54 protein-coding genes, 1 tRNA gene and 1 riboswitch (2 of these 56 cut by a window edge) are annotated in these 55,382 nt (G+C 69.1%); of the genes, 33 read left to right on the plus strand and 22 right to left on the minus strand.

Going from position 1 to position 55,382, the window contains the following annotated elements:
• On the plus strand, positions 1-599 hold the 3' portion of the coding sequence (hppD, locus tag OHA88_RS28500) for a 4-hydroxyphenylpyruvate dioxygenase (protein WP_267004929.1). It extends 547 nt beyond the left edge of the window; only the last 599 of its 1,146 coding nucleotides appear in the window; its start codon lies beyond the left edge, outside the window; the stop codon is at positions 597-599.
• Between the two features lie 137 nt (positions 600-736).
• Here the strand turns inward: hppD and OHA88_RS28505 are convergent, their stop codons facing one another.
• On the minus strand, positions 737-2,404 hold the full coding sequence (locus OHA88_RS28505; protein WP_328627592.1) for a tetratricopeptide repeat protein: 1,668 nt from the start codon (positions 2,402-2,404) through the stop codon (positions 737-739).
• Between the two features lie 97 nt (positions 2,405-2,501).
• Here OHA88_RS28505 and OHA88_RS28510 point away from each other — a divergent pair, with 97 nt between their 5' ends.
• Positions 2,502-3,869, plus strand: coding sequence for an FAD-binding oxidoreductase (locus OHA88_RS28510; RefSeq protein WP_328627593.1), 1,368 nt, complete (start codon positions 2,502-2,504; stop codon positions 3,867-3,869).
• A 41-nt stretch (positions 3,870-3,910) separates the two neighbouring features.
• Here OHA88_RS28510 and OHA88_RS28515 read toward each other — a convergent pair whose 3' ends face one another.
• Positions 3,911-4,387, minus strand: a complete 477-nt coding sequence (locus tag OHA88_RS28515; protein ID WP_328627594.1) for an SsgA family sporulation/cell division regulator — start codon at positions 4,385-4,387, stop codon at positions 3,911-3,913.
• Positions 4,388-4,599: 212 nt separating this feature from the next.
• Between OHA88_RS28515 and OHA88_RS28520 the strand changes: the two genes are divergently transcribed.
• Together OHA88_RS28520 and OHA88_RS28525 are read left to right on the plus strand one after the other, a co-directional pair.
• Positions 4,600-6,168 carry an RDD family protein gene (locus tag OHA88_RS28520; protein ID WP_328627595.1) on the plus strand — a complete coding sequence of 523 codons (1,569 nt, stop codon included), beginning with the start codon at positions 4,600-4,602 and terminating at the stop codon, positions 6,166-6,168.
• A 108-nt stretch (positions 6,169-6,276) separates the two neighbouring features.
• Positions 6,277-7,026: an RDD family protein gene (locus tag OHA88_RS28525; RefSeq protein ID WP_328627596.1), complete on the plus strand. Its 750-nt coding sequence runs from the start codon at positions 6,277-6,279 to the stop codon at positions 7,024-7,026.
• Positions 7,027-7,038: 12 nt separating this feature from the next.
• On the opposite strand, the gene OHA88_RS28530 is transcribed toward OHA88_RS28525, so the two are convergent.
• Positions 7,039-7,377 carry a hypothetical protein gene (locus OHA88_RS28530; protein WP_328627597.1) on the minus strand — a complete coding sequence of 113 codons (339 nt, stop codon included), beginning with the start codon at positions 7,375-7,377 and terminating at the stop codon, positions 7,039-7,041.
• Positions 7,378-7,746: 369 nt separating this feature from the next.
• Between OHA88_RS28530 and OHA88_RS28535 the strand changes: the two genes are divergently transcribed.
• Both OHA88_RS28535 and OHA88_RS28540 read left to right on the plus strand, forming a co-directional pair.
• Positions 7,747-10,146 carry an immune inhibitor A domain-containing protein gene (locus OHA88_RS28535; RefSeq protein WP_328627598.1) on the plus strand — a complete coding sequence of 800 codons (2,400 nt, stop codon included), beginning with the start codon at positions 7,747-7,749 and terminating at the stop codon, positions 10,144-10,146.
• Positions 10,147-10,270: 124 nt separating this feature from the next.
• Positions 10,271-10,603 (plus strand): hypothetical protein, encoded by a 333-nt coding sequence (locus OHA88_RS28540; protein WP_328627599.1) that lies wholly within the window; start codon positions 10,271-10,273, stop codon positions 10,601-10,603.
• 92 nt (positions 10,604-10,695) lie between these two features.
• Here OHA88_RS28540 and OHA88_RS28545 read toward each other — a convergent pair whose 3' ends face one another.
• Both OHA88_RS28545 and OHA88_RS28550 read right to left on the minus strand, forming a co-directional pair.
• Complete coding sequence (locus tag OHA88_RS28545; protein WP_328627600.1) at positions 10,696-11,280, minus strand: isochorismatase family protein; 585 nt, start codon at positions 11,278-11,280, stop codon at positions 10,696-10,698.
• Positions 11,281-11,463: 183 nt separating this feature from the next.
• Positions 11,464-12,792, minus strand: coding sequence for a nicotinate phosphoribosyltransferase (locus OHA88_RS28550; RefSeq protein ID WP_328627601.1), 1,329 nt, complete (start codon positions 12,790-12,792; stop codon positions 11,464-11,466).
• 79 nt (positions 12,793-12,871) lie between these two features.
• On the opposite strand from OHA88_RS28550, the gene clpS reads away from it, so the two are divergent.
• From clpS to OHA88_RS28585, 7 genes are all read left to right on the plus strand, one after another.
• Positions 12,872-13,186, plus strand: a complete 315-nt coding sequence (clpS, locus tag OHA88_RS28555) for an ATP-dependent Clp protease adapter ClpS (protein ID WP_030971071.1) — start codon at positions 12,872-12,874, stop codon at positions 13,184-13,186.
• Between the two features lie 64 nt (positions 13,187-13,250).
• Positions 13,251-13,832: a DUF2017 domain-containing protein gene (locus OHA88_RS28560; RefSeq protein ID WP_328627602.1), complete on the plus strand. Its 582-nt coding sequence runs from the start codon at positions 13,251-13,253 to the stop codon at positions 13,830-13,832.
• A 375-nt stretch (positions 13,833-14,207) separates the two neighbouring features.
• Positions 14,208-15,647 (plus strand): amino acid permease, encoded by a 1,440-nt coding sequence (locus tag OHA88_RS28565; RefSeq protein ID WP_267004941.1) that lies wholly within the window; start codon positions 14,208-14,210, stop codon positions 15,645-15,647.
• Between the two features lie 89 nt (positions 15,648-15,736).
• Positions 15,737-16,168: a Mov34/MPN/PAD-1 family protein gene (locus OHA88_RS28570; RefSeq protein WP_030923086.1), complete on the plus strand. Its 432-nt coding sequence runs from the start codon at positions 15,737-15,739 to the stop codon at positions 16,166-16,168.
• A gap of 134 nt (positions 16,169-16,302) precedes the next feature.
• Positions 16,303-16,428 carry a putative leader peptide gene (locus OHA88_RS28575; RefSeq protein WP_256223732.1) on the plus strand — a complete coding sequence of 42 codons (126 nt, stop codon included), beginning with the start codon at positions 16,303-16,305 and terminating at the stop codon, positions 16,426-16,428.
• Between the two features lie 102 nt (positions 16,429-16,530).
• Positions 16,531-16,809 carry a MoaD/ThiS family protein gene (locus tag OHA88_RS28580; RefSeq protein WP_030971063.1) on the plus strand — a complete coding sequence of 93 codons (279 nt, stop codon included), beginning with the start codon at positions 16,531-16,533 and terminating at the stop codon, positions 16,807-16,809.
• Entirely contained in the window at positions 16,809-17,759 is a 951-nt protein-coding gene (locus tag OHA88_RS28585) for a PLP-dependent cysteine synthase family protein (RefSeq protein WP_030923093.1), read from the plus strand. The genes OHA88_RS28580 and OHA88_RS28585 overlap by 1 nt, the downstream gene beginning before the upstream one ends.
• 183 nt (positions 17,760-17,942) lie before the next feature.
• Here the strand turns inward: OHA88_RS28585 and OHA88_RS28590 are convergent, their stop codons facing one another.
• Complete coding sequence (locus OHA88_RS28590) at positions 17,943-18,422, minus strand: type II toxin-antitoxin system PemK/MazF family toxin (protein ID WP_328627603.1); 480 nt, start codon at positions 18,420-18,422, stop codon at positions 17,943-17,945.
• 182 nt (positions 18,423-18,604) lie between these two features.
• On the opposite strand from OHA88_RS28590, the gene OHA88_RS28595 reads away from it, so the two are divergent.
• Positions 18,605-19,357 carry an MBL fold metallo-hydrolase gene (locus OHA88_RS28595; protein ID WP_328627604.1) on the plus strand — a complete coding sequence of 251 codons (753 nt, stop codon included), beginning with the start codon at positions 18,605-18,607 and terminating at the stop codon, positions 19,355-19,357.
• A 75-nt stretch (positions 19,358-19,432) separates the two neighbouring features.
• Here the strand turns inward: OHA88_RS28595 and OHA88_RS28600 are convergent, their stop codons facing one another.
• Both OHA88_RS28600 and OHA88_RS28605 read right to left on the minus strand, forming a co-directional pair.
• Positions 19,433-20,737, minus strand: a complete 1,305-nt coding sequence (locus OHA88_RS28600) for a PTS transporter subunit EIIC (protein ID WP_328627605.1) — start codon at positions 20,735-20,737, stop codon at positions 19,433-19,435.
• A 263-nt stretch (positions 20,738-21,000) separates the two neighbouring features.
• Positions 21,001-22,311 carry a PTS transporter subunit EIIC gene (locus tag OHA88_RS28605; RefSeq protein ID WP_328627606.1) on the minus strand — a complete coding sequence of 437 codons (1,311 nt, stop codon included), beginning with the start codon at positions 22,309-22,311 and terminating at the stop codon, positions 21,001-21,003.
• Positions 22,312-22,503: 192 nt separating this feature from the next.
• Between OHA88_RS28605 and OHA88_RS28610 the strand changes: the two genes are divergently transcribed.
• The 4 genes from OHA88_RS28610 to rdgB all read left to right on the plus strand — a co-directional run bounded on the left by OHA88_RS28610 (position 22,504) and on the right by rdgB (position 24,733).
• Positions 22,504-22,767: a PTS glucose/sucrose transporter subunit IIB gene (locus tag OHA88_RS28610; protein WP_326629981.1), complete on the plus strand. Its 264-nt coding sequence runs from the start codon at positions 22,504-22,506 to the stop codon at positions 22,765-22,767.
• 89 nt (positions 22,768-22,856) lie between these two features.
• Positions 22,857-23,594, plus strand: a complete 738-nt coding sequence (gene rph / locus OHA88_RS28615; RefSeq protein WP_326629982.1) for a ribonuclease PH — start codon at positions 22,857-22,859, stop codon at positions 23,592-23,594.
• 103 nt (positions 23,595-23,697) lie between these two features.
• Positions 23,698-24,096: a hypothetical protein gene (locus tag OHA88_RS28620; RefSeq protein WP_326603955.1), complete on the plus strand. Its 399-nt coding sequence runs from the start codon at positions 23,698-23,700 to the stop codon at positions 24,094-24,096.
• 34 nt (positions 24,097-24,130) lie between these two features.
• On the plus strand, positions 24,131-24,733 hold the full coding sequence (rdgB, locus tag OHA88_RS28625) for an RdgB/HAM1 family non-canonical purine NTP pyrophosphatase (RefSeq protein ID WP_326629983.1): 603 nt from the start codon (positions 24,131-24,133) through the stop codon (positions 24,731-24,733).
• Positions 24,734-24,799: 66 nt separating this feature from the next.
• On the opposite strand, the gene OHA88_RS28630 is transcribed toward rdgB, so the two are convergent.
• From OHA88_RS28630 to bcp, 4 genes are all read right to left on the minus strand, one after another.
• Positions 24,800-24,883, minus strand: a tRNA-Leu gene (locus OHA88_RS28630).
• 52 nt (positions 24,884-24,935) lie between these two features.
• Entirely contained in the window at positions 24,936-25,967 is a 1,032-nt protein-coding gene (locus OHA88_RS28635; protein ID WP_328627607.1) for an HNH endonuclease signature motif containing protein, read from the minus strand.
• Between the two features lie 156 nt (positions 25,968-26,123).
• Positions 26,124-27,620 (minus strand): glycine betaine/L-proline transporter ProP, encoded by a 1,497-nt coding sequence (proP, locus tag OHA88_RS28640; RefSeq protein ID WP_328627608.1) that lies wholly within the window; start codon positions 27,618-27,620, stop codon positions 26,124-26,126.
• 112 nt (positions 27,621-27,732) lie between these two features.
• Positions 27,733-28,200, minus strand: coding sequence for a thioredoxin-dependent thiol peroxidase (gene bcp / locus OHA88_RS28645; RefSeq protein WP_326603951.1), 468 nt, complete (start codon positions 28,198-28,200; stop codon positions 27,733-27,735).
• Positions 28,201-28,327: 127 nt separating this feature from the next.
• Between bcp and OHA88_RS28650 the strand changes: the two genes are divergently transcribed.
• The 3 genes from OHA88_RS28650 (at position 28,328) to OHA88_RS28660 (ending at position 29,527) form a co-directional block, all read left to right on the plus strand.
• On the plus strand, positions 28,328-28,648 hold the full coding sequence (locus OHA88_RS28650; protein WP_328627609.1) for a DUF3618 domain-containing protein: 321 nt from the start codon (positions 28,328-28,330) through the stop codon (positions 28,646-28,648).
• A 55-nt stretch (positions 28,649-28,703) separates the two neighbouring features.
• A complete protein-coding gene (locus OHA88_RS28655; protein ID WP_030923137.1) occupies positions 28,704-29,042 on the plus strand; it encodes a GroES family chaperonin in 339 nt (112 codons plus the stop codon).
• Between the two features lie 59 nt (positions 29,043-29,101).
• Positions 29,102-29,167: riboswitch (guanidine-III (ykkC-III) riboswitch) on the plus strand.
• A 39-nt stretch (positions 29,168-29,206) separates the two neighbouring features.
• Positions 29,207-29,527, plus strand: a complete 321-nt coding sequence (locus tag OHA88_RS28660; protein ID WP_328627610.1) for a DMT family transporter — start codon at positions 29,207-29,209, stop codon at positions 29,525-29,527.
• Between the two features lie 18 nt (positions 29,528-29,545).
• Here OHA88_RS28660 and OHA88_RS28665 read toward each other — a convergent pair whose 3' ends face one another.
• Entirely contained in the window at positions 29,546-31,912 is a 2,367-nt protein-coding gene (locus OHA88_RS28665) for a transglycosylase domain-containing protein (RefSeq protein ID WP_328627611.1), read from the minus strand.
• Between the two features lie 191 nt (positions 31,913-32,103).
• Here OHA88_RS28665 and OHA88_RS28670 point away from each other — a divergent pair, with 191 nt between their 5' ends.
• The 4 genes from OHA88_RS28670 (at position 32,104) to OHA88_RS28685 (ending at position 35,568) form a co-directional block, all read left to right on the plus strand.
• Positions 32,104-32,904 carry an ABC transporter permease gene (locus OHA88_RS28670; RefSeq protein ID WP_267004955.1) on the plus strand — a complete coding sequence of 267 codons (801 nt, stop codon included), beginning with the start codon at positions 32,104-32,106 and terminating at the stop codon, positions 32,902-32,904.
• Positions 32,905-32,959: 55 nt separating this feature from the next.
• On the plus strand, positions 32,960-33,787 hold the full coding sequence (locus OHA88_RS28675) for an ABC transporter permease (protein WP_328629819.1): 828 nt from the start codon (positions 32,960-32,962) through the stop codon (positions 33,785-33,787).
• 26 nt (positions 33,788-33,813) lie between these two features.
• A complete protein-coding gene (locus OHA88_RS28680) occupies positions 33,814-34,800 on the plus strand; it encodes an ABC transporter ATP-binding protein (protein ID WP_443044301.1) in 987 nt (328 codons plus the stop codon).
• Positions 34,801-34,902: 102 nt separating this feature from the next.
• Complete coding sequence (locus tag OHA88_RS28685; RefSeq protein WP_328629820.1) at positions 34,903-35,568, plus strand: DUF1707 SHOCT-like domain-containing protein; 666 nt, start codon at positions 34,903-34,905, stop codon at positions 35,566-35,568.
• A gap of 66 nt (positions 35,569-35,634) precedes the next feature.
• Here OHA88_RS28685 and OHA88_RS28690 read toward each other — a convergent pair whose 3' ends face one another.
• Entirely contained in the window at positions 35,635-36,888 is a 1,254-nt protein-coding gene (locus OHA88_RS28690) for an SGNH/GDSL hydrolase family protein (RefSeq protein ID WP_328627613.1), read from the minus strand.
• Between the two features lie 153 nt (positions 36,889-37,041).
• Between OHA88_RS28690 and OHA88_RS28695 the strand changes: the two genes are divergently transcribed.
• Complete coding sequence (locus tag OHA88_RS28695) at positions 37,042-38,436, plus strand: DUF445 domain-containing protein (RefSeq protein ID WP_443044302.1); 1,395 nt, start codon at positions 37,042-37,044, stop codon at positions 38,434-38,436.
• Between the two features lie 139 nt (positions 38,437-38,575).
• On the opposite strand, the gene OHA88_RS28700 is transcribed toward OHA88_RS28695, so the two are convergent.
• Positions 38,576-38,878 (minus strand): hypothetical protein, encoded by a 303-nt coding sequence (locus tag OHA88_RS28700; protein WP_267004961.1) that lies wholly within the window; start codon positions 38,876-38,878, stop codon positions 38,576-38,578.
• A gap of 194 nt (positions 38,879-39,072) precedes the next feature.
• Between OHA88_RS28700 and OHA88_RS28705 the strand changes: the two genes are divergently transcribed.
• The 3 genes from OHA88_RS28705 to OHA88_RS28715 all read left to right on the plus strand — a co-directional run bounded on the left by OHA88_RS28705 (position 39,073) and on the right by OHA88_RS28715 (position 41,814).
• Positions 39,073-40,575 (plus strand): MFS transporter, encoded by a 1,503-nt coding sequence (locus OHA88_RS28705; RefSeq protein ID WP_328627615.1) that lies wholly within the window; start codon positions 39,073-39,075, stop codon positions 40,573-40,575.
• Entirely contained in the window at positions 40,572-41,162 is a 591-nt protein-coding gene (locus tag OHA88_RS28710) for a TetR/AcrR family transcriptional regulator (RefSeq protein ID WP_267004963.1), read from the plus strand. The genes OHA88_RS28705 and OHA88_RS28710 overlap by 4 nt, the downstream gene beginning before the upstream one ends.
• A 64-nt stretch (positions 41,163-41,226) precedes the next feature.
• Entirely contained in the window at positions 41,227-41,814 is a 588-nt protein-coding gene (locus OHA88_RS28715; protein ID WP_328627616.1) for a hypothetical protein, read from the plus strand.
• A gap of 14 nt (positions 41,815-41,828) precedes the next feature.
• Here the strand turns inward: OHA88_RS28715 and OHA88_RS28720 are convergent, their stop codons facing one another.
• From OHA88_RS28720 to OHA88_RS28735, 4 genes are all read right to left on the minus strand, one after another.
• Positions 41,829-42,560: an SDR family oxidoreductase gene (locus tag OHA88_RS28720; protein ID WP_328627617.1), complete on the minus strand. Its 732-nt coding sequence runs from the start codon at positions 42,558-42,560 to the stop codon at positions 41,829-41,831.
• Positions 42,561-42,806: 246 nt separating this feature from the next.
• A complete protein-coding gene (locus OHA88_RS28725; protein WP_328627618.1) occupies positions 42,807-43,244 on the minus strand; it encodes a cupin domain-containing protein in 438 nt (145 codons plus the stop codon).
• Between the two features lie 339 nt (positions 43,245-43,583).
• Positions 43,584-45,305 (minus strand): NAD-dependent malic enzyme, encoded by a 1,722-nt coding sequence (locus OHA88_RS28730; protein WP_328627619.1) that lies wholly within the window; start codon positions 45,303-45,305, stop codon positions 43,584-43,586.
• 302 nt (positions 45,306-45,607) lie between these two features.
• Complete coding sequence (locus tag OHA88_RS28735; protein ID WP_328627620.1) at positions 45,608-45,955, minus strand: hypothetical protein; 348 nt, start codon at positions 45,953-45,955, stop codon at positions 45,608-45,610.
• A gap of 490 nt (positions 45,956-46,445) precedes the next feature.
• On the opposite strand from OHA88_RS28735, the gene OHA88_RS28740 reads away from it, so the two are divergent.
• The 3 genes from OHA88_RS28740 to OHA88_RS28750 all read left to right on the plus strand — a co-directional run bounded on the left by OHA88_RS28740 (position 46,446) and on the right by OHA88_RS28750 (position 48,405).
• Positions 46,446-46,715 (plus strand): hypothetical protein, encoded by a 270-nt coding sequence (locus tag OHA88_RS28740; RefSeq protein ID WP_328629821.1) that lies wholly within the window; start codon positions 46,446-46,448, stop codon positions 46,713-46,715.
• 113 nt (positions 46,716-46,828) lie between these two features.
• A complete protein-coding gene (locus OHA88_RS28745; RefSeq protein ID WP_328627621.1) occupies positions 46,829-47,218 on the plus strand; it encodes a hypothetical protein in 390 nt (129 codons plus the stop codon).
• A 173-nt stretch (positions 47,219-47,391) separates the two neighbouring features.
• Complete coding sequence (locus tag OHA88_RS28750; RefSeq protein WP_328627622.1) at positions 47,392-48,405, plus strand: hypothetical protein; 1,014 nt, start codon at positions 47,392-47,394, stop codon at positions 48,403-48,405.
• Positions 48,406-48,507: 102 nt separating this feature from the next.
• On the opposite strand, the gene OHA88_RS28755 is transcribed toward OHA88_RS28750, so the two are convergent.
• The gene (locus tag OHA88_RS28755) at positions 48,508-49,728 is read right to left on the minus strand and encodes a hypothetical protein (protein ID WP_328627623.1); all 1,221 of its coding nucleotides are present in this window, start codon (positions 49,726-49,728) and stop codon (positions 48,508-48,510) included.
• A 242-nt stretch (positions 49,729-49,970) separates the two neighbouring features.
• Here OHA88_RS28755 and OHA88_RS28760 point away from each other — a divergent pair, with 242 nt between their 5' ends.
• The gene (locus tag OHA88_RS28760; protein ID WP_328627624.1) at positions 49,971-51,641 is read left to right on the plus strand and encodes a cellulase family glycosylhydrolase; all 1,671 of its coding nucleotides are present in this window, start codon (positions 49,971-49,973) and stop codon (positions 51,639-51,641) included.
• Between the two features lie 123 nt (positions 51,642-51,764).
• On the opposite strand, the gene OHA88_RS28765 is transcribed toward OHA88_RS28760, so the two are convergent.
• A complete protein-coding gene (locus OHA88_RS28765) occupies positions 51,765-53,621 on the minus strand; it encodes a DUF1998 domain-containing protein (RefSeq protein WP_328627625.1) in 1,857 nt (618 codons plus the stop codon).
• 3 nt (positions 53,622-53,624) lie between these two features.
• On the minus strand, positions 53,625-55,382 hold the 3' portion of the coding sequence (locus tag OHA88_RS28770; RefSeq protein ID WP_328627626.1) for a helicase-related protein. 1,494 nt of this gene lie beyond the right edge of the window; only the last 1,758 of its 3,252 coding nucleotides appear in the window; the start codon falls outside the window, past its right edge; its stop codon occupies positions 53,625-53,627.

Consider the following 55,382-nt stretch of genomic DNA (forward strand, 5'->3'; position numbering starts at 1 on the left):
AGGCCGTCGACCACTGCGTCGGCAATGTGGAGCTGGGCCGGATGAACGAGTGGGTCGGCTTCTACAACAAGGTCATGGGCTTCACCAACATGAAGGAGTTCGTGGGCGACGACATCGCCACCGAGTACTCCGCCCTCATGTCGAAGGTCGTCGCCGACGGCACCCTGAAGGTGAAGTTCCCGATCAACGAACCGGCGATCGCGAAGAAGAAGTCGCAGATCGACGAGTACCTGGAGTTCTACGGCGGCGCGGGCGTCCAGCACATCGCCCTCGCCACGAACGACATCGTCGCGTCGGTACGTGCGATGCGCGCGGCCGGCGTCCAGTTCCTGGACACCCCCGACTCGTACTACGACACCCTCGGCGAGTGGGCCGGCGAGACCCGTGTCCCGGTGGAGACGCTCCGCGAGCTGAAGATCCTCGTCGACCGCGACGAGGACGGCTACCTGCTGCAGATCTTCACGAAGCCGGTCCAGGACCGCCCGACGGTCTTCTTCGAGATGATCGAACGCCACGGCTCGATGGGCTTCGGCAAGGGCAACTTCAAGGCCCTGTTCGAGGCGATCGAGCGCGAGCAGGAGAAGCGCGGCAACCTCTGAGCCGGAGGCTCGGATGTGAAGGGCGGGGCCTCCGGCGAACGCGGAGGCCCCGCCCTTCGTGCTGCTCCGTGCCGGAAGGCGTGCGCCCGGCACGGGCTCCGCAGGCCGATCGGGCGCGGCGCCGGGCACCGGCCCTGTCAGTGGACGCCCGGCGCAGGCGACGCCGCCCCGGCCGGAGCGTGCGTGTTGCGGCCCGGGCCGGCGGCCATGCGATCCGGTCCCGGGGTGGGCTGCATGTCTCGCGGGCCGGTCGCCGACGGCCGGCTCAGGGCGTCCAGGGCCTTCCGGGCCGCCGGGGCCGCCAGCGGTGAGAACTGCGCGTTGGTCCGCAGCGCCTCCTCCAGGTGGCGGCGGGCCGGGCCGTACTCCCTCAGATCCCGCTCGATCACACCCAGGTGATACGCGTAGAGCGCCGTCCCTCCGCCCGTGTCCGCCGCCTTCTGCGCGTACTGCAGCGCACTCGCCGAGTCGCCCGAGCGGTGCAGCGCCCAGCCCAGCGCGTCGGCGACCGCCGCGCTGTGATGCCGACGCTGCCACTCCGTCTTCAGGAGTTTCATCGCCGCGGCCGCGTTCCCGTGGTCGGCCTCGAAGCGGCCCAGCAGGAGTGCGTCGTCGACTCCGTAGCCGTCGGCTCGGGCCAGGCTCTCGCGGAGCCGGGTGTACTGGCTGAGGGACTCGTTGTCCAGGCCCAGCGACTCGTGCAACTCGCCCAGTTCCAGCATGTATTCGGGGCGGGGGAGCCGGGACAACGCCGCCCGGTAGTCGCGCTGCGCCTCGTCCGTGCGGCCCAGGGCCGCCAGCGCCCGTGCCCGGCCGGCGAGCGACGGATGGTGGGCCGGATCGGTCCGCAGGGCCGCGCTGTACTGCGCCACCGCCTTCTCGGACTCGCCCCGCTCCCAGGCCAGTTCGCCCAGCCGGTGCAGGCAGTTCGCCTTCTCGGCGGGTGCCGTGGCCCGGTCCGCCGCGTTCTGCGCGGTGGCGAGCGCGTCCTCGCGACGGCCCTGGTTCCGGTACATCTGTGCCGTCCGCGAGAGCGCCGGGACGCCGGAGCGCAGCGCCGTGAACTTCTCCGCCGCCTTGCCCGCCGCCGTGTACTCACCGAGCCCGTCGTACGCGTCGATCAGTACCGGGTACACCGTCCAGTCCTTCGGCTGCCGAGTCCGTACCGTCTCGCCCCACTTCTTCGCCGTGACGAAGTCGTGCCGCGCGTTGGCCAGCGCCGCCAGCCCCACCAGGGCCGCCGTGTTCCCGCGGTCACCCGGCTGTGCGTCCAGGGAGCGCTTCAGCGCCTGCTCGGCCCGCCCGTAGTACGCCGCGTCCGCCGAACGCTGCCCCCACTCCACGTAAGCCGTTCCGAGCACCGCCCACGACCGCGCGTCGGACGGATGCGTGCCGACCCAGCTCTGCCGGTCCCCGATCATCGCCTTCAGATCGGAGAGGGAGGCGGGAGAGCCCGAGTTCGTCGCCGCCAGGGCGCGCGAGACCCCTCCCGGCACGGACGGTGGCGCGGCCTTCTTGCCGTCGTCCGGTACGGCCACGACCGCACCCGTCACCAGCACGGCAGCCGCCACCATGCCGAACGCCGCCCTGCGCAGCGTCGTGTGCAACGAGGCGGGCGGCGGGTCCGCCGACGACTCCGGGTCCAGGCCGAAGGACGGTTCGCGATCGGGCGTCGGCGGCGTCTCCGGCGGGACGTCGTCGCACGGCTCGGAGGGCGACGAGACAGGGGGCGGGCGATCCAGATGGTCCGGATCCGAGTGGTCCGAGTGCGGGGGCTCCGGAGGCTGCTGCGGCGTGACATCCATGCCGATCACTCTGCGTCAGTACGAAGAGCACACCGCACCTTGGGAACGCTGCCGCAGACGGGTTCACACCATTGGCCGTGGGTGTCACGCTTGGATCATGGACGATCTTCTCGAACGACTGAGCGCGGGCCTTCCTGCCGAGGCCCTGATCACCGATCCGGACATCACCGCCTCGTACGCCCACGACATGGCGAGCTTCTGCGACGCGGGCGCACCGGCCGTGGTGGTGCTGCCGCGCACCGTCGAACAGGTCCAGCACGTCATGCGGACCGCAACCGCACTGCGTGTCCCGGTCGTCCCGCAGGGGGCCCGTACCGGCCTGTCGGGCGCGGCCAACGCGTCCGACGGCTGCATCGTGCTTTCCCTGGTGAAGATGGACCGGATCCTGGAGATCAACCCTGTCGACCGGATCGCCGTCGTGGAGCCCGGTGTCATCAATGCCGCGCTCTCCCGCGCGGTGAACGAACACGGGCTGTACTACCCGCCGGACCCGTCCAGTTGGGAGATGTGCACCATCGGCGGCAACATCGGCACCGCGTCCGGCGGGCTGTGCTGTGTGAAGTACGGGGTCACCGCCGAGTACGTGATCGGCCTGGAGATCGTCCTCGCCGACGGGCGGCTTCTGACCACCGGGCGCCGGACGGCCAAGGGTGTCGCCGGATACGACCTCACCCGGCTCTTCGTCGGCTCGGAAGGCAGTCTCGGCATCGTCGTCGGCGCCGTACTCGCGCTGAAGCCGCAGCCGCCGCAGCAACTCGTCCTCGCTGCCGAGTTCCCGTCCGCGGCGGCCGCCTGCGACGCGGTCTGCCGGATCATGGAGCGCGGTCACACTCCCTCACTCCTCGAACTGATGGACCGTACGACGGTGCGCGCCGTCAACAAGATGGCCCACATGGGGCTCCCCGACTCCACCGAGGCGCTCCTGCTCGCCGCCTTCGACACCCCGGACCCCGCGGCCGACCTGACCGCCGTAGCGGAACTGTGCACCGCCGCGGGCGCCACCGAGGTGGCCCCCGCGGCCGACGCCGCCGAGTCCGAACTTCTCCTCCAGGCCCGCCGGATGTCGCTGACCGCCCTGGAGACCGTCAAGTCCGCCACCATGATCGACGACGTGTGCGTACCGCGCTCCAAGCTCGGCGCCATGATCGAGGGGACGGCGGCCATCGCGGAGAAGTACGACCTCACCATCGGCGTCTGTGCCCACGCGGGCGACGGCAACACCCACCCCGTCGTCTGCTTCGACCACACCGATGCCGACGAGTCCCGGCGGGCCCGCGAGTCCTTCGACGAGATCATGGCGCTCGGCCTGGAACTCGGCGGCACCATCACCGGCGAGCACGGCGTCGGCGTCCTGAAGAAGGAATGGCTGGCCCGCGAACTCGGCGAGGTGAGCGTCGAGATGCACCGGGGGATCAAGGCGGCGTTCGACCCGCTGGGGCTGCTCAATCCCGGCAAGGTCTTCTGATCTCCTCGACAAGCCTTCCGGCCTCCCCGCGAGGCTGCGCATCAGGCCTCGCCGTCCGCCGACTCGTCCGAGGGCCACGGGCCGCTCAGCCACAGGTCGTCGGCGGGCAGCGGTGCGAGCAGTTCGGCGAGTCCGGCGTCGATACCCAGCCGCTCGGTCTCGGTGCCGGGCGGCACCAGGCGCAGCGTCCGCTCCACCCAGGCGGCCACGGCTGCGGACGGCGCCTCGAGCAGCGCGTCGCCGTCGGGCGAGGTCAGCGCCACACGGATGACGCCGCGCCGCTGGACCTTGGTCGGCCAGATCCGTACGTCGCCGTGCCCGCACGGCCGGAACACACCCTCGACCAGCAGATCGCGGGCGAACGTCCAGTGCACGGGGAAGTCGGAGCCGACGTGAAAGGTGATGTGCACGGCATACGGGTCCTCCGCGCGGTAGGTCAGGCGGGCAGGTACGGGGATGCTGCGCTCCGGCGACAGGACCAGCTTGAGCTGAAGCTCGCGTTCCACAACGGTGTGCATGAGGTGCGTCCTTTCGGTGCCAGTGAACCGGTCCCCTGACCGGCCCGCACATGGAGAGAGCGCCCTCCCCGCCTCCTATTACGCGACTTCGGGAAAAAACTTCACGGCGACCGGAAAGTGCGCCAAACACCGGGACTGGCACGGGGGTACGCGGCTGTCTGGTAGATGTGGTCCGTCGACTTGAAGCTTCGAAGAGATACGGGACCACGGTGATGAGCGCCCCAACCCCGGCACCCGGTGACGACAGGCCCCGCGAGGGGTATTACCCCGACCCGTCCATTCCCGGATATGTCCGGTACTGGAACGGCGCTTCGTGGGTGCCCGGTACCAGCCGTCCTGCGCCTCTGCAGGGTGAGTCGGTGCCCGAGACGCCTGCTGGAACGGCCCCCGAACCGCAGCGGCCGTCGGTACCGGGCCCGGCACCCGGGCACTCCGGTCCGGCGCACACGCCGGTGGACGAAACCGGTCCGGTCTTCCTGGACGAGGAGCCGTACGGTCCCGACCGCCCCGAACCAGCATCCGCCTGGCAGGCCGACGCCTCACGGCAGACCGGCTTCGGCGGCGAGCGCGACCGGCGGGTGTCCTGGGGCGGCACCGGGCAGCCCGGCGAGACCGGCGGGCCGGGGGAGCAGGGCGCAGCAGCGGCTCAGGATCCGCGTACGCCGGCGGGGCGCACCCCTGCCGACCGCGCCCCGGGCGGCAACGCCCCCACGGACCGGGTTCCCACGGACCCGCGGGGGCCCGGCTCGCAGGACCCCACGGGCGGCGCGCTGCCGGGCATGCGGGACGGCAACAGCCATGTCCCCGAGAGCACCGTCGCGATCCGGGTCAACCGTTCGGGCCGCAGCGGTGGCGCCGGCGGGACCGGTGCCGGGGCCGGCGAGGCCGGGCGTCCGGCTGCCGAGGGCCGGGCCGGCCGGCCGCCCCGGCCCCATGAGGCGGAGCAGCCGGGCGGGGGGACGATGTCGATCCGCGCGGTCGCCCCCGGCACCACCCCGCAGGCCGCTGCGCCCGCACCCGCCCCGGCGCCCGGGCCCACACCCGCATCTGCCCCGGCTCCCGCTTCCGCGGACCTCAACAATCCGCTCACTCCGGGACCCGGCGGCGGCGCCGCCTCCTGGGCGCAGCAGGTCCATCAGCTCGCCGCCCCCCAGCAACAGCAGCAGCAACTTCCGCCCCAGCAGCAACAGCGTCAGCCGCAGTTCCGCGGCCCGCAGCCGGCTCAGCCGGACCAGCCCGTCGTGCCTTGGAAGCCCCCGGTCAACGACCACTTCCAGCAGCTCGCCCAGGCCCAGGCGGCGGCCCGCCCCGCCGGGCTCGGCAAGCGGTTCGCCGCCCGGCTCGTCGACACGGTCGTGCTGGGCGCGCTCGTCGGCGCGGTCGCGTTCCCCCTTGTCACGCGGGCGATGGACCACATCGAGGAGAAGATCGACGCGGCGAAGCTGTCCGGGGAGACGGTCACCGTCTGGCTGGTGGACTCCACCACGTCCGTCCTGTTCGGCGGGGCGCTCGCGGCGTTCCTGGTGCTCGGTGTGCTGTTGGAGGCGCTGCCGACCGCGAAGTGGGGCCGCACGCTCGGCAAGAAGCTCTGCGGGCTCGAGGTGCGGGACATCGAGTCCCACAGCGCGCCCGGCTTCGGGGCCGCGCTGCGCCGGTGGCTGGTCTACGGTGTGCTCGGCATCCTGGTGATCGGTGTGGTCAACGTGGTGTGGTGTCTGTTCGACCGCCCGTGGCGGCAGTGCTGGCACGACAAGGCCGCCCGCACCTTCGTGGCCGGCTGATCCCGCGTACTGACGGCTTGTCGGGTGACGGGCCGTCGCGCGGTGCCGGGTTCCCCCGAACGCACCTGAGCCGTTGCGGGGGCCCCCGGGCCGGGATGCACTGCCCCCATGAGCAACGATCAGCCGACGCCCGGCCAGCCACCCGAGGACGACCCGTTCCTCAAGAAGCCGCAGGAGCCCCCGACGCCGCCGTCGGGGTCCGCGGCCGGGTCGGAGCCGGGGCCCGGGGCCGGGGCGGGGTCCGAGTCCGGGCCGGGCTCGGGGCCGGGGTCGGGCTCGCCCTACGACCGTGCTCAGCCGCCGCCCCCTCCGCCACCCCCGTACGATCCCAATGCCTACGGCGGCGGCCCGTACGGCGGCACCGACCCGCTCGCGGGCATGCCGCCGCTCGGCGAGCCCGGCAAGCGGATTCTGGCCCGGCTGATCGACTTCCTGATCATCTCGATCCCGCTGTACCTGATCTCGCTGCCGTTCGGCGGCGCGGTCGACGTGTCGGACAACAACGGCAACGGCGAAAGCGCCGGCGATGTGTTCTCCCAGACCTACAGCGGGCATCAGCTGCTCTGGTCGCTGATCGCCCTGGTGGTCTACGTCGCGTACGACACGTACTTCACGCACAAGGACGGCCGCACGATCGGCAAGCGGCTGCTCAAGCTGCGGGTCGCGATGCTCAACGACGGCCGGGTGCCGGACACCAGTGCCTCGTTCCTGCGGGCCGTGGTGCTGTGGCTGCCGGCGCTGCTGTGCTGCCCGTGCCTGTGGTGGCTGATCAATATCGTGCTGATGTTCACGGACAAGCCGTACCGGCAGGGACTGCACGACAAGGCGGCCAAGACCGTGGTGGTCTCGACCGCGTAGCCAGGAGCCCGATCAGCGGCGCAGGGAGTGCTCGCCCACGCGCTCGGGCGCGTGGACGGCCGGGATCCTGGCCCGGTGGACATCGTCGATGACGGCATCTCCCGTAGACGTGGCGGTGGGGACGGCAGGGTTCGTACGAACCCCGGTTGCCGTCTTCGCCGCCTTCCGCGTTTTCGTCCGCAGCGGCAGGGGTACGGTGACGGCCACCAGCAGGCCGAGCGCCATCGCCGCCGTTCCGATGACGGCGATGCCGACGCCCGAACTCGTACGCGACAGCAGCAGCATGGCGAGTGTCGAGAAGACGACGGTGACCGATCCGTAGGAGAGCTGTGCAGCAGTGGGACGCGGCATGGCGGTATCCGTCCTCGGGGCTTCGGATGGGCAGTCTCTCAACGCGGTCGCACTGTCACGCGACTCTACGACGGTGGATGCCCGGGAGGAACCGTTAGTAAGCGTGACCTAACCCACGGTGCCGGTGCACGGGGGGCGCACTGAGTCATCCCGGGTTCCAGGAGGGCGCTTCGGCGCGCCGGTTACCTGCTGGATGAACGTCCGAATAACGGAAATGCCCTTCTACATAGTGCACTTGGCCTGTCCAAGTCAAGATCTGTCTTTTCTCTCGTAACTCCGGTCGAATGTCGTCACTTGTGACGCGTATCCGCGCGCGGCCCCGCCACACCCAAGGCTGCAGCCGCGGACGCCGGGGAGGGACAGCATCAAGTGACCACTAAGAGACGGGCGCTTCGCGCCACGGCGGTTGTCGTGGCCATGGCCGCCACCGCCGCTACGGCGTCAGCCTTCGCCACAGCCCAGGCGGACGAAAAGTCCCCAGGGGCAAGCAGCTCCATCGTCGACCGCCGTGATCCGGGGTCGGCCAAGGGCGGCGCGCACGACCTGGAAGGCCCTTACAGCGAGCAGCAGGACGCACAGCGTCAGGCCGCTCTGGAGCAGGTCATCGCGGGCGACAAGAAGGTGTCGACGCGCGACGGCTCCAAGGTCGTCAAGCTCGACGACAAGAAGTACGTCGAACTCGGCCGCGAGAAGACGGACAAGATCTTCACGGTCCTGGTGGAGTTCGGCGACAAGGTCGACGACACGACCATGATCGACCCGGACGGTGACGGGCCCAAGCCGCCCGTCAAGAAGTACGGCGGCACGCCCGGACCGCTGCACAACACGATAGCCAAGCCGGACCCGGCGAAGGACAACAGCACCGCCTGGCAGGCCGATTACAACCAGGCCCACTTCCAGGACCTCTACTTCGGTGAGGGCGCCGGCAAGAACTCGCTGAAGACGTACTACGAGAAGACGTCCTCCGGGCGCTACTCGGTCGACGGCGAGGTCTCCGACTGGGTCAAGGTCCCGTACAACGAGGCCCGTTACGGCTCCAACTACTGCGGCTCGTCCAACTGCGCCAACTCCTGGGACATGATCCGGGACGGCGTGAACGCCTGGGCGGCCGACCAGAAGGCCAAGGGCCGTACGCCGGAGCAGATCAAGGCGGACCTGGCCAATTACGACCAGTGGGACCGCTACGACTTCGACAACGACGGCAACTTCAACGAGCCCGACGGCTACATCGATCACTTCCAGATCGTGCACGCCGGTGAGGACGAGTCCGCGGGCGGCGGCGTCGAGGGCGCGAACGCCATCTGGGCGCACCGCTGGTACGCGTACGGCACCAACGCCGGTGCGACCGGCCCGGCCGACAACAAGGCCGGCGGCACCCAGATCGGTGACACCGGCATCTGGGTCGGTGACTACACCGCGCAGCCCGAGAACGGCGGCCTGGGCGTCTTCGCCCACGAGTACGGCCACGACCTCGGTCTGCCGGACCTGTACGACACCACCAACACCGCCGAGAACTCGGTCGGTTTCTGGTCCCTGATGTCGGCCGGTTCCTGGCTCGGCACCGGCAAGAACGCCATCGGTGACATGCCCGGTGACATGACCGCCTGGGACAAGCTGCAGCTGGGCTGGCTGAACTACGCCTCGGCCAAGGCCGCGACGAGCTCGCTCCACAAGCTGGGTGTCTCGGAGTACAACACCAAGGACAAGCAGGCGCTCGTCGTCACGCTGCCCGACAAGGCCGTCACCACCGCTGTCACGAAGCCCGCCGAGGGCTCCAAGCAGTGGTGGAGCGACATGGGTGACAACCTCAACAACACCCTGTCCCGTTCGGTCGACCTGACCGGCAAGTCCAAGGCGTCCCTGGACCTCTCGGGCTGGTGGGACATCGAGAAGGACTACGACTACCTCTACACCGAGGTGTCGGAGAACGGTGGCACCAGCTGGACCGCGATCGACGGCACGGCCGACGGCAAGGCGATCCCGCGCGACGCCAGCGACAAGCCGGCCCTGACCGACGTCTCCGGCAAGTACCAGAAGCTCTCGTACTCGCTGGACGCCTACGCCGGCAAGAAGATCGACATCCGCTTCCGCTACACCACCGACGGCGGCGCGGGCGGTGTGGGCTTCGCGGCCGACACCATCGCGGTCAACGCCGACGGTGCCGTGCTCTTCTCGGACAACGCCGAGGGTGACGACAACGGCTGGACCGCCAAGGGCTTCTCCCGCGTCGGCGAGTCGTTCACCAAGGAGTACCCGCAGTACTACCTCGCAGAGAACCGCCAGTACGTCTCGTACGACCAGACCCTCAAGGTCGGCCCGTACAACTTCGGCTTCTCCACGACCCGTCCGGACTGGGTCGAGCACTACCCGTACCAGAACGGTCTGCTGATCTGGCTCTGGGACACCTCCCAGAAGGACAACAACGTCTCCGCCCACCCGGGCAAGGGTCTGATCCTGCCGATCGACGCGCACGCGAAGCCGCTGAAGTGGGCCGACGGCACCGTCATCCGCAACAAGATCCAGCCCTTCGACGCGCCGTTCAGCTGGTGGCCGACCGACGGCTTCACGCTGCACAAGGCCGACGTGGCGGTCAAGATCAAGCCGCAGCTCGGCGTCCCGGTCTTCGACGACCACAAGGGCACCTACTGGTACGAGGAGAACAAGACCGGAAGCGTGAAGGTCGCTGACACCAACACGCGGATCACGATCGTCAGCGAGCCGCTCAGCGGCTCGACGATCACGGTCAAGGTTGGCGCCTCGCACAAGTAATTCCGCATCACCGCAGGTCAGAGCATGATCGGCCGTCGCCCTCTAGCGGGCGGCGGCCGATCGTGTTTAGGTGCCTCTTATTCGGATTCTTATTGACACGACGTCTCACGGGGGAGTGCGGAGTATGGCCGGCGGAGGATTCAGCAAGTTGCCGAACGGCAGTGTGGTGGTCGCGATCACCCTGACCGGTCCGGCGGACGGAACGGGTCCGGGCAGCCCGGTCCGCGTCCTGGTCCACGCGGCCAACCGGGCCCGCGCACTGACCCGCCTGCGCAACCTGGGCCTGCGCGCGGTCTACCTCCGCGGCAACGCGGAACCCCCCACCCCCGACGAGGTCACCGCAGTGCTGCACCACCCGGACGGTCTCCTCTGGCGGGCAAGGCCCGAAAAAGCCCAGGAACTCTGGCACCCCATACGCACGCTGCTCACCCCATCGGTGCCGGCCCAGCAGACTTAGGGCCTCTCGTTCGGATCATGCGGGGCTCGCGGGATCCGGCACGCACGATCGAGGACGAAGCGGCCTCCGGGCGACCCCGGCAGGCCCCCGCCCTACACCACCGGCTTGCCGGAAAGCTCCACACCGGCACCCCGGAGCTCCTCCAGCGCCTGCCCCGTGGTCGCCGCGGCGACCCCCGCCGTCAGGTCCAGCAGGACATGCGTCGTGAACCCCTCCCGCACCGCATCCAGCGCCGTGGCCCGCACACAGTGGTCCGTGGCGATGCCGACCACGTCGACCTCCGTCACACCACGGTCCCGCAGCCACCGCGCCAGCCCCTCCCCGTTCTCGTCGAAGCCCTCGAAGCCGCTGTACGCCGCCGCGTGCGCCCCCTTGTCGAACACCGCGTCGATCGCGCCGGAGGCGACCGCCGGGGCGAAATTAGGGTGGAAGCCGACCCCCTCCGTACCGGCCACACAGTGCGCCGGCCAGGAGTGCTCGAAGTCCGGCTGCTCGGAGAAGTGGTCGCCCGGGTCGACATGGTGGTCCCGGGTGGCCACCACATGGCGGTAACCGGCCTGGGCCTCGCCGATCAGGTCGGTGATGGCGGCGGCGACATCGGCGCCCCCCGCCACCGCGAGGCTGCCGCCCTCGCAGAAGTCGTTCTGTACGTCCACGACGATCAACGCGCGATGCATGGCGGGTGTCCTTCGATGGGGCGGTCCGACGGGGGAGGTCCGACCGGGGGAAATACGAGCGGAACGGGAAATGTGAGCGGAACGGTGGGAGAAGGGACGGAATCGAGCCTAGAGACTGGGGCCGCCTTGCGGGAGGGGGCGTCCGCTGCTATCGCTGCCCGTCGCCTTCCCACCGTCGCACGTTCAGACGTACTCCGTCGGAATGACCGGCTCTCCGTTGGACAGCTGCATCGCCGAAATCGGCAGCCCCTGCCGCGCCGCGATGTGCCGCTGCCGGGCCGCGTCCAGCGGCTCGCGGGCGACCACCTCACCGCCCCTGACCAGCTCGGCCAGCAGCTGCCGGTCGGCCAGACCGTCCGGCACCGGACCCGTGCCGATCACCTCGGCCTCGGCCACCCCGTACCCGTCCAGCCGCCGCGCGGCCCACTTGCGACCGCCCATCGAGGACTTCGCCCCCAGCGACTTCTTCGCAACCGGCTGCAGCGGTTCCGCCGGATCGGCGGAAACCGCCCGGGCGACCAGCTTGTAGACCATCGAGCAGGTCGGCTGACCACTGCCGGTCACCAGCTGCGTGCCCACGCCGTACGCGTTCACCGGCGCCGCGGCCAGCGACGCGATCGCGTACTCGTCCAGGTCCGACGTCACCACGATCTTCGTCCCGGTGGCGCCCAGCTCGTCGAGCTGCTGGCGCACCCGGTGCGCGACCAGCAACAGGTCCCCGGAGTCGATCCGAACCGCCCCCAGCCCGGTCCCGGCGACCTCGACCGCCGTACGGACCGCCTCGGCGACGTCGTAGGTGTCGACCAGCAGCGTCGTGCCCCGGCCGAGCGAGTCGACCTGCGCCCGGAACGCGTCACGCTCGCTGTCGTGCAGCAGGGTGAACGCGTGCGCGCTCGTCCCGACCGTCGGGATGTTGTAGCGGAACCCCGCCGCCAGATCGGACGTCGTGTCGAAGCCGCCGATGTACGCGGCACGCGCCGACGCCACCGCCGACAGTTCATGGGTGCGTCGTGCACCCATCTCGATCAGCCCACGCCCGCCTGCGGCCACCGACATGCGGGACGCCGCCGCGGCGATCGACGAATCGTGGTTGAGGATCGACAGGATCACCGTCTCCAGCAGCACGCACTCGGCGAAGGACCCCTCGACCCGCAGGATCGGTGAGCCGGGGAAGTACACCTCGCCCTCCGGGTAGCCCCAGATGTCGCCGCTGAAGCGGAAGTCCGCCAGCCAGGCGAGGGTCGGCCCGTCGACGACGTTCCGCTCGCGCAGGAAGGTGAGCATCTCGTCGTCGAAGTGGAAGTTCTCCACCGCGTCGAGCAGCCGTCCGGTGCCTGCGACGACGCCGTAGCGCCGCCCCTCGGGCAGCCGGCGGGTGAATGCCTCGAACACCGAGTGCCGGTCGGCTGTGCCCGCCTTCAGTGCGGCCTGCACCATCGTGAGCTCGTACTGGTCGGTGAAGAGCGCTGTCGACGGCACACCGACCCGTCGCCCAAGGTCCGCAGAGTTCATGGCACGGATGCTACCCCTATTTCGTCAAAGTGACGAGATCTAGGGTCTGTTTGTGCGCTGCCCCCTCCTGGGTGGCAGCATGGGGTGGGTGAGCGTCGCCCCCGTAGAGATCGAGCGTCCAGAATCGGCCGAGGAGAACCTCGTCGTCCCCGAGCCCGATGTGCCCTGGGTGACGCTGGTCCACAACGACCCGGTCAACCTCATGAGCTACGTGACCTATGTCTTCCAGGCCTACTTCGGGTACTCCAAGGACAAGGCCCACAAGCTCATGCTCGACGTGCACCAGAAGGGCCGCGCGGTCGTTTCCAGCGGCAGCCGTGAAGAGATGGAACGCGACGTCCAGGCCATGCACGGCTACGGGCTCTGGGCCACCCTGACGCAGGACCGCAACTAGCACGCCCCCTTCCCCCGACCCGCCCCGTCCTCTGCCCCGCCCGACCCACCATCGGAGAAAACCCATGGCCGGCCACTTCGAGGCCACCCCCGGCGGCGGCGCGGCCGTCGCGCTCGACGAGGTGGAGATCGCGATCCTGCGCTCCCTCGCCGTCCAGCTGCTCGAGCTGATCGGCCCCGGTGACGAACCGGCCGAGGGCGCGGACCCGCTCGCCGCCCTGTTCGCCGAAGGACCCAGCGAACCGCCGACCGACCCGGCCCTGGCCCGCCTCTTCCCGGAGGCGTACGGCGACGACGACAGCGAACTGCGCGCCGCGTCGGCCGAGTTCCGCCGGTACACCGAGAACGACCTGCGCTCCCGCAAGCGCGACGACGCCCTCACCGTCGTACGCACCCTGGACGCGATCCCGGCAGGGGAGGACGGCGGGATCCTCACGCTCACCGCCGACGAATGCCGCAACTGGCTCGGCGCGCTCAACGACCTCAGGCTGACCATCGGTACCCGCCTGGACGTCTCCGACCAGGACGAAGGCGGCGAGGGATCGCTCTACCGGCTGCCCGACAGCGACCCGCGCAAGCCCATGGTCATGGCCTATCTCTGGCTGGGCGCGCTTCAGGAAACCCTCGTCGAGACCCTGATGCCGTAAGGGCTGTCCGGCCGTTCCCGGGGCCGGACCGAACGGCCTTTCCCGCGTGGATCCGAAGATCACCCATGCCGTTCCTGCCGAGTGTTCGCTCAACGAACGCTCAAATCCGAATAACGATCCCGTCACCTGAACGGCCTTTTTTGCGGCGGCTTGGAAACGCTTGTCCGCTTTTTCCTGAGGTATGCGCCACATAATGTCCGGCGGATCACCGGTTGGCCCGTGATAAATCTTCACGACCACCCGGGGACGCCACCCCTGTTCCCGGGGGCGCTACAGCCGGCGGATCGCCGGTCGCACTCCATCCATATCCGGGGGGATCAGGACCTGATCCGCAGCCTCAACGGCGCGGATCGGCGTGGAGAAAGGCGCATCACCATGACATCGGCGAAGGTCGACAAGGGACAAGACGGCCGTCCGGCCGCAGCAACAACGGACGCGGCCGCCTCGGGCGAGGGATACCAGCGCGCCCTCGGCGCCCGCCAGATCCAGATGATCGCAATCGGCGGGGCCATCGGCACCGGCCTCTTCCTCGGTGCGGGCAAGGCCATCGCCAAGGCGGGGCCCAGCCTCATCCTGGCCTATGCCGTCGCCGGCCTGGTGATCTTCTTCATCATGCGGGCGCTCGGTGAACTCCTCATGTACCGCCCGGTCTCGGGTTCCTTCTCGGAGTACGCCCGCGAATTCGTCGGGCCCTTCGCAGGCTTTGTCACCGGCTGGACCTACTGGCTCTTCTGGGTCGTCACCGGAATCACCGAAGTCACCGCGGCAGCCCAGTACATGACGTACTGGTTCGACATCGCCCAATGGGTCTCCGCACTGATCTTCACGATCATTCTGTACGGCGTGAACCTGATCTCCGTGAAACTCTTCGGTGAGCTGGAATTCTGGTTCTCGATGGTCAAGGTGACCGCCATCGTCGGCATGATCCTCATCTGCGCCGGAATTCTCACCCTGGGCTTCTCCGACGCCGGGGACACCGCGAGCGTGACGCACCTCTGGTCCGACGGCGGCTTCTTCCCGCACGGCATCAGCGGCACCCTCATGACCCTGCAGATCGTGATGTTCGCCTTCCTCGCCGTCGAGCTCGTCGGCGTCACCGCGGGCGAGTCCAAGGACCCGAAGACCGTCCTGCCCAAGGCCATCAACACCGTGCCGTGGCGCATCGCCGTCTTCTACGTCGGCGCGCTGATCATGATCCTGTCGGTCGTCCCGTGGACCGAGTTCGAGCCCGGCATCTCCCCGTTCGTCGCCGCCTTCCAGAAGATGGGCCTCGGCGTCGGCGCCGCGATCGTCAACTTCGTCGTCCTGACCGCGGCCCTCTCCTCCTGCAACTCCGGTATGTACTCAACCGGACGCATGCTGCGCGACCTCGCGCTCAACGGACAGGGCCCGAAGTTCTTCACCAAGCTGACCAAGAGCGGCACCCCGCTCGTCGGCACCACGTTCTCCGCCGCGCTCATGCTCGTCGGCGTGTGGATCAACTACCAGTGGCCCGGCGACGCCTTCACCTACGTCGTCTCCTTCGCCACCATCTCCGGCATGTGGGCCTGGATCATGATCCTCGTCTGCCAGATCCGCTACCGCTTCCTGGCCGACCGCGGTGCGCTCCCGCAGTCCACCTTCCGGGCCCCCGGCGCCCCGTACACCAGCATCTTCGCGCTCGCCTTCATCGGCATGGTCATCGTCATGATGGCCGTCGACAAGGACGCCAGGATCTCGTTGTACTGCGCCCCGCTCTGGGCCCTGATCCTCGGCGTCTCGTACCTGGTGCTCAAGGCCCGTAACCCCGAGAACAAGGCCTTCGCCAAGAGCTGATCCAGCGCCTTCGGCACCTTCTGTCCAGCATGCGGGCCCTCGCGTACCACTCCTCGGAGTCGCGGGGGCCCTCTGCTTATCCTGGCGCCATGCTGACCCTCACCCAGGCGCTGTACGACCAGATCGTCGCGCACTCCCGCGCGGACCACCCCGACGAGGCGTGCGGCGTGGTCGCGGGCCCGGCCGGAACAGGCCGCGCCGAACGCTTCATCCCGATGCTCAATGCCGCCCGCTCGCCCACGTTCTACGAGTTCGACTCCGCGGACCTGCTGAAGCTGTACCGCGAGATGGACGACCGCGACGAGGAGCCGGTGATCGTCTACCACTCGCACACCGCGACCGAGGCCTACCCCTCGCGCACCGACATCACCTACGCCAATGAGCCCGGCGCCCACTACGTGCTCGTCTCCACCGCCGACACGGACGACGCGGGCCCCTTCCAGTTCCGCTCGTACCGCATCGTCGACGGCGTGATCACCGAGGAGGACGTCAAGGTCGTCGAGGCGTACGAACCCGCCTGACCGGCCGCGGGCCGGGGGCGGCGCCCCGCCCCGGGCCCTTCCCCTGCCGACAGCAGTCCACCAGGCGAACGCTCATCATCCAGCAGGTGAGATCACATGCCGGAATCCGGACCGGGAATCGATACGATGAGCCCATGGTTCCCCATGACGTGAGCGAGAAGACGCCGGGCACGCTGCTCGTCGCGCGCCTGCACGTCGACCTGTGCAGGCTCTCCAGCGCGATCTGTACGAGCCGCCTCCCCGTCGCAGGCAAGGCCTGAGCCGGGTCCCGGCCCGAAGCGCCGACCATCGCACTTTCCCTGCGCGGGGGGCAGAGCCGCGCGCCCCACGCCACCACTCCGCTTTCGACAGGAGCCCACGCCATGGCCATCGAGGTCCGCATCCCCACCATCCTCCGCACCTACACCGACGGCGCGAAGGCCGTCGAAGGCAACGGAGAGACCCTCGCCGACCTCTTCACGGATCTCGACAGCCGCCACAACGGCATCCGTGAGCGCATCGTCGACGGCGGCGAACTCCGTCGCTTCGTGAACGTCTACCTCAACGACGAGGACGTCCGCTTCCTCGACGGCATCTCCACCAAGCTCAGCGACGGCGACAGCGTCACCATCCTCCCGGCCGTCGCGGGCGGCATGAACTGATGCGGTACGACAGCCCGCTCGCCGCGGTGGGCAACACCCCGCTCGTCCGCCTGCCCCGGCTGTCACCGTCGGACGACGTCCGCATCTGGGCCAAGCTGGAGGACCGCAACCCCACCGGCTCGATCAAGGACCGCCCCGCGCTCCACATGGTCGAACAGGCCGAGAAGGACGGCCGGTTGACGCCCGGCTGCACCATCCTGGAACCCACCAGCGGCAACACCGGCATCTCGCTCGCCATGGCGGCCAAGCTCAAGGGCTACCGCATCGTCTGCGTCATGCCGGAGAACACCTCCCAGGAACGGCGCGACCTGCTCGCCATGTGGGGCGCCGAGATCATCTCCTCCCCGGCGGCCGGCGGCTCCAACACGGCCGTCCGCGTCGCCAAGGAGCTCGCCGCCGAGCACCCCGACTGGGTGATGCTCTACCAGTACGGCAACCCGGACAACGCCGGCGCCCACTACGCCACCACCGGTCCGGAGATCCTCGCCGACCTGCCCTCCATCACCCACTTCGTGGCAGGCCTCGGCACCACCGGCACGCTGATGGGCGTCGGCCGCTTCCTGCGCGAACACAAGCCGGACATCAAGATCGTCGCCGCCGAGCCGCGCTACGACGACCTGGTCTACGGGCTCCGCAACCTCGACGAGGGCTTCGTCCCCGAGCTCTACGACGCCTCGGTCCTCACCACCCGCTTCTCCGTCGGCTCCGCCGACGCCGTCACCCGCACCCGCGAACTCCTCCAGCAGGAAGGCATCTTCGCGGGCGTCTCCACCGGTGCGGCACTCCACGCGGCGATCGGCGTCGGCAACAAGGCGGTCAAGGCCGGCGAGCCGGCCGACATCGTCTTCGTCGTCGCGGACGGCGGCTGGAAGTACCTGTCGACGGGCGTCTACACCGCCCCGACCACGGAAGCGGCCATCGAAACGCTGCACGGCCAGCTCTGGGCGTAACACGTCGCTCAGGCGGTTCCCGGATGCCGGGCGGGCTGGAAACATCCGGCCCGCCCGGCATTTTCAGCCCCTCCTGCATGTGAGGAGCGGGGTCCGCGGCGGAGCCGCGCAGTGTCATGGCCCGGACGGGACAGGTGGCGGACAGCCCGCCGCCTGCGTCCCACCGCCGCCGCCCCCTGCACCTCACCCGAACCGTCGCACCTGATCCCACACCCCCGGATCCACCACCCCCACCCGCCGCCGGAACCCCCGCACCACCACATCCCGCAGCTCATCCGTCTCCAGGAAGCTCGCCCGCCCCCGCGGATCGCCCACCGCGCCCGGCGGCAGCGCGATCACCCCCGGCCGCTCCTCGTGATGCTTGCTGGTGATCTTCGCCACGCGCGCGGTGCCATCCCGTACCGACAGCACCAGGCACGGCCGGTCCTTCGACCCGGGCCCGTCCTCGTACGGAACCTCGGCCCACCAGATCTCCCCCGGCCGCGGTGTGCGCTCCGGCCCGCCCCGGGGCCCCTCCGTCCTCCCCGGCGGGCGCGTCCGCCCCCTCGGGCGCCCACCCGGGCGCCGGTCACCGCGCCCGAGCCGGCCCCGCCCGTCGGCAATCGCGGCGATGAGCGCCAGCAGTACGACCGCGCCGAGCACCGGCCACCAGGACATGTTCATGCACCGACGGTACCGGCGCCCCGCCGGCCCGCAGCTCGCAACCGCTTCCATCGAACCGGTGACAGAGCAGGTGAGTTCGCCCACAACGGCAGGCCCTGGAGGAGCGACCAGGTGTTTGGCGCCTTACGCTCAACAAATCGCACGAACCCTCCCCGTTCCCACGTCTCGGAGGTTCACGCTCCATGAAGCTCACCGTCGTCGGCTGCTCCGGCTCGTTCCCGTCCGCGGGTTCGGCATGCTCGAGCTACCTCGTAGAGGCCGACGGCTTCCGGCTGCTCCTCGACATGGGTAACGGCGCCCTCGGAGAGCTGCAGCGCCACATCGGGCTCTACGACCTGGACGCCATCTTCCTCAGCCACCTCCATGCCGATCACTGCATCGACATGTGCGCGTACTTCGTGGTGCGCTACTACCGGCACGACGGCGGACGACCGGAGCCCATCCCGGTCTACGGGCCCGACGGCACCGAGCAGCGGCTGACGGCCGCGCACGGCGACACCCCGTCCGACCGGGCGATGAGTGAGGTCTTCGACTTCCACACGCTGAAGTCCGGCTCGTTCGACATCGGCCCCTTCTCGGTCCGTACGGAGAAGGTCTGCCACCCCGTCGACACCTTCGGCATCCGCATCGAGCACGACGGCCGCTCGCTGACGTACTCCAGCGACACCGGAACCTGCGAGGGGCTGGACGAACTCGCCGAGGGCACCGATCTGTTCCTCTGCGAAGCGTCGTTCACCCACGGCAAGGAGGACATTCCGGACCTCCACCTCAACGGCCGCGAAGCCGGCGAGCTCGCCGCGCGCGCGAAGGTGGGCCGGCTCGTCCTGACCCACATCCCGCCGTGGACGGACGCGGACCGCAATCTGGCGGACGCCCGCGCGATCTACGGCGGCCCGGCGGAACTGGCGGTCCCGGGCGCGGTCTACGAGATCTAGGGCCCCGCGTACGTACGACAGAGCCCCCACCCTCCGGACGGAGGGTGGGGGCTTCTGCGTCGGCGTTGCTGAGGCTTACGCCTTCGTCAGGTCCTCGAGCTCCTCCTCGGGCTCGCGGCCCGGGGTGGGGAGGTTGAACTTGGTGATCGCGAAGCGGAAGACCACGTAGTAGATCGCTCCGAAGGCCAGGCCGACCGGGATCATCAGCCATGGCTTGGTGGAGATGCCCCAGTTGATCAGGACGTCGGTGAGGCCGGCCGAGAAGCTGAAGCCCATGTGGATGCCCAGCGCCCAGGTGACGGCCATCGATATGGCCGTGAGGACCGCGTGGATCGCGTACAGCAGCGGCGCGATGAACATGAACGAGAACTCGATCGGCTCCGTCACGCCCGTGACGAACGACGTCAGCGCGAGCGACATCATCATGCCCATCACTGCCTTGCGGCGCTCGGGGCGAGCGGTGTGCGCAATGGCGAGAGCGGCTGCGGGGAGGCCGAACATCATGATCGGGAAGAAGCCCGTCATGAACATACCGGCGTTCGGGTCACCGGCGAAGAAGCGCGGAAGGTCACCGTGGAAGACGTCACCCGCGGAGTTCGTGAAGTCGCCGATCTGGAACCAGGCGACCGAGTTCACGAACTGGTGCATGCCGATCGGGATGAGACCGCGGTTGATCAGGCCGAACAGGCCGGCACCCGTGGCACCCAGGCCGGTCATCCACTCACCGAAGTTGGTGATGACGTTGCCGATCGGCTCCCAGCCCACGACGACCAGCACACCGAGCACGGTGCCGACGGCGGCCGTGATGATCGGGACGAGCCGACGGCCGTTGAAGAAGCCCAGCCAGTCGACCAGCCTGGTGCGGTGGAAGCGCTGCCAGAGCACGGCGGTCAGCAGACCGAGAACGATGCCGCCGAGGACACCCGGGTTCTGGAAGGTGGCAGCGGTGGCTGCCTCGGTGCCCTTCTGCCAGAAACCGCCGCCGAGACCGGTCCCGGTGTAGGTGGCGCCCTTGTGGCCCTCCTCGATCGGGAACTGGTGGATCACCGCGTAGTAGGTGAGGAAGCCCACGACCGCCGCGAGCGCCGTGGAGCCGTCGGCCTTCTTCGCGAAGCCGATCGCCACACCTATGCAGAAGAGCAGCGGCAGCCCGAACGAGCTGTCCAGGATGGCGCCGCCGGCGCCCGCGAAGACCTTCGCGACATCAGCCGGAAGGTGCAGCTTCTCCTGGACGTCCCCCTGGCCGAGGCGGAGCAGGAGCCCCGCGGCGGGCAGCACGGCGATCGGCAGCTGGAGGCTGCGTCCCACCTTCTGCAGGCCCTGGAACACGCCGGAGCCCCGCTTCTTTGCGGGGGCCGCCGAGGCGGTGGCCGTACTCATCAACTTCCTCCAGTAGGCAAAGGCGCCGCCAGGAACAGGGATCTTTTTTGGGGGGCGACGACTCTAGAAACGTGACGGGCGTCACGTGGTCTGGACCACTCAGTGGTGTAGACCAGTTTTAGCACGGTGTGGGTTGTATAAGGAACCTGCAAATGTCGACTACTTCGCAGTAGCTCATCGACACCTTGAGTGACATGACGAAGGCCCCCGGACCGTGAGGTCCGGGGGCCTTCGTCGGCCGGGCGTGGAGCCTGGCCGTAGTCCTACTTGACGAGGTCTTTCTCGATCTCTGCCTCCAGTTCGTCGGGCTCCCGTCCAGGGGTCTGGAGGTTGAACCTGGTGATCGCGAACCGGAACAGCACGTAGTACACCACTGCGAAGCAGAGGCCGATCGGAATGATCAGCCATGGTTTCGTCGCCAGGCTCCAGTTGATGACGTAGTCGATCAGGCCCGCCGAGAAGCTGAAGCCGTCCTTCACGCCCAGCCCCCAGCTCACCGCCATCGACACACCGGTGAGCACCGCGTGGATCGCATACAGGAGCGGGGCGACGAAGAGGAACGAGTACTCGATCGGCTCGGTGATACCCGTCACGAACGACGTCAGGGCGACCGAGAGCATCATGCCGCCGACCGCCTTCCGGCGATGCGGCTTGGCGCAGTGGTAGATCGCCAGGGCTGCCGCCGGAAGCGCGAACATCATGATCGGGAAGAAGCCCGTGGTGAACTGCCCGGCCGTCGGGTCGCCCTGCAGGAACCGGTTGATGTCACCGTGCACCACCGTCCCGTCCGGCTTGGTGAAGTCGCCGAACTGGAACCAGACGAAGGTGTTCAGGAACTGGTGCAGGCCGATGACCAGCAGTGCGCGGTTGGCGACGCCGAAGATCCCGGAGCCCAGCCAGTTCAGATCGGTCAGCCACTTGGAGAAGCTGATCAGACCGTCACCGATCGGCGCCCACAGCCAGGCGCACAGGGCCGCGAAGAGCAGCCCGACGAACGCCATGATGATCGGCACGAGCCGGCGGCCGTTGAAGAAGCCCAGCCAGTCGACCAGCTTGACGCGGTGGTACCGCTGCCAGAACCACGCGGACAGCAGGCCCATCACGATGCCCCCGAACACGCCGGGGTTCTGGTACTCGGCGGCCGTCACCTTGGCCTCGCCGGTGACGCAGGTGCCGAACCAGGTGCCGCCGGCGGTGAACGTGGAGCCCGGGGCGCAGTCCACCGGAAATGCGTGCAGCACCGCGTAATAGACGAGGAAACCGGTCACCGCGGCGAGCGCTGTCGAGCCGTCCGACTTCTTCGCCATCCCGATGGCGACACCGACGCAGAACAGCAGCGGCAGTCCCAGCCCGGAGTCGAGCAGCGCACCACCGGCCGCGGCGAAGACCTTGGCGACGTTGTTCCAGCCGAGCCCTTTGCTCCCGAACACGTCCTCCTGGCCGAGCCGGTTGAGGATACCCGCGGCCGGGAGCACCGCGATCGGGAGCTGGAGGCTGCGACCCATCTTCTGGAGGCCCTGGAACAGACCGTTCCACCACTGTTTCCGTGGCACGGCGGCGCTGTCGGAGCTCATCGTCGTCCTCCCGGAACAGGCCACGTTTGGCGGTCGCCGCAAACTGGTGTAGACCAGTTGCGTCACGGTGCGGAGCCCACCCGGAAGGCAGGGCGCCGGTGATCGTCATCATTGGTGATGGGTCGACAGCTCGCTCGCGAAGTTGGGCCAACCGTGCGTTACCGTGACGAAACGGACCCATGGTGGGCCGGCATGCGGACGCGAACAACCAGGGAGAACGACATGGCCAGCAAGGCTGAGAAGATCGTCGCCGGGCTCGGCGGTATCGACAACATCGAAGAGGTCGAAGGCTGCATCACCCGCCTCCGCACCGAAGTCATCGACCCGAGCAAGGTCGACGAAGCCGCGCTCAAGGCCGCCGGCGCCCACGGCGTCGTCAAGATGGGCACCGCGATCCAGGTCGTCATCGGCACCGACGCCGACCCCATCGCCGCCGACATCGAAGACATGATGTGACCACCCGCTGAGCCCGCCCGGCTCCACACCCCACAGGCCCCGCTCCCGCCCGGACCGGGGCCTGCGGCGCAGCCGATAGGCTCGACGCCATGTCTCGTATCGACGGCCGCACCTCCGAACAGCTCCGCCCCGTCACCATCGAACGCGGATGGAGCAAGCACGCCGAAGGCTCAGTCCTCATCTCCTTCGGCGACACCAAAGTCTTCTGCACCGCCTCCGTCACCGAAGGCGTCCCGCGCTGGCGCAAGGGCAGCGGCGAAGGCTGGGTCACCGCCGAATACTCCATGCTGCCCCGCTCCACCAACACCCGCGGCGACCGCGAATCCGTACGCGGCAAGATCGGCGGCCGCACCCACGAGATCAGCCGCCTCATCGGCCGCTCCCTGCGCGCCGTGATCGACTACAAGGCCCTCGGCGAGAACACCATCGTCCTCGACTGCGACGTCCTCCAGGCCGACGGCGGCACCCGCACCGCCGCCATCACCGGCGCATACGTCGCCCTCGCCGACGCCATCACCTGGGCCCAGGGCAAGAAGCTCATCAGGCACGGCCGCAAGCCGCTCACCGGCACCGTCTCCGCCGTCAGCGTCGGCATCGTCGACGGCACCCCGCTCCTCGACCTCTGCTACGAGGAGGACGTCCGCGCCGAGACGGACATGAACGTCGTCTGCACCGGCGACGGCCGCTTCGTCGAAGTCCAGGGCACCGCCGAGGCCGAGCCGTTCGACCGCAAGGAACTGAACGTGCTCCTCGACCTCGCCACCGCGGGCTGCGTCGACCTGACGGCGTACCAGCACGTGGCACTCGCCCGCACCCTCGGCGAGTAAAGAAGCAACCAAGTACGCACCACAGAGCGTCGTGACGAGTATGGGCGCACGGGTCGAACCGTGCGCCCGTCCGCGTATCCGCATCCGGGGAGGAACCCGCACCATGGCCAAGGCCACCCGCCACCGCCGCACCACCGTCGCGCTGACCCTGACCGCCCTCACCATCGCTCTCACCGCAGCAACCGGCTGCGGCGCCGTCGACAAGGCGCTCGACTGCGTCCGCACCGCCGACGCCATCGCCACCAGCGTCAATAACCTCCAACAGGCCGTCTCCAACGCCTCGAACGACCCCACCCAGGCAGCCGAAGCCCTCGACGAGATCGACAAGGAACTCGGCAACCTCGGCGACACGACCGACAACGCCGACCTCTCCAAGGCCGTCGACGACCTCCAGACCGGCGTCAAGAACGTCCGCACCTCCATAGACAACGGCGACGCCACCCCCGACATCACCCCGGTCACCGACGCCGCCAAGGAGATCGGCAACGTCTGCACCTCGTAGCACCGGACCCGGCCCGCCCCGCGATAATCGGCACATGACCCGCCTGATCCTCGCCACCCGCAACGCCGGGAAAGTCAACGAACTCCACGCGATCCTCGCCGACGCCGGCCTCACCCACGAACTCGTCGGCGCGGACGCGTACCCCGACATCCCCGACGTCAAGGAAACCGGCGTCACCTTCGCCGAGAACGCCCTCCTCAAGGCCCACGCCCTCGCACAGGCCACCGGCCACCCTGCGATCGCCGACGACTCCGGCCTCTGCGTCGACGTACTCGGCGGCGCCCCCGGCATCTTCTCGGCCCGCTGGTCCGGCACCCACGGCAACGACCGCGCCAACCTGGACCTGCTCCTGGCCCAGCTCTCCGACATCGACGACACCCACCGCGCCGCCCACTTCGCCTGCGCGGCAGCCCTCGCCCTCCCGGACGGCACGGAACACGTGGTCGAGGGCCACCTCCTCGGCACCCTGCGCCACACCCCGTCCGGCACGAACGGCTTCGGCTACGACCCGATCCTCCAGCCGGAGGGCATGACCGTGACCTGCGCGGAACTGACCCCGGCGGAGAAGAACGCGATCAGCCACCGGGGGAAGGCGTTCCGGGCGCTGGTGCCGGTGGTGCGGGAGCTGGTGGGGTGACGGTGGCAGTACGTTGAAGGCCCGGCACGCAATTGCTGCGAGCCGGGCCTTCGATTCCATCGTCAGTGCGGCCGGTGGGATTCGAACCCACACAGGATTTCTCCCAGATGCCCCTAAAACACCCGCCGATACCAGTTTGGCTACGGCCGCGTATCCGGATCCATCCTAGCGGGCCGGGGCCTCTCGTGGCACAGCGAGGCCGCTACGTGGAGATGCGCGGTTTGCTCTTTCGGTTGCGGCACCATGTGTCGGTGAGGGCATGGCAGTTAGGGCACAGATAGCGGAGATTTCCGGCCCGGTTGTCGAGCCAATCGCCGCTGATATGGTCGATCTGAAGCGTGATCGGCTGACCCTGCCATTCGCCCGGATTGCCGCAGGCAGCGCATCGGTACGGGATACCGACCTCTTGCAGCGCGCGGTGCAGCCTTGTTCGGTTTGCACGCGATGACCCCTGCGGCATGACCACAAGTGTTGTCGATGCGATCGACTTCGACTCACGCGCCGGGGTCGAGCGTGAGGCCCAGGGCCGACGCCTGAAGTGGCCGGTGTCCAGCTCGAGTTGGGCCACCTTGCGCCTTATGCGCCGATGGTTCGTATCGTTCACCGCAAGGCCGAGTGCGCGCATGACATCTGCGTAGCTGGTGGCCTTCGGGATAGCGGCACGCAAGGCGTCCTCCGGGATGGCCAGGCGAGCGTTGCGGAAGTGCGAAGTGTCAATTCCGTTCCTGCGGAGCATCCCTGCCACGGCAGCGCGCGATTGGCTGTCGTCGCGCACTCCGAGCTCTCGTGCCACTCCGCGAATGCTCTCGGCCGAGGCGGCAGCCGTCCGTAGCTCCTCCAGGGTGTACAAGTGGCCCAGCTGGGGGCGGCCCATGCCGGGGAAGTGGCTGACGTCGATCCCCGCGGCAGCGATGCGACGGCTTATGTGGGACAACGTTCCGGATGCCGGAGTCGCCCCCAGTTTGTCGACGACCTCGCGCAGCGACGATGAGGTTGCGGCAGCGGCTGCTATGGCCTCGTCGGTGTACTTACGCCAGGGACTGCGCTTCTTGAAGTGGCTGGTGTCGAGACCGAACCCGACAACCTTCTTCTGGAGGGCGCGTCGCCGGCCGCCACTCGGCTTGAGGTCGAGGCGACGCATCAGGTCCGTCCAGTTGGTTGAGGCGGCCACGGCTTCAGCAAGTACTTCCCGACCACCCGTTTCGAGCAGCTCACGGGTGTATCGAACCGCCATCGATCCCCTCCGTTCCCGACCGCACGTTCGCGGTCCCGTACGGAGCAACGAACCGTTTATCGGATGGTCACGTCCGAAATGCGGTGAGATGTGGAACGGCCCGCCCCGCTTCAGTCGAAGCGGGGCGGGCCGTTTCCCGGGGGACGGGGTCAGGGGTCAGAACTTGGGCTCAGGAGTCTGTGCCGCGCACAGCTGCGCCGCCTCCTCCTCCGTCTCCACCGACGGGGGCGAGCCGTCCAGCGGCTGCTGGGCGGTCTCCTTCATGCAGGCCACCGCGATCACGCCGACCAGGGCCGCCGCCATCGCGTAGTACGCCGGCATCAGGTTCGTGCCGCTCCAGCTGATCAGCGCCGTGATCACCAGCGGGGTCGTACCGCCGAAGAGCGAGGCCGAGAGGTTGTAGCCGACCGACAGGGAGCCGTAGCGGACCTGGGTGGGGAAGAGGGCGGGGAGTGCGGCGGACATCGTGCCGAGCATGCAGACCAGGGAGAGCCCCAGCATCAGCATGCCGATCGTGATGGCCGGGATGCCGTCCTGGCGGATCAGCAGGAAGGAGGGGAGCGAGAGGCAGAGGAAACCCAGCATTCCCGCCATCAGCAGCGGCTTGCGGCCGAAGCGGTCGGAGAGCTTGCCGACCTGGCTGATGATCAGCATCAGGAAGACCATGACGGCGAGCAGGATGAGCAGGCCGTGGGTCTCGCTGTAGCCGAGTTCGTCGGAGAGGTACGTCGGCATGTACGACAGCAGCATGTAGTCGGTGATGTTGTACGCGCCGACGAGGCAGATGCAGAGGATCAGCGTCGGCCAGTACTGCCGGAAGATCTTTGCGAGGTCACCCTTGGCCGTGGTCTCGACGCTGCCGGCGGCCTCGGTGGCCTGAGCGTTGCCGCCCTCCAGTTTCTGGAAGGCCGGGGTCTCGTCGAGGCGCAGTCGGAGGTAGAGGCCGACCAGGCCGAGGGGGCCGGCGACGAGGAACGGGATGCGCCAGCCCCAGGACTCCATGGCGGCGGTGTCGAGGACGGCGGTGAGTGCGGTGACGAGACCGGCTGCGCCGACGTATCCGGCCAGGGTGCCGAATTCGAGGAAGCTGCCGAAGTAGCCGCGGCGCTTGTCGGGGGCGTACTCGGCGATGAAGGTGGATGCGCCGCCGTACTCCCCGCCGGTGGAGAAGCCCTGGACCAGCCGGAAGAAGATCAGCAGGGCGGGTGCCCAGAGGCCGATCGAGGCGTGGGACGGGATGACGCCGATGGCGAAGGTGCCGACCGCCATCATGATCATGGTGAGGGCGAGGACCTTCTTGCGGCCGATCCGGTCGCCCATGGGGCCGAAGAACATTCCGCCGAGCGGGCGTACCAGGAAGGCGACCGCGAAGGTGGCGAACGAGGAGAGCAGCTGGGTGGTGCTGTTCCCGGACGGGAAGAAGACGTGCCCCAGGGTGACGGCCAGGTAGGAGTAGATGCCGAAGTCGAACCACTCCATGGCGTTGCCGAGGGAGGCCGCCTTCACCGCCCGCTTGACTGCCTGGTCGTCGGTGACGGTGATGTCGGACCGGCGCAGCCTGGGGTTCCCCCGCTGCCGGATGGCGCGGAAGAGGGTGGGGTGGCGTTTGACCGCTTCGGGGTCGGCCACCTGCTGAAGGTCGGAGGCCGCCATGGCCGGGTCCTTTCCTCGGTGGGTGTTCCAGGAAGGGCTTCTGCGCGGTCATGGCGGTCGCAAACCGATGGGGGGTGAAAGTGCGACGCCCGTCACAGGGGCGTGGCGGCGGTCAGATGCCGAGGTCCTTGATGATCTTGGCTACGTGGCCGGTTGCCTTGACGTTGTAGAGGGCGCGTTCGACCTTGCCCTCCTCGTCGACGATGATCGTGGAGCGGATGACGCCCGTCACCGTTTTGCCGTAGAGCTTCTTCTCGCCGAATGCGCCGTAGGCCTGGAGGGTCTCCTTGGACGGGTCGCCGACCAGTGTGACCTCGAGGTGTTCCTTCTCGCGGAACTTGGCGAGCTTCTCCGGCTTGTCGGGGGAGACGCCGATGACGTCGTATCCGGCGCCGGTCAGGAGCCCCAGGTTGTCCGTGAAGTCGCATGCCTGCTTGGTGCAGCCGGGGGTGAGGGCGGCCGGGTAGAAGTAGACGATGACTTTGCGGCCCTTGTGGTCGGCGAGCGAGATGTCGTTGCCGTCGGCGTCGGGGAGGGTGAAGGCCGGGGCGGTGTCGCCGGGCTGGAGTCGCTCGCTCATGGTTCTCCTCAAGGGCGTGTGGGGTGTACGGGACCGAGGGTAATAGGGGTGCCGCCGGGTGTGCGGGCGGCCGAGCTGACAGACTGTCGATGAAGGTTTACCGGACGACGACCACGGAGGCGGCGCAGTGTCGGATGCCAGGACCCCTGCGCAGATCGAGGCGGACATCATCAGCAGGCGTGAGCAGCTTGCGGTGGTGCTCGATGAGATCGGGGTGCGGGTGCACCCGAAGACGATCATCGGCGATGCGAAGGCCAAGGCTGTCGAGGCCGCCGACCGGACGGCCGGGCGGGCGTATGTCGCGGTGAATCGGACGGTGTCCGATGTGAAGGCGCAGTTTGTGTCGGAGGATGGCGCGCCGCGTCTGGAGCGGGTGATTCCGGTGGCTTTGCTGGCGGCGGGTGTGATCGGACTGGTTGTGGCGTCGGCGCGGCGCAAGAAGCGCTGAGAAGGCTGACCCCCGGGGGCGTGCGGCGCGGCTGTGGACAGGTAGGTTTCGGGTCGTGAGCGAGAACACCGACGACAAGCTGCCCATTCGCATGCTGCATGACCGCGTGCTGGTCCGGTCCGATACGCCCGAGGGCGAGCGGCGTTCGGGCGGCGGCATCCTGATTCCGGCGACGGCTGCGGTCGGTCGTCGACTGGCCTGGGCCGTGGTGGTCGCGGTCGGCCAGAACGTGCGGACGGTGGAGCCGGGCGACCGGGTGCTGTACGACCCCGAGGACCGTGCGGAGGTCGAGGTGCGCGGTGTGGCGTATGTGCTGATGCGGGAGCGGGATCTGCACGCGGTGGCTGCGGACCGGTTCGAGGGTTCGGTGGATTCGACCGGGCTGTATCTGTAGCTCTCCCGATGTGCCCGACGTAAGGCCTGGTGACAGCCGTCACCAGGCCTTTTGCCTGTTCTTTGCTATGTTGGTGGGACCCCGACGAGACGCGCCGTACCGGGCTTTCGCAAAGACGACGCACCCGTGATGTCCGTGTGTCTGTGTGTGTCGGAGGTGCCGTCGTGGCGTGGGTTCTGCTTGTTGTGGCCGGTCTGCTGGAAGTGGGCTGGTCGATCGGGATGAAGTACACCGACGGGTTCACCCGGCTGTGGCCGAGTGTGTTCACCGGATTCGGGATCGTGGCCAGCATGGTGCTGTTGTCGCAGGCGGCGAAGTCGCTGCCGATCGGTACGGCGTACGGCGTGTGGGTCGGTATCGGTGCGGCGGGGGCGGCGGTGCTGGGCATGGTCGTGCTGCATGAGCCGGTGACCGCCGCCCGGGTCTTCTTCGTGTCTCTGTTGCTGGTGGCCGTGGTGGGGCTGAAGGCGACCTCGGGGCACTGAGCCGTCGGTCGGCCGGATTCACTGGCGGTCCGGGTCCGATTCCAGGTCCGGGTCCGGGGTCGAGGCCGGGGCCGGGCGGGCGCCGCCCGCGCCGCGCGGGAAGAAGTCGTCGATGCCGCCGCTGTCCTCTCCGCCGGTGTCCGTGAATTCGCTGGGCGGCTGGTCGGCGGGCGGCTCCGGCGGGATGGCGGGTTCGCTGTCGGTGGGGACGGTGGGCGGGATGGCCGGGCTGCTCGGCTGCGTGTCCGACGGCGTCGCGGACGGGGTGCCGGTGTCGGTCGGTTCGGTGGCTTCGCCGGTCGGCAGGTACGGTTCCTCGGCGCCGCGTTCGAGGGTGAGGTCGAAGTCCTGGACGCTGGTTCCCTGCAGCGCGGCGCCGGTGTACTGGGCCCAGGTCTGGGCGGGCGCGCCGCCGCCGTTGACCCGGGACAGGCCGAGTGCTCCGTACAGCGGTTTCTGCACCCCGGTGTCGGGGTCCTGGCCCATGACGGCGATGACGGTCGCGAGGTCGGGGGTGTAGCCGGCGAACCAGGCTGCCTTGTCCTCCTCGGCGGTGCCGGTCTTGCCGGCGGCGGGGCGGCCGGCTGCCTGGGCTGCGGTTCCCGAGCCGTTTTCGACGACGCTCTGCAGGATCGAGGTGGTGGTGTCGGCGGCTTCGCGGCTGACGGCCTGCTCGGTGGTCCGGTCGGGGAGGGGGAGGCCCTCGCCGTCCTTGCTGACCTTGTCGACGAGGGTGTACGTGGTGTGCCTGCCGTGGTTGGCGAGGGTCGCGTACGCCCCTGTCATGTCGAGGACGCTGGCGGTGGCGGTACCGAGCGCGATGGACGGCGATGCGGTGAGGTCGGGGGTGTTCTTGGGGATGCCGAGGTCGATGGCGGTCTGTTTGACGATGTCGGGGCCGACGTCCTCGGCCATCTGCGCGTAGACGGCGTTGACGGACTTGTCGGTGGCCATACGGACGGTGATCGGGCCGTAGCTGACGTCGTCCTCGTTGGCGGGGGCGTAGCCGGTGGGTCCGTTCGGCCCCTGGACCATGCGCCTGTTGGTGCCGTCGTAGACGGTGTTGGGGGTGATGCGCCGGCCGTCCTGGGTCCTGGAGCCGTTCGCGACCGCGGAGGTGAAGACGAACGGTTTGAAGGTGGAGCCGACCTGGTAGTCGCGGCGGGTCGCGTTGTTGACGTACTGCTTGGTGTAGTCGATGCCGCCGTACATGGCGACGACCCGGCCGTTCGCGGGGTCGATGGAGGCGCCGCCGACGCGGACGTTGCGGTCGGCCGTGCGCTCGCCGCTCGTCTGCGACATGACGTTGTCGTCGACGGCTTCGACGAGGGCGTTCTGCTTCTTCTTCTCCAGCGTGGTGGTGATCCGGTAGCCGCCGGTGGCCAGCGTCTTGTCGTCGATGATCTGGTGGGCGGTGAGGTAGTCCTTGACGGCCTGGACGATGTAGCCGCGCTGTCCGGAGAGGCCGGTCGATCTCTTCACCTTGTCCGGCACGGGGAATTGCATGGTGGCGCGGTCGGCTGCGCTGAGCCAGTTCTCCTTGACCATGCCGTCGAGTACGTAGTGCCAGCGGGCGACGGCCGCCGCCTTGTTCTCGGGGTGGACGACGACGTCGTACGCGCTGGGGGCGTTGAGCAGGGAGGCGAGGTACGCGCCTTCGGCGGTGGTGATGTCGCCGATGTCCTTGCCGTAGTACGCCTGGGCGGCGGCCTGGATGCCGTAGGCGTTGCGGCCGAAGTAGCTGGTGTTGAGGTAGCCCTCGAAGATGTGGTCCTTGCTCACCTCGCGGTTGAGTTTGATCGCGATGAAGAACTCTTTGATCTTGCGGATGACGGTCTGTTCCTGGCCCAGGTAGTAGTTCTTCACGAACTGCTGGGTGATGGTCGAACCGCCTTGTCTGCCCTTGCCGGTGAGGGTGTTCCAGCCGGCCCGGAACATGGCTTTGATGTCGACGGCGCGCTCGGAGTAGAAGTTGCGGTCCTCGGCGGCAAGGACTGCGTGCTGGACGGGGAGGGGGACCTGGGCGAGCTGGATGTTCTGCCGGTTGACGTCGCCGTCGCGGGCGATGACGGTGCCGTCCTTGTAGAGGTAGACGTTGGACTGCGCGGTGGCGGTGGGGTTGGCGGGGGGGATGCCGACGAGCTGGTATCCGGCGATGAAGCCGCCGATGAGGAGCAGGGCGATCACCAGGAGCGTGGCGAGTGCGGCCCGCCAGGTGGGGACGGCCCGGCGCCAGCCGGTTCGCCTGGGCCGGCCGGTGCCCCCCGTCCTCCCTCCGGGCGCGGCCGCCTGGCCTGCGGGTGCGCCGGTGCCGGCAGAGAGGTCCTTCGGGGGCCAGTTCCCGTTGCCGGGATCCCCGCTCTGCTGCTGTGGCTCGTCGCTCATGTCGGTGAAGACTCCTCGGCCGCGGTCAGTTCCCCCATACTGCACTTTTCTGTGCAATAAGCGCCGGATCGACCTCCGGAGGGAGGGCCGAAAAGCGGTCGCGGCGGCTGCTTCCGCTGGACTAGGGTCGTGCGCTTTGGTGCCCGGCGCCGTTGGGCGTCCGAGTGCGAACGAGTGCGGGGGCGATTGAGGTGCGGCTGTACGCGGTGGTCGCGGCGGGCGGGTTCCGGCGCTATGCCACCTACCGGATCGCGACGGCGGCGGGGGTGTTCACCAACACCGTCTTCGGTTTCATCCTGGCGTACACCTATATGGCCCTGTGGGACGAGCGGCCGCAGCTCGGCGGTTACGACATGTCCCAGGCGCTCACCTATGTGTGGCTGGGCCAGGCGCTGCTGGCGACGTGCGCCATGATGGGCGGCGGTTTCGAGGACGAGCTGATGGAGCGGATCCGTACCGGCGACGTGGCGATCGATCTCTATCGGCCGGTCGATCTTCAAATGTGGTGGCTGGCCGGGGACTTGGGGCGCGCGGCGTATCAGCTGATGGCACGCGGCATCGCGCCGATGGTGCTGGGCGCGCTCGCCTTCCCGCTGGCGTTGCCCACGTCGCCGGGGATCTGGCTGGCGTATCTGGTCTCGGTGACGCTCGGTGTGGTGGTCAGTTTCGCGGTGCGCTATCTGGTGGCGCTCTCCGCGTTCTGGCTGATGGACGGGGCGGGCGCGTCGCAGATCGCCTTTCTGGCGGGGTTGTTCTTCTCCGGGATGCTGCTTCCGCTGACGCTGTTCCCGGGGTTGCTGGGCGAGGTGGCGCGGGCACTGCCGTGGTCGGCGCTGCTGCAGGTGCCGGCCGATGTGTTCCTCGGCAAGCACACGGGGTGGGGGCTGGTGGAGGCGTTCGCGTTCCAGGGCGGCTGGGCGCTGGCGCTGCTGCTGGCGGGGCGGCTGGTGCAGTCGGTGGCGACGCGGAGGGTGGTGGTCCAGGGTGGCTGAGGTTGCACAGACGGCGCAGGCGGCGGAGGCCGCAGGAGGCGTCGAGACGCCCGAGGTGGCGTTCGCCGAACGGTCGAGGCTGGTCGAGGGGGTCCGCGCGTACGGGCTGATCGCCTCGATGTGGCTGCGCTCGACGATGGCGTACCGGGCCTCGTTCGTCATGACGACGCTCGGGAACTTCGCGGCGACCGGCTTCGACTTCGTCGCGATCATGCTGATGTTCGCGCACGTCGACGAATTGGGCGGCTACACGCTGCCGGAGATCGCCCTGCTGTACGGGGCTTCTGGCACCGCGTTCGGCCTGTCCGATCTGGTGCTGGGGTCGATGGACCGGCTGGGCCGCCGGGTCCGGGACGGCACGCTGGACACGCTGCTGGTGCGCCCGGTGCCGGTGCTGGCCCAGGTGGCGGCGGACCGGTTCGCGCTGCGCAGGCTGGGGCGGATCACGCAGGGGCTGCTGGTGTTCGGGTACGCCCTGGCGACGCTGGACATCGACTGGACGCCGCTGCGGGTGGCGATGGTGCCGCTGATGCTGCTGACCGGGGCAGCGATCTTCGGGGCGGTGTTCGTGTGCGGGGCGGCGTTCCAGTTCTTCGCGCAGGACGCCGCCGAGGTGCAGAGCTCCTTCACGTACGGCGGGAACACGCTGCTCCAGTACCCGCCGACGATCTTCGCCAAGGATCTGGTGCGCGGGGTGACGTTCGTCGTGCCGCTGGCCTTCGTGAACTGGCTGCCCGCGCTGTATGTGCTGGGCCGGGACTACCCGCTGGCGCTGCCGGAGTGGGTGGCGTTTCTGCCTCCGGTGGTGGCGGCGGTGTGCTGGGTGATCGCGGGGACGGCGTGGCGGGCGGGCCTGCGCTCGTACCGGAGCACGGGAAGTTGACCAGCGGGAGAACGAGGGCATCGGACATGGGCATGGACACGGATACCGACTTCATCGAGCTCGACAACGTCGAGAAGGTCTTCGACGTGCGCCGCAGGACGGGCTTCCTGCGCAGTGAGCGCCGCGAGGTCCGGGCGGTCGACGGGATCAGCTTCCGCGTGCCGCGCGGCGAGATGGTCGGCTACATCGGCCCGAACGGTGCGGGCAAGTCGACCACCATCAAGATGCTGACCGGCATCCTCACCCCGAGCGGCGGCCGGCTGCGGGTCGCGGGCATCGACCCGTCCAGGGAGCGTACGAGGCTGGCGCACCGGATCGGTGTGGTCTTCGGCCAGCGCACCACGCTCTGGTGGGACCTGCCGCTGCGTGACTCGTACCGGCTGGTGCACCGGATGTACCGGATCCCGGACGGTCGCTACCGGGAGAACCTGGACCGCTGCGTCGAACTCCTCGATCTGGGCGAGCTGTTGGACGTACCGGTGCGGCAGCTGTCGCTCGGGCAGCGGATGCGCGGCGATATCGCGGCGGCGCTGCTGCACGACCCGGAGGTGCTGTACCTGGACGAGCCGACGATCGGCCTCGATGTGGTCTCCAAGGCAAAGGTCCGTGGCTTCCTTCGCGACCTGAACGCCGAGCGGGGTACGACGGTGCTGCTCACCACGCATGATCTGACGGACATCGAGCAGCTCTGCCGGCGGGTGATGGTGATCGATCACGGCCGTCTGATGTACGACGGGGCGCTCGCCGGACTGCACGAGATCGGTGCGAGCGAACGCACCCTGGTCGTCGACCTGGAGCGGGAACTCCCGGCGATCCGGCTGGAGTCGGAGCCTTCGGTGCGTACGGTGAAGGTGGAGGGGCCGCGGCAGTGGCTGGCGTTCCCCGCGTCCGGATCGGCGGCGCCGCTGGTGGCGCGGATCGCCGCGGAGTATCCGCTGGTGGACCTGTCGGTGCGGGAGCCGGACATCGAGGCCGTGATCGCGAGGATGTACGCGTCGGCCGGCAGTGTGTAGAACGATGTGAGGCAGCGTCAATTGTCGCTGGCCACAGTCGGATCGGTGACGTGGGCGGATGCGTTCAATAGGCTGCGCGGTATGACGAGCGAACATCCGGACATGCGTGCTTCCGATGCCGAGCGTGAGCGTGTCGCCGAGGTACTGCGCGAGGCGGTGGCTGAGGGACGGCTGCAGATGGAGGAGTTCGAGCAGCGGCTCGACGCGACCTACAAGGCCCGTACGCACGGTGAGTTGGAGCCGCTGGTCCGTGACCTTCCGGCGCCGGGCGGGGTGGTGGCACCGGTGGGTCCGGGAGGCTCGCCCGCACGGACGGGTTCGACGGGGGTCGACTGGGCGGCACGTGTCGGCGGCCCCGCCACCTCGACGGGGGCGTTCGCCTTCTGGGGCGGCTTCAGGCGCAAGGGCACGTGGACGGTGGCCCGGAAGTTCACCGCGTTCGCGATGTGGGGCGGCGGCGAGATCGATCTGCGTGAGGCCCGCTTCGAGGACCGTGAGGTCGTCGTCCGCTGCTTCACGATCATGGGCGGGATGCAGGTGACGGTCCCGCCGGAGCTGGATGTCGAGGTCAGGGGCATCGGCATCATGGGCGGCTTCGGCGACCGGGCGTCGGGCGAGGGCATCCCCTCGCCGGGCTCGCCGCGGGTGCGGATCACCGGCTTCGCGCTGATGGGCGGGGTCGATGTGGAGCGCAAGCGGACGAAGGCGGAGAAGGAGCGGGAGCGGGAGCGTGCCCGGCAGCTGAAGAAGGGCTCGGGGGAGGACTAGGGCCCGTCCGGCGACGAGGACACGGCGGTGTGCCCGGCTCCGGGCGCACCGGACCCATCGCTCCGGTCAGAGCTGGTCGGACGCCGGCCTGCTCCGGTGCAGGGTCCGCAGATTCACCTGGTGTCCCAGTCGCAGATATCCGTTGTCGTTGAGATGCAGATGGTCGCCGCAGTCGAACTCCGGGAGGAGCCGGCTCGGCCGGTACGGGTCGCGTACCACCCGGTCGAAGTCGACGACCTCGTCGAAGATGCCGCCCGCCCGGATCAGCGCGTTGACCTGATTCCGTACGGCGTCCCGGGCGGGCGTCCAGGCGAGGGAACCCTCGAACGGCATCAGTGTGGCCCCGACGACGTGCAGTCCGCGGTCGTGGGCGCGCTCCGTCATGGCCCTGAGCGCGTCCGCGATCCGCTGCGGGTCCCGCTCCTGCGGGAACTGCTGCACGTCGTTGACGCCGAGCGCGATGATGACGGTCTTCACATCGGCGACGCCCAGCACATCCCGGTCGAAGCGGGCGCTCGCCCGCTGCCCGTATATCTGCCCGTAGCCCTGCCCGTCGCGCAGGATGCGGTTGCCGGCGATGCCCTGGTTGACCACCGCGTACCGGCCGCGAAGCCGGTCGGCGAGGACGTCGGGCCAGCGGCTGTTGGCGTCGAGGGTCGAGCCGGTGCCCGCGGTCAGCGAGTCACCGATGGCGACGATCGCCCCCGCGGCAGCCTTGTTGCGGACGTCCACGGCGGTGAGGTAGCGCCACAGGTTGCTGCGCCACGTGCCGTGTCCGTCCGCCACGTACGAGGTCTGGTGGCTGTTCGGGTGGATGGTGACGGGACCGTCGGCGGTGGGCGTGCGCAGGGTGACGACGAGATCGGCGTCGGGGGCGACAGGGACGACGACCGGGTCGCTGACGACCTGTCCGCCCGCCGGGATCGTGACGGACGGGGCGCTGCGGAAGGAGACGGGCCGGGTGTTCACCGTGGCCTGATCGACGAGCAGCGGACGCGTACCGAAGAGGTTGGAGAGGGTGATGCGGGCCGCGTCGCCGCCGATGCTGGTGTGCACGACGTTACGGATGGTGCGCCGGGTCAGGTCGTCATCGGTGTGCGTGTCCGCCACACCGGCCGTCGGAGCCCCGGCCCAGGTGCCGATCCAGACACCGGTGGAGTGGGCCGGCGCAGCGGGCGTACGGGCCACCGACTCCGTGCCGACCTGCTTGGACCCGCCACCGGAGAACAGTGCGGATCCGGCGAACGCCACGATCGCGGCGAGCGCGGCGGTGCCCGCCACGAGGGCTGTGAGCAGGGCGGGTCCGTGGCGCCTGGGCATGGGCGGAGTGTCTCCTCGTGGTGGTGCGGGCTGATCTCATGATGAAGCAGGGCGCGGGGGAACTCGACATGCGGCCCGGGAGTAGGTCAGGTAAGGACAATGCGTACGGGGCACCGGGGGCGATGCGTACGTGTACGCGGACGGGTGGAGCGGATGGAACGGATCGAGCGGACCAGGTCGGACGAGCCGGGCGGGGGACCGGCCGAGCCCGCACGGGCGCTGGGCGGCGCGGACGGGAGCTCCGGCACGGCAGCCTCCGCTCCCGTACACCACTCCCCCCTCGCCTCCTTCGCGTACACGGCCGCCGACGAGGAGAAGCGGCGTGGCGTACGCCGTATGAAAACCACGGCCACCGGCCTCCTCCTGCTTGTCGCGCTCGTGTACGTCCTTGCCACCTGGGCGAAGAACGCGGGTGTGGGCGGCTGGCCGGGCTTCGTCGCCGCGGCCGCCGAGGCGGGGATGGTGGGTGCGCTGGCCGACTGGTTCGCCGTCACGGCGCTGTTCAAACGTCCGCTCGGCCTGCCGATCCCGCACACCGCCATCATCCCTACCAAGAAGGACCAGCTCGGAGCCTCATTGGGTTCCTTCGTAGGGGAAAATTTTCTTTCCGGCGATGTCGTACGCGGCCGGATACACGCTCTCGGCATCGGCGGCCGGCTCGGAGCCTGGCTGGCGGAGCCGGACCACGCCGACCGGGTGACCGCCGAGCTGGCGACCGCGCTGCGCGGTGCGCTGACCGTCCTGCGCGACTCCGACGTACAGGCCGTGGTCGGTGAGGCGATCACCCGGCGGGCGAACGCGGTGGAGGTCGGCCCCGGTCTCGGCAAGATGCTGGAGACGATCGTCGCGGACGGCGGCCACCGCAGGGTCGTGGACCTGATCTGCGTACGCGCGCACGACTGGCTGATCCTGCACGGCGACTCGGTGATGGATGCGGTGCAGGGCGGGGCGCCGGGCTGGACGCCCCGGTTCGTCGACAAGCGGGTGGGGGAGCGGGTCTACAAGGAGCTGCTGCGTTTCGTGACCGAGATGCGGGACATGCCGGAGCATCCGGCGCGCTACTCGATCGACACGTTCCTGACGGACTTCGCCGCCGACCTCCAGACCGACTCGGACACCCGGGCGCGGGTGGAGCGGCTGAAGTCGGAGATCCTGGGGCGCCGCGAGGTCCAGGACGTCATCGCATCGGCCTGGTCGTCCGTCCGCACGATGATCATCACGGCTGCTGAGGACGAGCGCAGCGAGCTGCGGCTGCGGGCGCGCGCCTCGCTGATGTCGCTGGGGGCGCGGCTGGCGACGGACGGCCGGCTCCAGGCGAAGCTGGAGGGCTGGCTGGAGGACGCGGCGGTGTATGTCGTCACGACGTACCGAACGGAGATCACGTCGCTGATCAGTGACACGGTCGCGAGCTGGGACGCGGATCAGACGTCGAAGAAGATCGAGGCGCACATCGGCCGTGACCTGCAGTTCATCCGAATCAACGGCACGGTGGTGGGTGCGCTGGCGGGGCTGCTGATCTATACGGTGTCGCGGGCGTTCGGCGCGTAACGACGCCCCTGTGAGGGTTCCGGGTGCGTACCCGGCCTGTCGTACGGGTACGCACCCGGCTTACGCGGGGGAGTGCTCTTGAATACGCGCCCCACCGCTCTCGCGTTCAGTGTTCCGTGGGCCTCGCGGGAGAAATTTCTCAGGCGGCGCGGCGGGTGACCGCCCATGACGCGGCGGCGACCGTGCCCGCCACGGTGAAGACGGCCGGCCAGGCGCCGAGCTTCTTGGCCAGCGGGTGCGATCCGGCGAACGCGGCGACGTACGCCGTGGTCAGAGCGGTGGCCGCACGGGGTCCGGCCTGCCGGTTCCACTCGTACGCGGCGACGGACCCCGCGGCGGCCAGCGCGACGCCGCCCAGCGGCCGCTTCTTGGTCCAACGTGCGATCGCGTACCCGCCGACCAGTCCGCTCGCCGCCACTGCCGCTGCCGGAACTTTCGCCATAGCCGCCACCTTCGTCTTCTCGCCGGCCGGTTCTTCTCGCTGTCCGGCTCTTCTCGGCTTCCGAGGCTAACGCGGCGGGCGGACCTCAGGTTGCCGGAGGGGGTGTACATGCGTTTACCTAGAGGGTGAACGCATGTACACCCCCCTCAGGGTGCCGCCACCGGCACCACCGCCGAGCACCGTACGGAGAATGCATGTCCGCGGACATATCCGCCCCCGACGGGGCAACCGGGCAGACCCGGACCCCGCACCACCCCCGCTTCGCCGTGGGCGTCCTCGCGTTCTGCGGCGTCGTGGTCGCGGTCATGCAGACGATCGTCGTCCCGCTTCTCCCGCACATCCCGGCCCTCACCGGCGCGACCCCCACCGCCGCGAGCTGGCTGGTCACCGTCACCCTCCTCACCGGCGCCGTCTTCACGCCCGTCCTGGGCCGGGTCGGCGACATGTACGGCAAGCGGCGGGTGCTGGTCGCATCGCTCGCGGTCCTCGTGATGGGCTCGGTGCTGTGCGCCGTCAGCTCCCACATCGGCGTACTCATCACCGGCCGCGCCCTCCAGGGCGCCGCGCTCGCCGTCGTACCGCTGGGCATCAGCATCCTGCGCGACGAACTCCCGCCCGAGCGGGTCCTCTCCGCGGTCGCCCTGATGAGTTCGACGCTCGGCATCGGTGCGGCCGTCGGTCTGCCGGTCGCGGCGCTCGTCGTCGAGAACTTCGACTGGCACACCATGTTCTGGGTGTCGGGTGCGATCGGCATCGTCGACATCGTGCTGGTGCTCTGCTGCGTACCGGAGTCCCCGCTGCGCACCCGCGGCCGGTTCGACGCCGTCGGCGCGCTGGGTCTGTCCGCGGCCCTGGTCTGCCTGCTGCTCGCGGTGACGCAGGGCGCCGACTGGGGCTGGACGTCGACGCGCACGGTCGGCCTGCTCGTCGCGGCCGTGGTGGTGACGCTGCTCTGGGGCGCGTACGAGCTCCGCGTGCCGACGCCCATGGTCGACCTGCGGGTCTCGGCCCGCCCGGCCGTCCTGCTCACCAACGTCGCCGCCCTGCTGATCGGCTTCGCCTTCTACGCGAACTCGCTGGTCACCGCGCAGATGGTGCAGGAACCGAAGGTGACGGGCTACGGGCTCGGTGCCTCGCTCGTCGTCAGCGGGCTCTGCCTGCTGCCGGGCGGTGTGGCGATGGTGGCGCTCTCGCCGGTGTCGGCCCGGATCTCGGCGAAGTACGGGCCGAAGGTCAGCCTGGCGCTGGCGGCGGGGATCATCGCCGTCGGCTATGTGGTGCGGTACTTCACCAGCCACAGCCTGTGGCTGATCATCGCCGGTGCGACGGTCGTCGCCTCGGGCACGGCCATCGCGTACTCGGCGCTGCCCGCCCTGGTGATGCGCGGGGTCCCGGTCAGCGAGACGGGTGCGGCCAACGGCCTCAACACGTTGATGAGGTCGATCGGACAGGCCTTCTGCAGTGCGACGGTGGCGGCGGTCCTCGCCAACATCACGTTCCGGGCCGGCGGCCGGACGGCCCCGACGCTCCACGCCTACCAGGTCGTCTTCCTGATCGCGGCGGGCGCGGCACTGCTGGCGCTGACGGTCACGCTGTTCCTGCCCGGCAGCCGTACACCTGAGGCAGGTACGGTCGGAGAGAACCGCAACGACCGCAAGGGCGGTGCGCGGACGATCCCGATCGAGGAGGGCGCATGACCGGCAGCCGGGCCGCCGTTCCGGCCCCTTCGCCGTCCCCGGTCCCCGCCGACCAGGGCACGGGCCGGGACGCGATCCTGCGCGCGGCGCGGCGGGCGTTCACCCAGCGCCCGTACGCCGAAGTGACCATCCGGGGGATCGCCGCAGACGCCGGAGTCAGCCCCTCCCTGGTCGTGAAGCACTTCGGCCGCAAGGAAGAACTCTTCAACACCGTCGCCGACTTCGGCCCGGCCGCCGAGGAACTCTTCGACGCCCCGCTCGACATGCTGGGCCGCCACATGGTGGTGACTCTCGTACGCCGCAGGCGCGAGCTGAAGTCGGACCCGCTCCTGCGCGTCGTGTTCTCCCTGGGCAACCAGGACGAACGCTCCTTGCTGCGCGACCGCTTCCACGAGCAGGTCACCGAGGCGCTGATCGCCCGCCTCCCCGGCCGTGAACGCACCCTGCGCGCCGAGCTGATCGCCGGTCACCTTCTCGGCCTCGGCGCCACACTGAGCCTGCACCGCGAGGGCGCGGGTTCACTTGCCACCCCCGAACACCTCGCCGATCTGTACGCGCCGGCGCTCCAGACCCTGATCACGGGCTGAGGCCGCCGGGGGCGGAGGGCCGACCATGGCGGTATGGTCTGGGCCAATCGACGAGGGGGGCCTCATGTCTGTCCGTACCATCCGTTCCCGGCGTACCACCCGTGCCCGTACCCGCATGCGTGCCGCCGCCGGGCTGACCGTGCTGCTGGGCGCGTGCCTGATGGGCTGCAGCAGCGTCGAGACGTCGGACGGGCCCGGTGGCGACGTTCCGTACGTGGCGCCGTCGGCGAATGCGGCGGCCGCGTCCCGGGCGGCGCAGGCGCAGGCGGAAGCGGACGCCCAGGCGTCGGCCGATGCGGAGGACGCCGCCCGTATGTCCTCCGACAAGCCCGCGAGCAGGCCCGCGCAGGTCCGCGATGCGTTCGCCACCCTGCAGGCGACCCTGAACGACACCTGCACCCCGGGCACGGGCAACTGCGCCTACGTCCTGGGCCGGGTCCACGACGAACTGGCGGGCCTGGAGGCGTCGATGAAGGCGTATCCGAAGGACCCGGGGCACTTCAAGGAGCCCGTGGCCTGGATGACCACCCTGGACAGGACGCTGAAGGGCGACACCTCCACGGAGAACCTGGAGAAGCACCGCTCAGAGCTGTTCGGCACGCGCGACCGCATCAACACGTGGATGCAGGGCCACCCGGAGGACTACCGCTGACGGAGCCGCGTCGTTCAGGAGAGCCAGTCGGCGTAATGGGTGGGGGCGATACGGACATCGCCCTTGGCGGTGAGGACGTCACCCCGGGCGGCGGCGAACATGCCGGCGGTGTCGTCGGTGACGACACTGCGGCCGTCGGGGCGAGCGTTCAGGGTGATCCGGCCGAGTTCGTCGAGAGGGAAGACATCGGGCCCGGCGACGTTCAGGATGCCGTTCAGAGGGATGCCGGCAGCGACTTCGGCGACAGCGTCGGAGACATCCTGGGCAGCGATCGGCTGGATCGGGGTAGGAGGCAGGCGGACGGTGTCGCCCTCAGTGGTCATGGCCAGAACCGAATCCATGAATTCCATGAACTGAGTGGCGCGGACGATCGAGTAGGGGATCGACGAGGCCTTGAGGATGTTTTCCTGGAGGACCTTGGCCCGGTAGTAGTCGAGGCCCGGAACCTGGTCCACGCCGACGATCGACAGGATGACGACATGGCCCACCCCGCCCTTGCGGCAGGCGGCCAGGAGGTTGTCCATCGAGGTCTGGAAGAACGCAGGGGAGGCGTCGTCGAAGGTCGGGGAGTTCGTCAGGTTGACGACGACATCGACGCCGGCCACCGCCTCGTCCAGGCCTTGGCCGGTGATGATGTCGACACCGGTGGACAGCGAGTGCGGCACGGCCTCGTGTCCTGCCGCTTTCAGCTTCTTCACGACCTGCGACCCGATCCGGCCGGTACCGCCCATTACTGCGAACTTCATGGGTCACCTTTCGTCGCGCTCCACTGGATGGCTCTCTGGAGCCCCGATGGCGCACTGGGGAGGGAAAGGGCGCTGACAGCGGATCCGGAATCGGGACCGGTGCCCCTTCTTCGCTTCACTCTCCGGCAATGGCCGACGATTTCTTCCTCACCGTGATGCGATCGCGCGGTGGGTCATCAGCCGTATCCCGGCCGATTTGCCGGCGTCCGGGAACCGGTTCACGGTTCGCGGCCCGGATGACCGCGGTCACGCAGGCCGCGGAGCCCGCCGGTCCTTACGCTGTGCCAGCTCCTCGTCGTCGACCAGGGTAAGCATGGGCTGGCCCGGCGCGCACATCATCGTCACGAGGAAACGGCTCGGGGAGTCCGTCCGGTTGTTTCCGTCCTGATAGTGGATTACATCGCCGCCCGGCTCCCAAAAGGTTTCCCCGGCCTTGATCACACGCTCCGGCTCACCTTCGAGCTCGAAAAGCATCTCCCCCTCCAGCATGTAGCCGAATGCCGGCCCCGAATGCCGGTGCGGAGGTGTGCCCGGATCGCCCGGGGGGAATTCGATGAGAACGGTCATCACCTCGGCCCCTTCCGGGACGTACGGCGGCTTGGCCGTCTGCAGCACGGTCAGCGCGGTCTTCCACGCTTCGGACCGTGGTTCCTGCTCTGTGTTCGCGGGCTCGTTGCTCGACATGGTGAAGCCTCCAGTGGCCTGGGCTGCACGGCTCAGTCTCGCACCGGCCCGGACGTGTCGCCTGTCGCCCGATGCACGGCTTGGGCACCGCCCGGAGCGCATGTGACGTCGGCTCAGCGGCGCCCAGACCGCCACCGGGTGCCATGCCATGCCGACCAGGATCATCGCGGTGAAACAGTGACCCGCCTTGAGCCAGGAGCGTGACACGGTCGAGGATCTCGACGGGCCGGCCTGCCTGCTCGGGCGCGGCCGGGCCGGGCTCAGCCGGTGCGGGGCAGAACGAGCAGGCCCCGCACCGCAGCAGCCTGATGGTGTGGCGCGCATTCACGCGGACCTCGGTCAGGATCCTCCGGCGTCGCGGATGGCTCTGATCTCCGGGTAGACCGGCTGCCACATGGCGTCCCGCACCAGCTTGCCGAAGCCGTCGTCGACCTCCGTGCGGGCGACGCCGTCGTGGGCCGCGGCGCGGCCGACCGCTCCCGCCACCGCAGCGGAGGTCGCGCGCAGCGCGTCGGGCAGCGGGAGGACGGGCGCGCCCGGCGTACTCCCGTCGACCTGTCCGGCCACCGCGTGGGCGGCGGCGACGAGCATGCCGTCGGTGACACGGGTGGCGCGGGCGAGGATGGCACCCAGGCCCAGCCCGGGAAAGATCAGCGCGTTGTTCGCCTGACCGATCAGATACGTCACGCCCCGGTACTCGACCGGTTCGAAGGGGCTGCCGGTGGCCACCAGCGCCTGCCCGTCGGTCCATTTCAGCAGATCGGCGGGGGTGGCCTCGGCCAGCGGCGTCGGATTGGACATCGGCAGGATGACCGGCCGCCGGGCGTGGGCGGCCATCTCCCGTACCACCTGCTCGGTGAAGGCACCGCCCTGACCGGAGGTGCCGATCAGCACCGTCGGCCGGACCCGGCGGACCACCTCGGCGAGGGCGACGCCGTTGTGCTGCGCGTCCCGTTCCCAGCCGGCCACCTCGGCCGCCGGACGGGCGTAGCGGATCTGGGCGTCGCGCAGGCCGTCCTGGTCGTCGGTCAGCAGGCCGTACCGGTCCACAGCCCAGAAGCGGCGGTCGGCCTCCTCCTCCGACAGCCCGTCGGCCACCAGGGCGTCGCGGAACTGGTCGGCGATACCCGTGCCGGCGCTTCCGGCGCCGAAGACGACGATGCGGTGGTCGGTCATCGCCATGCCGCTGGCCTTCGTCGCGGACAGCACGGCGGCGAGGTTGACGGCGCCGGTGCCCTGGACGTCGTCGTTGAAGGTGAACACCCGGTCCCGGTAGTGGTCCAGGATGCGGCGGGCGTTGGCGGTGCCGAAGTCCTCCCAGTGCAGCAGCGCGTCGGGGAAGAGCTGGTTCGCGGTGGTCACGTACGCATCGATGAAGGCGTCGTACGCCTTCTCGTCCACGCGCGGATGGCGGTTGCCCAGGTAGAGGGGGTCCTCCAGCAGTTGCTGCCGGTTGGTGCCGACGTCCAGCATGACTGCGAGCGTGCGGTTGGGGTCGACCCCGCCGGCCGCGGTGTAGACGGCGAGTTTGCCCTCGGAGATGTCGATGCCGCCGACGCCCCAGTCGCCGATGCCCAGGATCGCCTCACCGTCGGTCGCCACGATCAGATCGACATCGCCGGCCCCGAGACCGGAGCCGCGCAGCGCGCCCTCGATCTCCTCGGGGGCGTTCACGGAGAGATAGATCCCGTGCGGGCGGCGGAACTCGTAGCTGTAGCGCTCGATCGCGGTGCCGACGGTCGGGGTGTAGACGATCGGCAGCATCTCGCCGAGGTGGTCGCCGACGAGCCGGTAGAACAGCACCTCGTTGCGGTCGTGCAGACCGGTCAGATAGACGTTCTTGGCGAGGTCGCTGGGCTGCGAACGGTACTGCGCGTAGGCGCGCTCCGCCTGCTGGTCCTGGGTGAGAGTCTGCGACGGCACCAGGCCCACCAGGCCCAGTGTCGCGCGTTCCTCCTGGGTGAAGGCCGTGCCGCGGTTGAGCCGTGGATCGGCGAGTACGGCCCGGCCCGTCGCGGTGGTCTCGAAGCGGTGTTCCCCGGCGATCCAATGGGTGCCCATGAGCGGTCTCCCGTCGTCGGCCCTCGTCGCATTGCCATGTTCCATCCGCTCACCCCAATGGCGCCACCGGAGAACAGCCGGACGTCCTTCGGCGACGTCCTGCTTCCCCATGAGCGTCGATCGAGCCGCCATTCCATCGGTCTTGGACGACCCCGGCAGCATCACCGCCGTCGCTGGGTACCGGGACGCCCCGGCCGCCGAGGCCGACAGACCCTGCACGCGACCCCGCCCCGGTACGAGCGGGATGCGACGCGTACCGGGGCGGGCGGCGGTGACGTAGAGGATCAGGACCGGGGCCGGGATCAGCTGAAGACGACGGACCGGAGCTTCAACCGCTCGGAGGCGTGACCGCCGAAGGGACGGAGGGAGAAGTCGTCGCCGTCACAGTCGGGTCCGGTGAAGACGGTGGCGGTCGAGGCGGTGAAGTTCCAGGGAGAGTCGGCGGGGTTCGACGAGTTGGGGTCGGCCACCTCGGGCAGCGTGACGCACTCTCCGCTCGGCGGGTTGACCAGCTCGGCAATCTGCGGGGTGCCGTCGAGACCGGTGTACCTGTAGGCGAAGAATCCGACGGTTGCACTGGCCGAGGTCGGCAGTGTCACGACGAGCGCGAGCGCGCCGAGGGCGGCAGCGACGGTGGTACGAAGGCGCATGAAGGGCACTCCTTGCGAGATACGGAGGAATACGTTCCGCTTCAACTTGTCCCGGTGACCTGCGGTTATTGCGGAGCGCGCGCCTCCGTCACCCGGAAGTGAACAGCCGAATCGGTTCTGCCGACGGCCATGTGGGTCACCTCCCGCTTCGTCGCGCTCGTGGGGGCCGTTCGGGTGAAGAGCTGGGTGGGCGCGTCGAGGACCCGGGCGGTTTCGATGCTGTCGGGAAGGTGCCGCGCCGGCAGGGCGGCAGCGCGGACACGATCACACGCCACAGCCCGAGAGAGAACTGGCCGGAATTCCTCGAAGCCGGGGCCCGTCCTCCCTCTGAGTGTCGGCTGCGCAGGCCGCGTTCCGAGGCCGTAGGCGCGAACCCGGCTACCCATGACAGCACCGGCCTCTACCTGTTCGGATAGCCTCTCCGGAACAGACCCGAGCGACCTGCGAGCAACCAGTGATCCGAGACCTCTACAACGTCCGGTTGCAGTCCGTGGAAGGTGGTTCCACACCGCTGACCGACGACGAAGAGCGGCGCATGCGGGCGATGTTGTTCAGCGAGCTCGGCAACGAAATCGCCGACCGGGGCTGGGTCCGGTTCCCCGCGTACTCGCCGGAGGACCGCCGCCGGCTGATCGACGTAGCGCACCGCCTCAGCTCCCACTGGGGGCAGCAGGTGTTCGTCGAGGCCGAAGACCAGTGCAGGCTGAAGCTCCATCTCGCCGGGTACGGGACGCAGCCGACGAACCCGACCCCACGCTGACCGCGTACGAGACCGCCAGGGTGGACCGCATGAGCAGCATCCGTTCAGCAGGCCACATGGGCTTCAGGTAGCCCGCCAGGAATTCCCTGGCGGTTCGCTACCGACGGAGTCCCGTGGCACGCACCGCTCATCACCTCCCGCCCTCCCGGACGAAGAAGACCACCGGCGACCGGTCGGGTGCCCCGTGGCACTCGGTGATCCTCCTGGATCTCCGCTACAGCGCCCGGTGCTTCGCCGAGGCGGCGCACCATTCCCACCGGCCCCGGCCCCGCGCTGTCCGACGGCAGGTGGACGTCTACCGCTTCCCCCGCCACAACCGCGACCGCGGGGTCGCGCGATGGTCCGCCCTGGAGGAACGCCGGGCCCGACAACGCCTCCGCACGCAGATGGGAATCATCCGGCGCCTGGTGAACACCGCCGGCGGCCAACTCGCGCTCACTGCCGCGGACATGGTGGACGTGCCGTCTGCGAACCACCGACACGGCTCGCTCTGGTTCGCCTGACCCGCACCGAGGGCGTGACGCGAAGTCCCGTTCGCATGGTGGGAGATGGCGATGGTGCGGTACCGTGACGAAATCATCACGCTCTGTGTGCAAGCGCGCACATAGGGCGGCCCCCGGCGGTGCGCCAACACCATCCGAGGGCCTTCATCACCAGTGGACAGGAACCACCGGAAATGCTGCGTCATGCTATCGCCCCGTCCCGGCGCTTCACGAAGGCATCGCACGATGTCGTGCGCCATCCGCGTCTGAGCAGTGACGCGAAGATCCTCCTCCTGTACGTCCAGGGCCTTCCCGAAGACACCCCTTGCAGGCCCCTGAGCGAACTCGCCCGGAAAGTGGGCATCAAGGGTCGCGCGTACCAGAAGGCGAAGGAACAACTGGTCGCGCACGGGTACGTACACGAATGGCGGACCCAGGGCGGCCGAGGCCGCTGGATCACCGAGCAACTGGTCGCGAACACCCCTCTGACGGATGAGCAGGCAGAACACCTGCGAGGGGCCCCGCCCACCACCCCGCCACCGAGTACGCAGATTCCGACGGTCGGCGAACCGGCCCCCCGGACGGTCGGTGGCTGTAAACCCGTAGAAGACCACAGTGATAAGACCACTCCCCACCCACCCTCCGAAGTCCGGCCGGCGACGGACCCGGAACCCGAACCGACGCCGAGACCGGCCGACTCCCACCAACTGGCCTGCGCGGTACGGGTCCTGCTCTCGTTGCGCCACACCCGTCGCGAACTACACCTGGGAGTGCGCGAGGCCCGCGCACTGGCCGTGGAGGCGGTCAAGTGGCTGGAGCGCGGCCTGAGCGAGTCCGACCTGAGACAGGCGCTGCTCGCCGAACGCCCGGAAGGCGGCGTGCGCTCGGCGTTCGGCTTCCTGCGTTACCGCCTCATCCAGAAGCTCCCCGCGGACCCTTCCCCGCCCCCGCTGCCTCAACTCCCGTCGCCCGCCGCCCTGGTCGTCTGCTCCTCACCCGGTGAGGAACACGTCTTCCGCCCCCTGGGAGAGGAGACGGAATGCGCCCCGTGCCGCCAGGCCACCGCATGCGCGACCTTCTACGGCGCCCCCGCACCGGAGCCTGATCGCATCCCGTGGCGCGAACGGTTCGCGAAGATCGGGGTGACTCAGTCGAGCCCTGGCGGACAGCCGAGAACGAGGGCGCCGGAACTGAAGGCGGCGCGGTAACAGTGCCCGCCCCCACGCAGAGCTCAGACGTCGAGCGACTTGTGGCGCGGCCCGCGTCGTCCTGGGGTTGCTCATGACCTGGGGTTGCTCATGAAGAGAACGCTAGGGCGCGTCGGGCGTCAGGCGGATGACGGCCGGCTGCGTCGCGCTGTGGTGGCCGACAAGATTGGCCGCCGCGAGGATGGTGTGCGTCCCGGGGATGACGTCTGCCTTCACCATCGTCAGCCATCGACGCTGCAGGGGCGGAAGGCTGGTCTCCTGCCAGCCCTCTGTGTTCGGCGGTGCGTCGATGCGGAAGTACGTGCCCTCCGCGGTTCGGTACGTCCAGGCGCCGAGCACCATGCCCCCGGTGCCGTCGGGGATGGCCTGGCCGTAGGTCTTGTCCCTGAAGGGGCGCGGCGGCCCGGGCACCGGCTGCCAGCGGGTGCCGCTCCAGTGCAGCAGGATGCGCTCGGCCGCATCCCGGGGCTCCTCGCGTTCCTCATCGCGCCCGTCAACGACCGAGTGCACCCCGAGGGCCCAGGCATCGCTCGCGGATTCCGCGCGGATGCCCGAGAGGATCGAGCCGTTGTCGACCACCTTCGCGTCGTACGGGGCCTGATAGCGGCGCAGGCGGGTCAACTGCCAGCGGTTGCCGTCCCAGTGGACCGCTGCGGGCTGCTTGGGGCGGTCGTCGAATGCTTTGTCCCCGGCGACCCACACATCGTCCGCAGTTCGCGCCTCGACGTCGATGCCGCGGGCCGGCAGCGGCACGGTCCGCCATCGGGTGCCGTCCCAGTGCCGAGCGGCGCCCGAGGCGTCGAGGGCCCAGGCATCGTCGGGTGAAACCACATCGAGGTCCACCGGGGGGAAGTCCAGCGGGACCTGGTGCCAGCGGGTGCCGTCCCAGCGCAACGCCGGGCAGCGCTTCCATGGGCCGCTCGGCACATCGCCGGTCTGCTGCGGCGGCACACCGCCCCACGCGTCCGGGTAGAGCCACACACTGCGTGGACCCGCAGCGGCAAGCCGCAACCACGGTTGTGCCCGCAGCTGGGCGGGGATCTGCACGGCCGACCACCGGCCGTCGAGCATCCGCAGCAGGCCCGGCTTCCATCTGTCCGCCGCCCCGCGCTGCTCGGTGACCGCCCATGCCTCGGTGGCCGAGACCGCCGCGAGGTCCGCCATGTGCACCTGGCCGGGCGGGCCCACGTAGTCGATACTCCACGCCCCGGCCCGGGGCGGCGGGGGCACGTCGTCCGACGTGCCGATCCTGCAGCCGCCGAGCAGCAGCAACAGGGCCGCCGCCGACAGCCGCACCGGCCGGCCGGATCTCCTCCGCCCCATCCGGCCCTCCCCTCGCAGAGCCCGGGACGCTACCGGTACTCCCCATACGCGTCGAGTGCCCGCAGCACATCCGCCTCCCGCGCGAGGGCTTCGCCAGGTTGGGCTCGCACCCGCACACCGGTCATTCACGGGCCGGAGTGTGCACGATGACTTGACGTGCCCCTGACGTAATGACTTGATGGGAGCGCTCCCATGTTTCTTCTGATGCTCAGTTCTTCTGGCGCTCACCCTCTGGAGTCGCAGTGAGAACAACAAGAAGTACGACACGAAAGAGCCCCGTCACCGCCCTACTGGCCGCACTGGCCACCCTCCTCGGGATCGTCGTTCTCGGCACCCTCAGCCCGACCACCGCCCACGCACAGTCGGCCGACGACCTCGCCACCGGCCTCCACATCAGTGACGGCCGCTTACTCGAAGGCAACGGCAACGACTTCATCATGCGCGGCGTCAACCACGCCCACACCTGGTACCCGGGCGAGACCCAGTCGCTGGCCGACATCAAGGCGTTGGGTGCCAACACCGTCCGCGTCGTCCTCTCCGACGGCCACCGCTGGAGCGAGAACAGCCCCGCGGACGTGGCCGCCATCGTCGCCCAGTGCAAGGCCAACCGGCTCATCTGCGTACTGGAGGTGCACGACACCACCGGCTACGGCGAGGACGCCGCGGCCGGCACGCTCGACCACGCCGCCGACTACTGGATCGGCCTCCAGGGCGTACTCGCCGGCGAAGAGAGCTACGTCGTCATCAACATCGGCAACGAGCCCTGGGGCAACACCAACCCCGAGGGCTGGACCGCGCCCACGATCGCCGCCGTCCAGAAACTGCGGAACGCCGGGTTCGAGCACACGATCATGGTGGATGCGCCCAACTGGGGCCAGGACTGGCAAGGGGTCATGCGCGCCAACGCCCAGTCCGTCTACGACGCCGACCCCACCGGCAACCTGATCTTCTCGATCCACATGTACAGCGTCTACAACACCGCCCAGAAGGTCACCGACTACCTGCATGCCTTCGTCGACGCCGGACTTCCCATCCTCATCGGTGAGTTCGGGGGTCCCGCCGACCAGTACGGCGACCCGGACGAGGACACCATGATGGCCACCGCCGAGCAGCTCCGGCTCGGCTACCTGGCATGGTCCTGGAGCGGCAACACCGACCCGATCCTCGACCTGGCGATCGACTTCGATCCCAGCAGGCTCAGCTCCTGGGGTCAGCGCATCTTCAACGGCGTCAACGGCGTCGCCCAGACCTCGCGGGAGGCCACCGTCTACGCGGGCGGCAACCCCGGCGACACTCACGCCCCGTCCGCTGCCGGCACCCCGACCGCCTCCGCCGTGGCCGTCACCTCCGTCACCCTCACCTGGACCGCCGCCACCGACGACGTCGGCGTCACCGGCTACGACATCGTCCGCGTCAGCGGCGGCTCCGAGACCACGGTCGCCGCCTCCGCCACCAACACCGCCACCGTGAGCGGCCTCGACGCCGAAACGGCGTACACCTTCGCCGTCTACGCCCGCGACGCGGCCGGGAACCGTTCGGCCCGCTCGGCCACGGTGAGCGTGACCACCGACAAGGGCGGCAGCACCCCCGGCGTGGGCTGCTCCGTCGGCTACCGGGTTGTCGGCGAGTGGCCCGACGGCTTCCAGGGCGAGATCACCATCCGCAACACCGGCGCCACCACCATCAACGGTTGGACGCTCGCCTTCGCCTTCGCCAACGGCCAGACCGTCACCAACATGTGGGGAGGGTCCCCCACCCAGAACGGCGCCAGCGTGAGCGTCGCTCCCGCCTCCTACACCTCCACCATCCCCGCCAGCGGCTCGGTCACCGTCGGCTTCACCGCCGCCAAGGGCGCCACCAGCGCGGCCCCGACCGCGTTCACCCTCAGCGGCACCAACTGCGCCATGGCCTGACCCGGCCGTCCCGCTGACCGGCGGGGGCACTCGCCCCTGCCGGTCAGTGCGCCGTCCACGAAGGCGTTGATGACGAGTGCGGCAGGGGTGCCTACCGGCCCCGGGCCGCCTGGGCGTTGGGCGTCAGCGAGTGAAGAAGCCCCGCACCCGACCATCCGGTGTCCCGACCAAGGCTGCCCGGTCGAGCAGGATGTTGTTGTTTTCGCAGCTCGTCTCGGGGAGCAACATGCAGGCGTGACAGGCGGCGATGTTCAGGCTGTCCGCACCGCTCGTCTCCGACTCCATGCACAGGGGGTCGTTCGAGCACCAGCTCGCTCTGTGTAGAGCGGCCCGGAGGGTCTCTGCGAGACGGTCCGGTTCACCCTGCGCGACGACGCCGCCGAGGCTGCCGGCGGAGTCGCTGGTGGCCGTGTAGATCAGCACGCCCGCCATGTCTTCGTCGCTGTAGAGCCGCTCACGCAGGGATGCGGCGGGGTAGCCGCCGTCCAGGCTCCACTCGTTGATCAGTGAGTGAGCCAAGGCGTGCAGAAGGAGGAAGCGGGGTGTGGCGGGTGAAGGAGGAACCAGCTTGTCCGAGTCGCCCGCCCGTGCTGACAGCAGCCTCTCGTGGTTCTCGCGGATCCGGGCGGCGCGAGCGACCTGTTCCGGTTGCTCCTCCCAGCTCCGAAGCCGCTCCGGGTCGAGGCGAACGAACACGCCCTCACCGCTCACTTCGAAAGCCGGAAGCCAACTCGGCTTTGTCAGCGAGATCGCTGCCTGGCGCAGCTGAGAGTCGGCCGGACTCGGTTCCTCCACGCGCCGGAACGACTGCAGTGCCCGTACCTCGCGCAGCCGCTTGACCAACATCACCTGGGCCAGCCCGTGGGACGAGCGCAGAGCATCGATCGGAGTGATGGGGGGCTCGCAGACGAACTCCTGTTCCTCTTCGGCAACCTCTGGGTGTGGTTTGGAAAGGCTTCGGTACTCACCCTCGTACAGTTCCCGCCGGTAGTCGACGGCGCGCTTTGCGACCTCCGTACCATCGATCGCTTCCGCAGAGGCGACTTCGGCCGCACGCCTCTGCTCGACCTCGGCGACCACATCGTCCTCGGTGTAGTTCGGGTGGTGACGCAGCAGCTTCACGATGCGAACGTACGACTTGATGGAGGCGGGGTCCTCGTCCTTGAGAGCGTCGTAGAACGGTGCGACGAGTTTGGCGATGCCCTGACTCCACGGCGGGATGGACAGTGCCGAGTACATGACAGGGAACCAGACTGAAGACGAACCTCGCTGGAGTGTGCGCGGTGGTTCCTGGCAGCTCTCCACCGGGGCGTCCTTGAGCCAAGGGCTATGACCACCGCACCGGATGCCGAGGTCCCGAAGGGCCTGGCGTCGGAACGACCCCTCCATGGACACCTTTTCCACCCCGCAACTGCAACCGATCAGCACGGCACGCAGCGATGCGGTCGAGCCGTCGGCCTGAAAAGTCAGTTGGCCTCCGCAGATCCCGGAACCCATCCGGTTGCCCCGGTGAACCCATTTCCAGTAGGGGAAGTCCTCCAGATGTCCGTGCGTGCAAGCGATCACGAAGCGGGACGGGACCAAGCTCTCCTGGCAGGTCGAGCACTCAGCTCGTCCGGCTGGCGAGTTGAACTTACGGAAAGGCTGCAACTGATGGCAATGAGGGCATGAGTACATCTCCGGGAAGCGCACCGCTCGTACGCCGTCCCGTGCCGAGTCGGGATCGGGAGCCGGTGGCATCCGGAACCCGGAGACACCCAGCTGCCGGGCCAGCCGGGGCTCCGAGATGAAGGGCGCCTCGGAGATGTCCCACGAGTCGATGCCGCGGATGAGGAAGGACTCGTTCTCCACCGCGATCATGGCTCCGACGCCGTACGTAGTGATGAGCTGGGCGCGTCGGATCTCGCCGAGCTTGCGGACGGTACGTGCCGGAGCAGACGGGAGGCCGCGGCGACGGGTACGGGGCGGGACGGGGCCCATGGCTCAGCGCTCCTCGAAGAAGGTGGACGAGGCGTCTACGTCTCGCAGACTCCACAGTGTCTTCCACGGCGACACGTCGGCCGCCTCGTCGTCGTAGTTGGCCAACAGGGCGGGCCCGCGAGAGCCACGTGGAGCCTCGTACACGAGGTTCGGGCGGGCCAGCGCCTCGTCCCGCCACCACTCGATGAACTCCTCGAAAGCCGCGGTGGTGGCTTCGAGCTCGGTCGACTCGACCGCCGAAACCCGGTTCAGCAGGACCTTGCCGACCTGCTCGCGGAGTTCGGTGTGGAAGTCCTCAACACGTGCTGCCGCTTCGTTGGCCCGTGCGGCAGGCAGCATCAACCGAGCTAGAGCCACCACCACGGAGTGCAGTCCTCGGTCACGGGCCCGGGCGGAGAACGGCGTGACGCTCGTGGACTCCACCTCGCGGTACAGGGCGGAGTGGAAGCCCTGAAAGTCCTCGTAGTGCGAACGATCCCTGGAGCGAGTGGAGTTGAGCATGATGGCGACGAGGCCAGGGTGTTGTCGACCCACGCGACTCGTTGCCTGGATGTACTCGGCAGTGGTCTGCGGTTGCCCCATCACGGCCATCAGTCCGAGCCGGTCCACGTCGACACCGACAGAGATCATATTGGTAGCGAGCAGTACGTCCAGGACTTCCGGGCTCGGGAGTCGGCGCTCCACGTCCTTGAGCCGGCGGGAGATGTCACTGGCGTTCGCCCGGCTGCTCAATTCCGTGAGAGCGTCTGCGCGACGCGCCTTGAGCCCGTCCCGTACTGCGAGGTGACCCAGTCGCTCCTGGACGTCGTCGAGGACCTGGAGCTCTGCCGCCGAAAGCAGACGCAAGCTGTTGAAGTAGCCGACCAGAGTCCAGTAAGCGTCCGTCACCTCAGGTGAGGCATCGTGGGTGTGCGCCCTGTGGAGCAGGGCCGCGTAGACCCGGATCAGCAAGGTGGCCTGGCTTGTGCTGGAGGTCAGTATGCCGACGTAGCAGCGGGCTGCCTTGCGCTCGCGTGGTGTCTCCACGGCGAACCAGGAGTCTCGTGCGTCGAGGCCGCCGGGAGGAAATTGCTCCACCGAACGGGCGAAGAGTCGGGTGCCCTGCTCGTCGGCGCGTCGGATGGTCGCCGTCGAGGCGATGACCTTGGGGCGTTCCGCCAGGGCGTCCACGGCTGTCTCGTACAGGCCGGTGAGCGTGCCGAGCGGTCCCGAGATCAGGTGGAGCTCATCCTGAACGATGAGTTCGGGCGGCCGGACCCCGTCCACGTCCCGGTTGAACAAAGCCGCAGACGCGGGCCGCCAGGGCATTGAGGCGAACTTGTCGACCGTCGCGATGACCAAGGTCGGACGATGGGCGTAGACGGCCTCGTCGACGAGGTGCACCGGCAGCCCCCGGTGGAAGTCGCAACTACCGGAGGGGCAATTCACCGTCATGCGTTTGGCATCACTATCGACCGCGTAGTCCCGCGGGCGCAGCGGTGCGCCACACCATGGGCAGTTCCGCAGTTGGACCGGGTTCTCGGTCTGCAACTGGAGGTTCTCGTTGCGCATGAGGTCCGCCAGTTTGCCTTCGGTGACCGCCAGCGTGTTGGGGGTCGCCGAACGGCCCACCCACATGCCGATGGAGATCTCCTCGTGCCCGAGCCTTGCCGGGTCGGCGGCCCGTAGCAGGTCCATGGCGCAGATCAGTGCCGCGGCCCGCTCGAACTGCTGGAGGGTGAGCAGCCGGAGCGTGTACCGCATGAGCACGGTGACGCCTGC

This window comes from Streptomyces sp. NBC_00353, assembly GCF_036108815.1.
Lineage (GTDB): Bacteria > Actinomycetota > Actinomycetes > Streptomycetales > Streptomycetaceae > Streptomyces.

Coding starts and splice junctions, on each gene's coding strand:
- OHA88_RS28505 (WP_328627592.1), bottom strand. CDS start 2,404: ATGGATGTCACGCCGCAGCAGCCTCCGGAGCCCCCGCACTCGGACCAC.
- OHA88_RS28510 (WP_328627593.1), top strand. CDS start 2,502: ATGGACGATCTTCTCGAACGACTGAGCGCGGGCCTTCCTGCCGAGGCC.
- OHA88_RS28515 (WP_328627594.1), bottom strand. CDS start 4,387: ATGCACACCGTTGTGGAACGCGAGCTTCAGCTCAAGCTGGTCCTGTCG.
- OHA88_RS28520 (WP_328627595.1), top strand. CDS start 4,600: ATGAGCGCCCCAACCCCGGCACCCGGTGACGACAGGCCCCGCGAGGGG.
- OHA88_RS28525 (WP_328627596.1), top strand. CDS start 6,277: ATGAGCAACGATCAGCCGACGCCCGGCCAGCCACCCGAGGACGACCCG.
- OHA88_RS28530 (WP_328627597.1), bottom strand. CDS start 7,377: ATGCCGCGTCCCACTGCTGCACAGCTCTCCTACGGATCGGTCACCGTC.
- OHA88_RS28540 (WP_328627599.1), top strand. CDS start 10,271: ATGGCCGGCGGAGGATTCAGCAAGTTGCCGAACGGCAGTGTGGTGGTC.
- OHA88_RS28545 (WP_328627600.1), bottom strand. CDS start 11,280: ATGCATCGCGCGTTGATCGTCGTGGACGTACAGAACGACTTCTGCGAG.
- OHA88_RS28550 (WP_328627601.1), bottom strand. CDS start 12,792: ATGAACTCTGCGGACCTTGGGCGACGGGTCGGTGTGCCGTCGACAGCG.
- clpS (WP_030971071.1), top strand. CDS start 12,872: ATGGGGTGGGTGAGCGTCGCCCCCGTAGAGATCGAGCGTCCAGAATCG.
- OHA88_RS28560 (WP_328627602.1), top strand. CDS start 13,251: ATGGCCGGCCACTTCGAGGCCACCCCCGGCGGCGGCGCGGCCGTCGCG.
- OHA88_RS28565 (WP_267004941.1), top strand. CDS start 14,208: ATGACATCGGCGAAGGTCGACAAGGGACAAGACGGCCGTCCGGCCGCA.
- OHA88_RS28570 (WP_030923086.1), top strand. CDS start 15,737: ATGCTGACCCTCACCCAGGCGCTGTACGACCAGATCGTCGCGCACTCC.
- OHA88_RS28575 (WP_256223732.1), top strand. CDS start 16,303: ATGGTTCCCCATGACGTGAGCGAGAAGACGCCGGGCACGCTGCTCGTC.
- OHA88_RS28580 (WP_030971063.1), top strand. CDS start 16,531: ATGGCCATCGAGGTCCGCATCCCCACCATCCTCCGCACCTACACCGAC.
- OHA88_RS28585 (WP_030923093.1), top strand. CDS start 16,809: ATGCGGTACGACAGCCCGCTCGCCGCGGTGGGCAACACCCCGCTCGTC.
- OHA88_RS28590 (WP_328627603.1), bottom strand. CDS start 18,422: ATGAACATGTCCTGGTGGCCGGTGCTCGGCGCGGTCGTACTGCTGGCG.
- OHA88_RS28595 (WP_328627604.1), top strand. CDS start 18,605: ATGAAGCTCACCGTCGTCGGCTGCTCCGGCTCGTTCCCGTCCGCGGGT.
- OHA88_RS28600 (WP_328627605.1), bottom strand. CDS start 20,737: ATGAGTACGGCCACCGCCTCGGCGGCCCCCGCAAAGAAGCGGGGCTCC.
- OHA88_RS28605 (WP_328627606.1), bottom strand. CDS start 22,311: ATGAGCTCCGACAGCGCCGCCGTGCCACGGAAACAGTGGTGGAACGGT.
- OHA88_RS28610 (WP_326629981.1), top strand. CDS start 22,504: ATGCGGACGCGAACAACCAGGGAGAACGACATGGCCAGCAAGGCTGAG.
- rph (WP_326629982.1), top strand. CDS start 22,857: ATGTCTCGTATCGACGGCCGCACCTCCGAACAGCTCCGCCCCGTCACC.
- OHA88_RS28620 (WP_326603955.1), top strand. CDS start 23,698: ATGGCCAAGGCCACCCGCCACCGCCGCACCACCGTCGCGCTGACCCTG.
- rdgB (WP_326629983.1), top strand. CDS start 24,131: ATGACCCGCCTGATCCTCGCCACCCGCAACGCCGGGAAAGTCAACGAA.
- OHA88_RS28635 (WP_328627607.1), bottom strand. CDS start 25,967: ATGGCGGTTCGATACACCCGTGAGCTGCTCGAAACGGGTGGTCGGGAA.
- proP (WP_328627608.1), bottom strand. CDS start 27,620: ATGGCGGCCTCCGACCTTCAGCAGGTGGCCGACCCCGAAGCGGTCAAA.
- bcp (WP_326603951.1), bottom strand. CDS start 28,200: ATGAGCGAGCGACTCCAGCCCGGCGACACCGCCCCGGCCTTCACCCTC.
- OHA88_RS28665 (WP_328627611.1), bottom strand. CDS start 31,912: ATGAGCGACGAGCCACAGCAGCAGAGCGGGGATCCCGGCAACGGGAAC.
- OHA88_RS28680 (WP_443044301.1), top strand. CDS start 33,814: ATGGGCATGGACACGGATACCGACTTCATCGAGCTCGACAACGTCGAG.
- OHA88_RS28685 (WP_328629820.1), top strand. CDS start 34,903: ATGCGTGCTTCCGATGCCGAGCGTGAGCGTGTCGCCGAGGTACTGCGC.
- OHA88_RS28690 (WP_328627613.1), bottom strand. CDS start 36,888: ATGCCCAGGCGCCACGGACCCGCCCTGCTCACAGCCCTCGTGGCGGGC.
- OHA88_RS28695 (WP_443044302.1), top strand. CDS start 37,042: ATGGAACGGATCGAGCGGACCAGGTCGGACGAGCCGGGCGGGGGACCG.
- OHA88_RS28700 (WP_267004961.1), bottom strand. CDS start 38,878: ATGGCGAAAGTTCCGGCAGCGGCAGTGGCGGCGAGCGGACTGGTCGGC.
- OHA88_RS28705 (WP_328627615.1), top strand. CDS start 39,073: ATGTCCGCGGACATATCCGCCCCCGACGGGGCAACCGGGCAGACCCGG.
- OHA88_RS28710 (WP_267004963.1), top strand. CDS start 40,572: ATGACCGGCAGCCGGGCCGCCGTTCCGGCCCCTTCGCCGTCCCCGGTC.
- OHA88_RS28715 (WP_328627616.1), top strand. CDS start 41,227: ATGTCTGTCCGTACCATCCGTTCCCGGCGTACCACCCGTGCCCGTACC.
- OHA88_RS28720 (WP_328627617.1), bottom strand. CDS start 42,560: ATGAAGTTCGCAGTAATGGGCGGTACCGGCCGGATCGGGTCGCAGGTC.
- OHA88_RS28725 (WP_328627618.1), bottom strand. CDS start 43,244: ATGTCGAGCAACGAGCCCGCGAACACAGAGCAGGAACCACGGTCCGAA.
- OHA88_RS28730 (WP_328627619.1), bottom strand. CDS start 45,305: ATGGGCACCCATTGGATCGCCGGGGAACACCGCTTCGAGACCACCGCG.
- OHA88_RS28735 (WP_328627620.1), bottom strand. CDS start 45,955: ATGCGCCTTCGTACCACCGTCGCTGCCGCCCTCGGCGCGCTCGCGCTC.
- OHA88_RS28750 (WP_328627622.1), top strand. CDS start 47,392: ATGCTGCGTCATGCTATCGCCCCGTCCCGGCGCTTCACGAAGGCATCG.
- OHA88_RS28755 (WP_328627623.1), bottom strand. CDS start 49,728: ATGGGGCGGAGGAGATCCGGCCGGCCGGTGCGGCTGTCGGCGGCGGCC.
- OHA88_RS28765 (WP_328627625.1), bottom strand. CDS start 53,621: ATGGGCCCCGTCCCGCCCCGTACCCGTCGCCGCGGCCTCCCGTCTGCT.